Here is a 57,010-nt window from a genome sequence, read left to right as displayed (position 1 = left end):
CCGACGAACTGGTCTATGTCAAGATGCGCGAGATCGGCCTGACCAACTGACGGCGCAGATAACGGGTCGCCCAGCGGTGTAAATACCGATAGATAGTCCGCATGCTGTCCGGACTTTTCTCATGCGCGTGACCACGGATCTGTGGGTATCGGCCCTGTTGCGTCGGGTTTTCGGCGCGGGCGGATTTGCCGCCGTGGTCAAGCGCGGCGCGACCGAAGCCGGCGCCGTGTTCGTCCTGACGCGGAGCCGGCTTGGTGAAATCGCCCTCTATGGGCCGGCGCCGCAGACGAGCTACGATTCGGCCAAGCCCGACGAGCGTTTCTTTAGCCTTCTCGCCACCGCCGCCGATGCTTCGGTGCTGGACGCCAGGCTGGAACGCGAGAAGAAATTCGATCCCGACATCTGGGTTGTTGAGATCGAGGCCGGCGCTGTTCCTGTCGAGGAGCTTATTTCCGTGAAGATGCCCTGAGGCCAGGAAAGGCCGCTGCATCGTCACTGTTCGACGCCTCGCGGCTGGCGCTGTTGGCGGGGGCGGCGTCGCGAACCACATCGGACAGGGTCTCGGCCTTCCATTCCCGCACCTTGTCCAGCGCCGCGTCGCGGTGCAGGAGCCGGTAGCGATCGAGGAAGGTGCGGATCGCCTGCGGATTCGGAAACTCGCGGGAGTAGACGGCAACCGTGATCAGGAATGCCCGGTCCTCGCTGAGGTCGAGCGAGCGCAGCGCCGCCAGCAGTGGCAGGTAATTCTGGTTCGCCGTCAGCGACCTGGCGGTTGAGAAATCGATATCGAGCGCATCGGCGAGCGCGGTCTGGAAGAAGGCGGCGTTTCCGGTCAGCGCCGTCTCCCGCAATCTGGCATAGGTGTCGGCTCCGGTGAACGGACCGACCTGCGCCGACTGCGCCTCCTCGCCGGTCCGCATCATGGAGCGCAGCCTGCGCCGGGCATTTTCCGCACCAACGCCCGGCGTCTGCTGCTTCGCCGCGCTGTCGGCGGCCGGCGCCTTCAAGGGAGCGGTTTGTGCCGGGGAGGCTTCCGCTTCCGGATCGCGCACCCGCACCAGCGTCGGCCTTTCCAGCGCCCTGATCAGATCGGCGATGGTTGGATTCAGGTTCTTGCGGCGCGCGATCGCGCGCGCATGCGGCAGCCCGTGCCGGCCGATCAGCGCAATGAGGTCGATGTCACCGACTGCGCGCGAGCGGATGAGCAAGGGGGCGGCGATGTCCACCGGCTCCTCGCACAGGCGTCGCACCAGCCCGGCAGGAGCGTATTCGCATTCAGAGAGAGCCGCCGCCACGTAGCGGCGCGATTCGACGGAGACGTTGTCGAACAGCGGCAGCGTCAGATCTTCCAATTGGCCGATTTCACGGCGGGACGGCCGCGTAAGCGAGCAGAACGCAGACACCGCTGCGCGGAACAGCCTTTCGGCCTTTCCCGATTCCGTCCCTACCGCGATTTGCCTGAAGTCCGAAGATGACACGAGGGATACGCCCGATACTCTATACACGCTTGACCATGCTCGACCGGAACGTGTCGGTTTCGCGATTGCCTCGGTCAGGATGTCCTGACCTTAGAACAAAGATCAATTTAGCCGGGATCCGTTAGCGCTCCGTTAACCCTCTGCCGGCCTTAATGATATTTGGAGGCGTTGCGTTGTGCTCCGGGCAACCGAGAGGAATACGCGAACCATGGGCATGGTACTGTCTTTCGTGCCGAGAACGGCACCGACCAATCGAGCAAAGCAAACCGCCGAAATACCGGCGGCGGTGATCATCTTTCCCGGCATCCGCTATGAGCGGTCCGCCGCGGCGGAAGCGCGGCCAGCCGGCCCTGACAAACCGGGATCGCCACGCACGCCAGTGCCGCATCACTGAACTGATGCGGATTGTCCGGGCCGCGGGTCTAAAAGTCCTGCAGCTCGCACGAACTCTGCTCCAGAAAGCGCGAGACGATCGACTTCCAGCTGTCGTCCGGCACGAAGCTGCGGATGACGAATATGCCCTCGTCGATCGGCGCTTCGACGAAGATCGCTCCCTGAAGCTCCTCGGGAAGGTCCCTGCGCATGTCGATCATCTGGGCCGGCGTCAGCACCACGGCATCCAGCTTGCCCCCGGTCGCCGTGTGGTCGTTGAATGAATAGATGTTGTGGCCGTTGCGGTCATAGACCGACACCGACCAGAAGGGCACATTGCCCGGCGCCCTGATCCTCACCATTCCCTCATCCAGGTCGAACCGGCAAGCCGTCGCATAAAACAGCGGGTCGACCGATTTCACCACCGGTGCGCCGCCCGCCTCGGCATCGAGCCGGGTCATCCGGTAGAGATCCGACGCCAACGACAGCCGCGACCAGGCATCGCGTTCCGAGAATTCAGGCACCAGAAGCAGCACGACGATATGCACGATGCCGGCCCCGACGAGGCCGAGAAGGACGGCATGCACAAGTCTGCGCATCACGGCGTAGACACTACGCATCGCAGCCGACCTTGGTGATCTTGGGCAGCGAAACATCCGACAGGCCGGTGCTGCTGGCGATCGGCGTGTCGTAGAATGTCAAAACGAAATACATCCTGCCGGAACCGTCGGTCAGCAGCCAATTGCCAGGCATCGGGTGATGGCCGACGGAAATGAGCACCGAATTGTCGGATTGGCGCAGCACGCCATAGGATTGAAGCGCGGCAAGCCGCGATTTGCCGGTCTCGACCACGCTGAGCGATTGGTCGGCGGCATAGAGGGTCCAGAACCGGGCGGTCGGAAATCCGCCTTCGATCGTGTAGGTGCATTCGCGCCTGAGCTCTCCGCCAGCTGCGTCGTCCTCGGCGACAAAGGACAGCCCTTCGGCGCGGCCGAGCGCGAGCACGCCCTCGCGCGCCACGCGGGCCTTGGAATAGGGGTCGGCTGTGGGTGTGCCGATATCGGGAAAGGCGGTCCACTGGCCGATCCTGATCGCCCCGACGCCATCCTGCATGTTCAGCGCGTACCAGACGCTGGCACCGCCGCCGCCGATGGCTATGGCAAGCGAAAGCAGCGTCAGGAAGGCGTTCTTGAGCATGAAAGGCCGGGCGCATGAAGAATTGCCGTTCGGGGATATCGCGGCGCGGGGTCGTGTGGCAAGCCGCAGGACGCGGATTCGGAAGGTGCGGCTTTTGCTTCTTCCCGAAGACAGAAGGGAAAAGGCGCCGCGATCACAGCGCCGAGAGCGTTTCGGGCGGAGCCGATGCGCCGAGCCTGCGCGCCGTTTCGAACAGGTGGGTCATGTCCCTGAGCGTCTGTGTCGTCCGGCTGGACAGCACCGGCGGCCGTTCCGCGGCGGCATCGGCCGCTGCCTGTTCCTCGCTCTTCTTCTGCGCTTCCGCGGCCTTGGCCGCGATCTCCTCGTCGACGAAGGGCTTGTCGATGCCGGGGATAGGTTTGAGGTCGATGTTCTGATGCGCATAGACCATGAGCCGCTGCCACACCATCGCCGGCAGCGAGCCGCCCGTCATGTTCTTGGTCGGCGTGAAATCGTCGTTGCCCAGCCAGACGGCCGCCGTGTAGTTGCCGGTGAAGCCGACGAACCAGGCATCGCGGTAGGATTGCGTCGTGCCGGTCTTGCCGGCGACGACGATGTTGGGGATCTGCGCGCGCCTGGCGGTACCCATCGCCGGTACCGCGACAAGCATGGTGTTCATCGATTTCAGCGCCTGCTCGGACAGCACGCGATGCGGCGGCGGCGCATCCTTGGCGAAATCGTAGACCACCTCGCCGGTGCGGGTGACGAGCTGCGTGATGCCATGCCTGGAGCCGACGAAGCCGTTCTGCGCGAACACGCTGTAGCCCGTCGCCTGGTCCATCACGGTCATGCCCGAGGTGCCGAGCACCATGGTCTTGTGCGCTTCGAGCGGCGATTCCACGCCGAACGATTCCGCCATCGCCTTGATCGGCCCAATGCCGAGATAGTCCTTGGCAAGACGCACGGGCACCGTGTTGATCGACTTGGCCATGGCCACGATCAGCGGAACTTTGCCCGCCGACTCGCCGCCGTAATTGTGCGGCGACCAATTGCCCCAACTGATCGGTCCGCCTGATACGATCGAATTCGGCGTAAAGCCGTGCTCCATAGCCGTTGCATAGACATAGGGCTTGAAGGAGGAGCCGGTCTGGCGCAGCGCCTTGGTGGCGCGGTTGAATTGGCTGGCGCCATAGTCGCGGCCGCCGACGATCGCGCGCACCGCGCCGTTGGTTTCGATGACCACCACGGCGCCTTCGGTGACGTTGTACTCCTTGCCGAACTGGCGCAGGTGAAACTCCACCGACTCTTCTGCCGCCTTCTGGATGTTGGCGTCGAAGGTGGTGTGCGCCACCAGCGAGTGCTGGCCGGGCTTGGCGATCTTCTTGACCTCGTCGAAAGCCCAGTCGAGGAAATAATCGGGGCTCTTCTGTTCGCCGCGATCGACGACATCGGCCGGATGCAGCCTTGCCTGAAGCACCTGGCCCTCGGTCATGAAGCCGGAATCGACGAGATTGGACAGCACCACATTGGCGCGCGCGCGCGCGGCCGGCAGGTTGATGTGCGGCGCGTATTTGGTCGGCGCCTTGAACAGGCCTGCAAGCATTGCCGCCTCAGCGAGATTGAGGTCCTTGACGCTCTTGCCGAAATAGAAGTCCGCCGCCGCCTCGATGCCGAACGTGCCGCCGCCCATATAGGCGCGGTCGAGATAGAGCTGCAAGATTTCCTTCTTCGACAGATTGGCTTCGAGCCACAGCGACAGGAAGGCTTCCTTGATCTTGCGCTCGAAGGTGCGCTCATTGGTCAGGAACAGGTTCTTGGCCAGCTGCTGCGTGATGCTGGAGCCGCCCTGGACGACGGAGTTTGCACGCACATTTTCAAAGATTGCGCGCGACAGGCCGAGAACGTCGATGCCGTAATGGTCGAAGAAGCGTCGGTCCTCGGTGGCAAGCACCGCCTTGATGACGTGGTCCGGCATTTCGTCGACCGGCACGGAATCGCGCTGGATGATGCCGCGCTGGCCGATCTCGTTGCCATAACGGTCGAGGAAGGTAACGGCGAAGTCGCCCTGGGCGCGCCAGTCGCCGGCCGTGTCCTGGAAGGCGGGAATAGCCAGCGCCAGCATGACGACGATGCCGCCGGCGCCAAGCGTGAAACCTTCGCTCAACAGCTCGACGATGCCACGGCGCCAGCCGTTGACGCGGAAGCGCCGCGAGAAAATCGTCGCGCCCTCCCAGAACTGGCGCGCCTTGAACCCGATCTCGTAGAGAGAGGAATCGATCCATGCATCGAGCGCCAGCAGCCGGGCGGCGATCGGACCTCTTCTCTTAGGCGGTTCAGGACTGACCATTCAAAAACCCGGACGGCTATGGCACGGCCTGAAAACCAAGCGGGCAGTTTCAGGGCGACGCCGCCCTGACTATTCATCCATTTGCGGACGCCCACAAGGGTGGCGAGGACACACCTGCAGGGTTTGTTGATGGGGGCGGTTGCAAACCGCCATTCACCTGCCTGACGCTGATCAGGCGGGCGAAGGTGGGGGTTGCCCTTCCGGACTCAGGCCGCCTCGCGCTTCAGCGCCTGCGCCATGCAGTGGATGCCGCCGCCGGTCTTGGAGATCTCGCTCATGTCGACGGCCGCCACTTCGAAGCCGCGCGCCTTGAGTTGACCGATCAGCGTCTGGCTGGATGTCGGCGCGATCACCCTGTCCTTGCCCAGCGACATGAAGTTGCAACCGAGCGCCATCGTGTCCTGGAACGGCACGTCGATGATCTCGTGCCCTTTGCCCTTCAGCCAGTCGACGATCCCCGGCTCGGTGCAGGCGAGGCAGACGGCGGTGAGCTTTTCTGCGATCGGCACCACCATCAGGTCGATATGGACATAGTACTCGTCGATGAAGGCGATGCGTGTTTCCCAACCCTCTTTTTCGAACCAGGCCTGCACTTGGCGAGCGCCTTCTTCCTGCGTGCGGGCGCCGCCGCAGCCGATCAGCACCACGCCGTCCTCGATGACGTTGAAATCGCCGCCCTCGAAGGTGCCTGCGGTGACCATGTCGTAGATCGGGATGCCGAGTTTTTCATAGGTTCGGATGGCGGCATAATTCTCGCCGCGCCGCCACCAGTTGGCCATGGCGGTGATGATGGCGCCGTAGGGCGTCATCACGCTGGAATCGCGGGAGTAGACCTGCATCGGCAGCTCCGGCGTCGGCTCGTGCCAGTGGATGTTGACGCCGAAATGCTCGTAGGCCGCGACCAGATCCTTGTGTTGTGCCTGCGCGATCTGGATGTTGCAGGGCGCCTCGCGCAGGTGCTTGCGCGACAGCGAGCTGGTCGAGAGATGGCGCAGGAAATTGGGCGAGCCGAGCAGCACGTCGGTCAAGACGTCGGTCTCGTTGGCGAAACCCCATGATGTCAGCGGCTTGGTGCCGCCGGCCGGGTTGCGGCGCTGCAGCGAAAACGGCTCGGCGATGATGCGGTCATGAACGGTCATTCGGTTCTCCTCGTATGGGCGTTTGCGGTCATTGCTTGCTTGGTATCCACCAGTCGCGGCCGCGCGGCGTGGTGACATATTCCGGCCAGCGGAAGTTGATGGGCGGATCGTAGTCGCAGAGCGGCGCGATCCAGGTCGAACCGCCAATGCCGCCGCCGGTCCGGGCGACGAACTCGTCCATCGCCATGCCGCGCGCGGCCTTGTCTTCCAGCAGGCGAAGGGCCGATAGCGCGATGGTCTTCGCCGCGCAGGTGACCATCGGGTCGATAGTGGCCGGGATGCCGCCCAGCGCATTCATCGCCCAGGCTGGAAAAACATGACCGTTTGCCGAACGCAGGGCAGGGCGGGCGACATAGAAACGCGCCGTCGGCGCGTGCCAGCTCATGTCGGTGTAGTCGTCCGAGGTCGAGTTCACCTGCGATGGCGGCAGGTCGCGGCGCAGGATCGCCTCCGCCTCCTGCGGCGCAATCAAACGCTCCAGCTCGTCGATGAATGGATTTTCGCTCGCCACCCCACCGGCATTGACCTGGATCTCGCGGGCGATTGTCTTCGCCGCCTCATCCCATCGGGGTGGGCCGACGCTCGCCAACGCCTCATAGGCGATCCCGGCCATGGCATGATTGGCCAGTCCCGGCCGCGACTTCGAAACCCAGTGCCGTTCGTAGCGGCAGCCGCTGATCGCGGCGGCGGCCGAGGCGTTGCGGTCGAGCACCGCGGTGACCTGCTCGGCCATGCGAAGCGTCGGAACGCGGATCATGTACTGGATCTCGGCAAGACCCGCCGGCAGATTGTCGGCAGTGGCCTGGCCCGCCGTCAGGATCGCCTCGCTGATCGACCAGCCGCCCTGGTGCGGCAGCATGGAATCGCGCAGCGCCTTGGATGCCATGTACATCGTCATCAGCGCGTCGTTGGCGCCGGGCGCGCGAACCGCCGAATGTGCCTGCGGGATCGGGGCGCCGTCGCCCGCGGCGTATGCCCAGTTCTCAGGCTCGTCGCAGATGAAGCGATAGATCATCGCGTAGGCCGCGCCGCAATGGGTGTCCCAGCGCGCCGTGTTGCAGAGCGGCAGCATGTAAAAGGGATGGAAGGAAATCATGCCGGCAAGGTCGTCATAGTAACCTTTGGCTGCATGGATCGGTTTCGAGCCGCGCACCTTCTCCGCCGGCTCGCCGGTGAAGCGCAGTGTGCCGGCAATGCCGTGGTGCTGCATGGCGGCCTTGGTGGCGAGCAGACCGCCCAGGCTGGCCATGCCCAGGCCTGAATGTGGATCGGTATGGCCGCCGGCCTCGGAGCCGAGCCCTGGGCGGGGCCGCTTCACCGTGGCGGCGTCCTGACAGTTGCCGGGCACGGCGTCGTATTCGGCATACATGCCGATGGTCGGACCGTCTCCATTGGTCCAGTGGGCGCAGAATGCGGTCGGCATGCCCGCGGAGCCCTCCTCGACCGAAAACCCCTCGCGCTTCAGCCGATCGACATACCAATCTGCCGACTGGTACTCGCGCCAGGCGGTCTCGCCGAAGTCGAAGATGGTGCGCGTCCAGGCCGACAGCAGCGGCTGGATGCCGTCGAGGCAGGCAAGAGCGGTTTCTTGCGCCGATGTCGTCACCGGTTTCTCCATACGCCAAAGAAAGCAGTGAAGCGGCTCGCCAAAAAGTGATATGTTTTCCCGGTTCGTGCAAATTCGGTTCACCTCTTGAGAATTCCATCGACGCAGGCGCTGCGCGCCCTCGACAGTTTCGCCCGTCATGGCAGCGTCTGGCGCGCCGCCGACGAATTGCACCTCACCCGCAGCGCGGTCAGCCATCAATTGCGCTTGCTCGAACGCGACCTCGGCTTCGATCTGCTGGAGCGCATCGGCAAGGGCGTGGCGCTGACGCCGCGCGGCCAGCGCTATGCCGCGGACGTGCGCAAGGCGCTGACCGTGCTCGGCGACGCGGTGGCGCAAAACGCCGGCACCGGCGTCGGCGGCTCTTTCGCAGTCTCATGCACGCCAGGCTTTGCCTCGCTGTTCTTGTGCACCCATATCGGCGAGTTCCGGCAGATGTATCCGGATGTGGCGCTGAGCATACTGACGCCCCGGCGGCTCGACGACGTCAGCAATCCGGACGCCGACGCCTTCATTGCCTTTGGCGTCGGCAACTGGCCGAACCGCGTGGTGGAATTGCTGTGCGAGATCTCGTTCACGCCGCTCTGCAGCCCGACGCTGCTCAACAAGGTGGGCGGCTTTTCCAAGCCGGCCGACGTCCTGCGCGCCAACCTGCTGCACCTCGGCGATACGGAGGACTGGGCGCGCTGGCTGGCGCTGGCCAAGGTCGAGAACCCCGACACCGAGGGCGGCATCTTCTTTTCCGACATGAACCTCGTTTTCTCGGCGGCGATCGCCGGCCAGGGCATCGCCATGGGCGACGAGCTGACCAGCCGCCGGGCGCTGAGCGAAGGCCGGCTGGTCAAGCCGTTCGAGACCTCGATCCCGTCGCCGCGTTCCTATTTCCTGGTTTCCGAGCACGCCAAGGCGGGGCATCCGGTGCTGGAGGCATTTGGGGGATGGTTGCGGTCGAAACTATCGGAGAACAGGCTGCGGACATATTGAAATCAGCCGATCTCCCCACGAGGGGTGAAATCGTCGCCGGCATTCACCATAGATGAATCAAATTTGCCGATCAGGCGAAAACTATTCGGTTGCGGTGAGCCTTCGCGCTGCCTACGATTTCCCCAGCCACCAAGGAAGAGGCAGGATGCAGCAACCCGGCCGGGCCGCAGAGATCAAGGCGAACGGGATCGGCAAGAGCTTCGGCTCGTTCCGTGCGCTGGACAATCTGACGCTCAATATCGGCCGCGGCGAGTTTTTGACGCTGCTCGGCCCCTCCGGCTCCGGGAAGACCACCTTCCTGATGATCCTGGCCGGCTTCCTGCAGCCCAGCGAGGGCCGCCTGTTCAGCGACGGCGTCGACATTACCGACCGGCCGGCCGAGCAGCGCGCCGCCGGCATGGTGTTCCAGGGCTATGCGCTCTTCCCGCATATGAGCGTCGAGCAAAACATCGCCTTTCCGCTCAAGGTGCGCAAGAAATCGGCCGCCGAGATCAAGCGTAGCGTCGGCGAGATGATCGAGCGCGTCGGTCTGCTCGGCCACGAGAAGAAGCTGCCGGCGCAACTCTCCGGCGGCCAGCAGCAACGCGTGGCGCTGGCCCGCGCGCTGGTGTTCGAGCCGGGCGTGCTTTTGCTCGACGAGCCGTTCTCGGCGCTGGACAAGAGTCTGCGCGGCCAGATGCAGGCCGAGATGAAGCGCCTGCACCAGGAGACCGGCACCACCTTCGTCTTCGTCACCCACGACCAGAGCGAGGCACTGGCGCTCTCGTCGCGCGTCGCCATCTTCAACCATGGCAAATTGTTGCAGGTCGGAGCGCCTGACGAGGTCTATGACCGGCCCGCCAACCGCTTCGTCGCCGAGTTCCTGGGCGAGATCAACATGCTGCCGCTGAAGGGCGTGCGCGCCGCCGATCATGGCGCGACCGCGCTCTGCGAAGACCGGGCAATCAAGCTGCGCGGCAACGCCGAAGCGGTGGATGGCAACGCCATCCTGGCGATCCGGCCGGAACATATGTCGATAGCGCGCGAGGCGGCGGCAGGCGAGAACGGCATTGCCGCGACCGCGGTCGGTTCGACCTATCTGGGCGCGGCGACCAAACTCGACCTTACGACACGCCAAGGTGCGAAAGTGACCGTTTCGGTGCCGAACGAGGTCGCGGCCGCGGCACTCAGCAAGGGCAACTCTGTCTGGCTGACCTGGCCGGCGGAAAAGGGCTTCCTCCTTCCGGACGGAGGACAATGAGCACCGGCGCGGCCTGAATTCGCCGCACCGGATTCCGGATTCGATCAACGAAAACAAAGGGGAACTAACATGAACGATACCAAGAAACAGGCCCTCGAAACGCTGTCCGAAAGGACAAAGCGCGGTGAGATATCGCGCCGGCAATTCACGCAACTTGCAGCCCTCGTGCTTGCCGGGATGCCGCTGCTGCGCTCGACCAAGTCCTTCGCCGCGGCGAAGGAACTGGTGCTGGTCAACTGGGGCGGCGACGCCATCACGGCTTACGACGCCGCCTATGGACAGGCTTTCACCAAGGACACCGGCATCACCGTGAAGATGGACGGCTCCGGCCCGACCGAAGGGGCCATCGCGGCACAATTTAAAAGCGGTGCGCCGACCTGGGACCTTGTCGACGTCGACCCGTTCTCGGCCATCACGCTCGGCGCGCAAGGCATGCTCGAGCCGATCGACTACACAATAGTCGACAAGAAGAAGATGCGGCCGGGCTTCGGCTGGGATTACGCCGCCTCGACCTATTTCTTCTCCTACGTGATCGCCTACGATTCGCAGAAATACGGCAGCAATGCCCCGACCGGCATGGCCGATTTCTTCGACGTGAAGAAATTCCCCGGCAAGCGCTCCCTCTACAAATGGGGCGTGTCGAGCTGGGAGGCGGCTCTTCTCGCCGACGGCATCGCGCCGGCCTCGCTTTATCCGCTCGACCTCAAGCGCGCGCATGACAAGATCGCCGCGTTCAAGGAGAACGTCGTCGCCTATTGGGGCGGCGGCGCGGAAAGCCAGAGCGTGTTGCTCAACGGCGAAGCCTCGATGGCCATCGTCTGGTCGACGCGCGCCTCGCTGATCGAGCAGGATTCGGGCGGTCAGATCAAATTCATCTGGGACCAGGGCCTGATCTCGCCCGGCGCATTGGCCGTGCTGAAGAACAACCCCGGCGGCAAGGACGCGGCGATGAAGTTCATTGCCAGCGCGCAGGACCCGCAAAAGCAACTCGTCATGTTCGACAAGCTCGGCCAGGGTCCGGCCAACCCTGCCGCCGATGCGCTGGTCCCGGCCGACAAGAAGCGCATCAATCCGGTCGATCCCGAGAACATGAAGAAGCAGATCCCGCTCGACATGGATTGGTACGCCAAGAATTACGGCGCGGCGCTGGACGAATACACCAAGATCATCTCCGCCTGACCGGCGCTGGGCTGACATGAGAGGCGTTCTCTCCGACAGGATGGGCGCGGCGCTATTGATGGCGCCGCTGCTCCTGTTCCTTGGCCTCGCCTATGCCTGGCCTTTCCTCGGCGTGGTGAAGTGGAGCTTCACGCTGCCGACGCCCGGGCTTGGCCAGTACGGCGCGCTGATGACCGACCCGCTGGTGCAGTCGGTGTTCGTCCGCACGCTGCGCATCGCGGCGATCGTCACCATTGTGTCGGTTGCCGCTGCCTATGCCATCACCGTGGTCTGGGTGCGCGGCAGCCCGGTGCAGCGGGTGCTGGCCGAATTCTGCATCCTGGTGCCGTTCTGGATATCGGTGCTGACGCGCGCCTTCGGCTGGGTGGCGCTTCTCTCCAACCGCGGCCTGATCAACACGTGGCTGCAGTCGATCGGTTTCATTAGCGAACCGCTGACGCTGGTGCGCAACGAATTCGGCGTCATCGTCGGCATGACGCATTTCCTCATTCCTTTCGCCGTCTTTCCGCTGGCGTCTTCCATGCGCAGCCTCGATGAGCGTGTGCTGCTCGCCGCGCGCGGGCTGGGTTCCAGCCGCATGCGCACCTTCTGGACGGTGTTCGTGCCGATGACCCGCTCCGGCATCATCGGCTCCGCGCTGATCGTCTTCGTCTTCTCCCTCGGCTTCTTCGTCACGCCGGCGATCCTTGGCGGCGGCCGCAGCGTCATGATCGCCGAATTGATCTATCTCCGCATCTTCCAGAGCCCGGACTGGGGGCTGGGTGCTGCGATCAGCGTGGTGCTGGTGCTGTTCGTCGGCGTTCTGATGGCGCTGCTTTTCCGCTACGTCAGACCAAAGCAATTGGTGTAGCGCGATGCCGACCTATCGCCCCGGTCCCGTTTCGCTGGCCCTCGCCGTCCTGGTGGCGCTGTTCCTGCTCCTGCCGCTGCTGGCCGTGATCCCGGTCTCGCTGACGCCGAGCCGCATGCTGGCGATGCCGACGGGCGAGTTGTCGCTGCGCCATTACCGCTCGCTGGTCGAGGATCCGCGCTGGCTCCAGTCCATCCTGCTTTCCATTAGGATCGGCATCGTCAGCAGTGTCATCTCGACGGTGCTGGCACTGTGCTTCAGCCTTGGCGTGTGGATGTTCCAGCCGCGCTTCACCGCGGCTCTGGTCGGCTTCGTGCTGTTGCCGATGGTGGTGCCGCCGGTGGTCTCGGCGGTGACGCTCTATTTCCTGCTCACCTCGATCTCCGGCGTCAGTTCCTTTTTCGGCTACGACACGTGGCTGGGTGTGGCCATGGCGCATTCGGTGATGACGGTGCCCTTCGCCACGGTGCTGATCCTGGTCTCACTCAGTCAGCTCGACCGTCGTATCGACCTCGCAGCGCGGGGCCTTGGCGCAAGCGTGTGGGAGCGCGCCACGCGCATCATCATGCCCAACATCAAATTCGGCATCGTCACCGCGGCACTGCTGTCCTTCGTTCTCTCCTGGGAGGAGATAGGAGTCACGCTGTTCATCACCTCGGTCAACGCCATCACGCTGCCCAGGCTGATGTGGATGGGCCTACGCGACAATATCGACCCGGCGATCGCGGCACTTTCGGTGATCCTGATCGTCATCACCGTGCTGGTGCTTGCAGTGCGCAGCGTCGTAGTGCGGCTGCGTGGGGGACAATGATCGGGGACCTGTCTGCCTCATGGGTTTGTCACAGAGGTAAAACCGCTAGCAGAAGCACACCGAGACCCGGCCGAACCTGCCAAGATCGCCGATGACTTCGTCGCCCGCCTCAACGCTGATCGGCGTCACGCAAGTGCCTGTAATCACCACTTGCCCCGGCTGGAGCGCTATGCCCAGCCCCGACAGTTCGTTGACGATCCAGGTCAGCGCAATACGAGGATCGCCCAACACGGCTGCTCCTGATCCGTTATGCTGCGACTTTCCAGAGACAGAAGCGGCCACCGGGTGCTTCGCGAGATCTACGTCGCGCCAATCGTCTTCCACCGCCTCGCCGATGACGAACAGATTGGCACAAGCATTGTCGGCGATGAGCTGCGGCGCCCCGACAGCGCAGAAATCCTCATAGCGGGAATCCGGTATTTCGATCGCCGGATGCAAACTCGCCACGGCGTCCATCACGTCACTGATTTCATAAGGCGCCGGGCGAGGCGGCAACTGACGGCCGAACCGGAAGGCGAATTCGATCTCGGCGACACGCATCTTGCTAGTCGCCAGGGAAACGGAGCCACCGACCTCGACTGCCTTCTCGGCGAGGAGGCGCCCGGCCATCGGGCCATCGACATTGATATGCCGCTGGCCGGCCAGGCTGGTTGCCGCGATCTTCCAGCCGAAGAGCGGAGCCACTGAGCGATCCATCACATGCGACTGGATGGCATAGCCTTCGGCCCGCGTCTTCGGTCGCAATTCCTCGGGTATGGCGTCGACACGAGTGCCCTGGTCCCAATGGCCTACCAGGAGGCGCGACGCGGCCCTGGCCTTTTCTGGATCGAGCATGATCAGCTCCTGAAATCTAGGAAAATGAGCCGCTGCCGGGCGTTGCTGATGCTTGCGGTGCGCAACGGGTATCCGCTATGCGTCGTCGCTGACGAGATTGTCAGGAAGTCGTATTTTCGAAATCATCGACATTCATCATCGTGACGACGAATCGGCAATCGTGTCCGTACGGTAAATGGCTATATATGGCAAAGCGTCTAGAACGAGGAAGAGCTTCTGGCATGCAAGGGTCGGTAGCGCACGGGGCGAGGGAGAAAAACGATGACGGCGCCCGGCGATTTGCAGCAAGGACTGTTTCTGAGGCTGAAAAGCGATCCGTCCCTGTCGGCGCTGCTGGGCGGCGCCGGGTTGCGGCAACAACCAACCGACAACGCCGCCTTTCCCTATGTGACATGCGGCCAGACCTGCGCCTTTGACTGGGACACTGGCGCCGAGAACAGCGACGATCAACTAATTACGCTGCATGTTTGGTCGAAAGCCCATGGCGACGCCGAAACGCGCGCCATCATGGATGCCATCGAGGCCCGCCTTGCCGACGCGGTGCTGGAGGTCGGCGCTCGCGGCCAGACACGCCTGTCGCTTGAATTCAGTGAGGCACGCTATGACGAGGAACTGCTTGTTCATCACGGCCTGCTGCGTTTTCGGGCGCTGACCCAGGAAAACGCCTGACGCGCGCTTTCAATATGAACGAAACGGAGTCTAGACTGGAACTTCATGGGTTTCATCGAGTTGGGCGATGAAATCTCAATTGTTTGTCTCGCGTTGCAGGGGTGTGGCGAGCATGGTTTCAGCGGCGATCACCGTTCATTTCACGTTCAGCGCCGATGCGTTACAACGCTGGCCATGAGAACGCTCCGCTCCCATTTCCGAACCGCGACCCTGGCGCTCTGCGCCGGGCTGATTGCGGCGCCGGCAAGCGCAGCGCCGGCAGCCGCGCAGGATGAACCGGTCGTCGTGGCGGCGGCCGACTGCTACGCGATCGGCCAGCAGGTGGCCGAGCAGAATGGCGGGACCCTTGCCAAGGCTTCGCAGTCGACGCGAGGTGGGCAGCCGGTCTGCGTCATCGTCGTGCTTGTCCCCGGCAAGGATGGGCAGCGTCCGCGCCGCTCCGAGATTGTCGTCCCGCAGAACTGACCCCATCGTTTCCCAGACCGGCGGAATCGGCCTATAGCTGGAAGCCATCGGTCAACAGGCAGTGGTCCCCGCATGCGCGTACTGGTCGTCGAGGATGACAAGGATCTCAACCGGCAGATATCGGATGCGCTGGTCGACGCAGGCTATGTCGTCGATCGGGCGTATGACGGTGAGGAGGGCCATTTCCTCGGCGACACCGAGCCCTATGACGCGGTCGTGCTCGACATCGGCCTGCCGCAAATGGACGGCATCAGCGTGGTCGAGCGCTGGCGGCGCGGCGGCCGCAAGATGCCGGTGCTGATCCTGACCGCCCGCGACCGCTGGAGCGACAAGGTCTCCGGTATCGACGCCGGCGCGGACGACTATGTCACCAAGCCGTTCCATATCGAGGAGGTCCTGGCGCGGGTCAGGGCGCTGATCCGCCGCGCCGCCGGCCACGCCTCATCCGAACTGACCTGCGGGCCGCTGCGCCTCGACACCAAGGCCTCGAAGGCCGATGTCGCCGGCGTGCCGTTGAAGCTGACATCGCATGAGTTCCGCCTGCTTGCCTACCTGATGCATCACATGGGCGAGGTCGTCTCGCGGACCGAACTGGTAGAGCATCTCTACGACCAGGATTTCGATCGCGATTCCAACACGATCGAGGTGTTTGTCGGGCGGCTCCGTAAGAAAATGGGCATCGACATGATCGAAACCGTGCGCGGCATGGGTTATCGCATGCGTGAGCCGGAGGCGTAAGGCGGAACCGCTCCCTACCAACCCAACCGTGAGCAAGCGGCTCTCGCTGCGCTTGTGGCCGCGCTCGCTGACGTTCCGCGTCATCGCCTTTTCCACGGTCTGGGCGATCCTGACCCTCATCGTCATTTTCACCCTCATTACCACGCTCTACCGCCAGGCCAGCGAGCGCGGTTTCGACAGCCTGCTTTCTGCGCATCTGTTCAACCTGATCGGCTCCATCGGCATTTCCGATACCGGCGCGCTCACCGGCGCTCCGGATCTCGGCGACCTCCGCTTCTCGGAACCGAATTCGGGCTGGTACTGGTCCGTCGAACCCGCCTCGGAAGGCGTGCACGGCAATCTCCACTCATCGTCGATGACCCGGACGATCCCGTCGCCCGACGTGGCGGACGTTCCCTTCAACGCCAATTTCCAGCGCAGCTACGCGGCGCAAGGCATCGATGGCGAGGAGTTGGTCGTGTTCGAGAGCGAATTCGTTCTCGATGCCAAGAATCGCGCCGCCCGCTTTCGCGTCATGGGCAACAAGACCGAACTGGAACAGGAGATCGCCACCTTCCAGCGCCGCCTCCTGACCTACCTTTCCCTGTTCGGCGTCGGCATGATCGCCATCAACGCCATTGCCATCCTGCTCGGCCTGCAGCCACTGCGAAGGGTCAGGAATGCGCTCGCCATGGTGCGCGAAGGCACCGCGCAAAGGCTTGACGGCCAGTTTCCAGCCGAGATTGAACCGCTTGCCAACGAAACCAATGCCTTGATCGAGAACAATCGGCGTATCGTCGAGCGCTCGCGCACTCAGGTGGGCAATCTCGCCCATTCCCTGAAGACGCCGCTGGCGGTGCTGCTCAACGAGGGGCGGGCGCTTGGCGGCGCCAAGGGGCAACTGATCGCCGAACAGGCCGCTTCCATGCAGAAGCAGGTCGATCACTATCTCCAGCGCGCCCGCGTCGCGGCGCAGCGCGACAGCGTCGTCTATCGCACACCGATAACGCCGTTGGTGCAGCGCATGGTCAGGGTCTTGCAGAAGCTCAATCCGCAGACCAACCTGTCGTTGTCGCTGCCGCCGATGGAGATCGTCTTTGCCGGCGAGCGCGAGGACCTCGAGGAGTTGCTCGGCAATCTGCTCGAAAACGCGATGAAATGGGCGAAGAGCGCGGTTTCGGTCTCCGTCGTTCCCGTGGGTGACAAGGACGACAACATATTCGAGATCGCCATCGAAGACGACGGACCGGGCATACCCGAGGAAAAAGCGCGCGAAGCGTTGAAACGCGGACGACGCCTGGACGAGACCAAGCCGGGCACGGGTCTCGGCTTGGCCATTGTCGCCGACCTCGTCAACGAGTATGGAGGCGTACTGCTGCTCGAACGGTCCGGCATGGGCGGATTGAAGGCGGTAGTGCGATTGCGGAGCCTTCAGTGATGCCTTTCCCCGGCCGATCGACATTGACGGACTGGGCATGTTATGGCGGCGCACCGATTGGCTCCGAAGCGGGCCCAACGGCCAAATTTCCGACAAATATCAACATTATAGGCTCGCCGACTTCTCCGATGACGCGGCCCCCGGCTCATCCATGACAGGCTCCAGCTCAAGAAAACCGGTTGTTGGCATGAAGATTAGCGTCGCACTTGTTTCCGCATTGATGGCCGTTTCCGGCTGCACCACATTGGGCGGCAAGGCTCCCACCATCGCTGCGACGCCGGCCTCCACGCCACCCAGCAGCGGCAAAGTCGCCACGACGATTATCTCTGCAATGGGCGGTGGCCTCATTGGCGGGTCGATCGGCAGCGGGCTTAGCGACGCCGAAAAGCGCAGCGCGCTCGAGGCGGAATACAAGGCGCTCGAATACACCACGAGCGGCCAGAAGGTGACGTGGAAGGGCACCCAGGCGTCCCGCTATGGCGAAGTGGTTCCGGCTCAACCCTACCGCGTCGGCTCACAGGACTGCCGCCAGTATACGCAGACCGTCTTTACTGGCGGGGCAGGCGTCACGGCGCGTGGAACGGCTTGCCGCAACGCCGATGGCAGTTGGACGCCGCTCACCTGACGGCCTAGCCGGTCCATTTCGGACCCGGCCGATTGATGTCGATGAAGGATATGCAGCGCGCCCGCCGTCAAAGCGTCGCAGTATGCTTGTGTTGGCAGGGCAAGGCTATGCCGTTATTGGAAGAACCATGCTGTTCTGGGTCATAGCCGCAATCCTGACGCTGGGCGCCAGCCTGGCGGTGCTGCTGCCGCTGGCCGGTGGCGCCAGAAGCGCGTCTTCAAGCGGCGAGCACGATCTGGAAGTTTATCGCGATCAACTGTCCGAACTCGACCGCGATGCCGCCCGAGGGCTGATCAAGCCTGCCGAAGCCGATGAGGCGCGCGCCGAGATCGCCCGGCGCATCCTTCGCCTCGACAATACGGACCAGGCCGGCAGCGCATCCGTCGGACGCACATCCGTCGCGACGCGGCTTGTCGCCACCGCGGCCGTGCTGGCGGTGCCGCTGGTCAGTTGGGGCTTGTACATCAATATCGGCTCGCCCGATCTGCCCTCGCAGCCGCTCAGCGAGCGCCTGGCCAAGAATCCGGCCGACAGCTCGGTCGACGAACTTGTGGCTCGCGCCGAAGCCCACCTTACCGCCAATCCGTCCGACGGCAGGGGATGGGACGTGTTGGCGCCGGTTTATCTGCGCATGCAGCGCTTTTCCGACGCGGTCGCCGCCTATCGCAACGCCATTCGCCTCGACGGCGACAGCGCCGTTCGCCGAGCCGGTCTCGGCGAGGCGATCGCCAGTGCGGCCGGCGGCATCGTTTCGGCGGATGCCCAGGAGGCCTTCGAGGCGGCCCTGAAGCTTGACCCCGCCAATGCCAAGGCCGGCTTCTACCTGGCCATGGCCCTGGCGCAGGAGGGCCGCAGCAAGGAGGCGGCCGCGGCCTGGCAGGCGATGCTGGGCACGCTGCCGAAGGATTCGCCATGGCGCGGCGCGATCGAGCAGGCGCTGGCCAAGTCCGGCAGTTCCGGCGCCGGCAATGCAGGCGTCGCTTCGAGCGAGCCGGCAAACGGACCGACCGCGGGCGATATCGATGCCGCTTCATCGATGTCGCCGCAGGACAGGGAAGCTATGATCAACACCATGGTCGCCGGGCTCGACGAGAAGCTGCGGCAGAATCCGCGCGACCCGGAAGGATGGATGCGGCTCGTTCGTTCCTACATCGTGCTGGGCAAGGCCGACCAGGCGCGCGAGGCGCTGAGCCGCGCTATTGCCGTCTTTGGAGCCGACAGTGACGAAGCCAGGAAATTCACCGCTTTTGCCGCTTCGCTCGGCCTGACGGCGACGCAATAGGGCTGGACCGTACAATGACGCGCAAACAGAAACGATTGTCGGTGATCGCGGGCGGCCTGGCCTTCCTCGGCGCCGCCACCGGCCTGACATTTTATGCGCTCGGCCAGAAGGCGTCCTATTTCTACATGCCCGCCGATCTGGCCACGGCGACGGTGCAGCCGGGCCAGCGCATCAGGCTGGGCGGCCTGGTGGAAAAAGGCACGATCCAGCGCGGGCAGGGGGCGACAGTGGCGTTTTCGGTGACCGATACCCATAAATCGGTCAAGGTCACCTATACAGGCATCCTGCCTGACCTATTTCGCGAGGAGCAGGGGGTCATCACCGAGGGAACGTTCGGCCCGGATGGCGTCTTTGTGGCCGACAGCGTTCTGGCCAAGCACGACGAGCGCTACATGCCCAAGGAGGTGGCCGATGGGCTGAAGGCCAAGGGCGTTTGGCAGGAGAGCAAGAGTGAATAGGCAGGCTCGATATAGCCGGGGTGGCGATCATGGTTGAGACCGGACATTTCGCGCTTGTCCTGGCCTTCGCGCTGGCTCTGGTGCAGACGGTGGTGCCGCTGTTCGGCGCCCGCGCCAACAATCAGCGTCTGATGGCGGTCGGTGCTCCCGTCGCGATCACCGGCTTTGCTTTGACGGCGCTGTCCTTCGCCGCACTGGTCACCGCGTATGCGAGTTCCGATTTCTCGGTCGCCAGCGTCTGGGAAAATTCCCATTCGCTGCAGCCGATGATCTATAAGATCACTGGAACCTGGGGCAACCACGAAGGCTCGATGCTGCTCTGGGTGCTGATCCTGACCTTCTTCGGTGCGCTGGTCGCCGCCTTCGGCTCCAACCTGCCGGCGACGCTGCGCGCCAACGTGCTTGCCGTGCAGGGTGCGATCGGCGCGACATTCTTCCTGTTCATCCTGGCGACGTCCAATCCCTTCGCCAGGCTGTCGCCGGCGCCCATCGAAGGGCGCGATCTCAATCCCATCCTGCAGGATCTCGGCCTGGCCGTTCACCCGCCGTTGCTCTATCTCGGCTATGTCGGGTTTTCGATCTGTTTCTCCTTCTCGGTAGCCGCCCTCATCGACGGACGCATCGATGCGTCCTGGGCGCGCTGGGTGCGGCCGTGGACGCTGGTCGCCTGGATGTTTCTGACCGGCGGCATCGCCATGGGATCGTACTGGGCCTATTACGAACTCGGCTGGGGCGGCTTCTGGTTCTGGGATCCGGTCGAGAACGCCTCCTTCATGCCGTGGCTGGCGGGCACCGCGCTGCTCCATTCGGCTATTGTCATGGAAAAGCGTTCGGCGCTGAAGATCTGGACGCTGCTGCTCGCCATCTTGACCTTTTCGCTGTCGTTGCTCGGCACCTTCCTGGTGCGTTCGGGCGTCCTGACCTCGGTGCATGCCTTCGCCACCGATCCGACGCGCGGCATCTTCATCCTGTGCATACTGACGCTGTTCATCGGTGGATCATTGACGCTGTTTGCGGTGCGTGCCTCGAGGCTGACGGCCGGCGGCCTCTTTCATCCGGTTTCGCGCGAAGGCGCGCTGGTGCTGAACAATCTGTTCCTGACCACGGCCACCGCCACCGTACTCGTCGGCACACTCTATCCGCTGGCCGTCGAGGCCCTTTCGGCCGACAAGATTTCGGTCGGCGCGCCGTTCTTCGACCTCACCTTCGGACCGCTCATGGTGCCGTTGCTGGCCATGGTTCCGTTCGGGCCGCTGCTGGCCTGGAAGCGCGGCGACATCTTCGCCGTCGCGCAGCGCCTGATGGCGGCGTTCGCGGCGGCGCTCCTGGCAATGCTGGTCACCGCCCTGTTCATCGACGGCGCTTCGGTATTCGCAGCCCTTGGCGTGGGTCTTGCCGTCTGGCTGGTCCTCGGCGCTCTCACCGACCTCGCCGTCAAGGCGGGGTTCGGCAATGTGGCCGCGAAGGTCATGGTCAGGCGCCTGCTCGGCCTGCCGCGTTCGGTCTTCGGCACCGCGCTTGCCCACCTCGGTCTTGGCCTGACCACGCTTGGCATTGTCGGCACGCTTTGCTTCGGCACCGAGAAAATCCTGTCGATGCATGCCGGGCAAACCGTCGAATTGTCGGGCCACACTCTGCGTTTCGTCGGGCTCCATCCGGCGCAGGGACCGAATTACAGCGAGGATCGCGGCCGCTTCGAGCTGATCGGTGTCGGCGGCAGTCCCGTTGGCGAAATCAGCTCGGCCAAGCGCTTCTATCCGGTACGCCAGACGACGACGACGGAATCCGGCATCAGGACGATGGGCCTTTCGCAGCTTTATATTTCGCTCGGCGACGAGGGCAATGACGGATCGGTCGTGGTGCGTCTGTGGTGGAAGCCGCTGGTGACGCTGATCTGGGGCGGTGGCCTGGTCATGATGGTTGGTGCGGCCATGTCGCTGATGGACAGGCGCCTGCGCGTCGGCGCACCCTCGCGCCGTCGCAAGCAGACGGGCGCCATGAGCCCCGCGGGCCTGCCATGAAGGCGAAGTTGTCCATCGCGTCGCTCGTGATAGTGCTGGCGCTGTCCTTTGCAGGCACGGCGCTGGCGGTGAAGCCCGACGAGATGCTTGCCGATCCGACGCTGGAAGCGAGGGCGCGAGCGCTGTCGGAAGGGCTGCGCTGCATGGTCTGCCAGAACCAGTCGATCGATGAATCCGATGCCGACCTTGCCCGTGACCTGCGCGTTCTGGTGCGCCAGCGCCTGGTCGCTGGCGATACCGACAAGCAGGTGATGGACTATGTGGTTTCACGCTACGGCGAGTTCGTGCTGCTGAAGCCGCGCTTCGACCTGCGCAACGCTCTGCTTTGGGGCACGCCGGTGCTCCTGCTTTTGGCCGGTGGCCTGTTTATCGTGCTCAACGCCAGATCGCGCCGGACACTGGCGACGAAATCCCTCTCCGCCGACGAGCGGGCGGCACTAGAGGCGATCCTGCGCCGCGATTGAGTGCAGGCGGTTATTCGCCAACATTACCAAAGTTTCATGCGTCGGAAATGACGTCGTAATGTACGCCGCTCTAATTCTCTTCCCAGGATGCCGACAAGGCGCGTCCCTTCGAAAAGAGGATACGAGACCCCATGACTATTGCTCCCAATTCATATTCCCGCACCCGCAAGCGTCTTCTGGCTGCCGTCGCTTCCGTCGCCGTTGCCGGCGCGATAGGCGTTGGCGCGTTGACCAGCGGGACCAGCCCCGTTCTGGCCGATGCCGTGCGTGTCGAGGCGCCGCAGGTCCCCAGCTTCGCCGATGTCGTCGAGCGCGTTTCGCCCGCCGTGGTCAGCGTCAAGGTCAAGGCCAAGGTCCAGCCCACGGCCGATGACGGTTCCGACGACCAGGACGGCTTCGACAATTTGCCCAACAATCCGCAGCTGCGCCGCTTCTTCAAGGAATTCCGCGGCTTTGGCGATCAGGGCCAGAACGACGACGGTCCCCGCCGGTTCGGGCATCGTGACCGCGGCCACGGCGAGCCGCGCCCGGTGGCCCAAGGGTCGGGCTTCTTCATCTCCGAGGATGGCTATCTCGTCACCAACAACCATGTCGTCGAAGAGGGCACCGCCTTCACCGTGGTGACCAATGACGGCAAGGAACTCGACGCCAAACTGGTCGGTACCGACCCGCGCACCGACCTCGCGGTGCTCAAGGTCGAGGGTGGCGGCAAATTTACCTATGTCGACTTCGCGGATGACTCCAAGGTTCGGGTCGGCGATTGGGTCGTGGCCGTCGGCAACCCCTTCGGTCTCGGCGGCACCGTCACCGCCGGCATCGTCTCGGCGCGCGGCCGTGACATCGGCGCCGGTCCCTATGACGATTTCATCCAGATCGACGCGTCGGTCAACCGCGGCAATTCCGGCGGCCCGACCTTCAACCTCAGCGGTCAGGTGGTCGGCATCAACACCGCCATCTTCTCGCCTTCCGGCGGCAGCGTCGGCATCGCCTTCGACATTCCTGCCTCGACCGCCAAGCAGGTCGTCGAGGATCTGATGAAGAGCGGTGCCGTGCAGCGCGGCTGGCTCGGCGTCGAGATCCAGCCGGTCACATCAGACATCGCCGAATCGCTCGGCCTGAAGTCCAACAACGGCGCATTGGTATCCAGCGCTCAGGACGACGGCCCCGGCAAGAAGAGCGGCATCACCGCCGGTGACGTGATCACCCAGGTCGACGGCAAGGATGTTGCTTCGCCGAAGGAGCTCGCCCGCCTGATCGGCGCCTATTCGCCGGGCAAGTCGGTTGACGTCACGGTCTGGCGCGACGGCAAGAGCCAGAGCGTCAAGGTCGAGCTCGGCAAGCTGCCTTCAAGCGACAAGCAGGCCTCGGCCGACGACAAGCCGGCGGCTCCGGCCAAGGCCGATACGCTCGCCGATCTCGGTCTGACCGTCACCAAATCCGAGAACGGCAAGGGCCTGGTGGTGACCGATGTCGATCCCGACAGCGATGCCGCCGACCGCGGCATCCAGCCGGGCGACGTCATCACCGCGGTCAATTCGACGGAAGTCAACGGCACCGACGACGTCACCAAGGCCATGGATGAAGCGGTGAAATCCGGGCGCAAGGCTGTCCTGATGCAGATTACCCGCGACGACAACAACCGCTTCGTGGCGCTGCCCGTCGCCAAGGGCTGACAACGACTTTCCGGCGCGGCGGTGTCAAACACCCCCGAGACGCCGCACGGGAAAGTATGGAGCCGAGCGCGTTAGTCAGTCATCGTGCTCCCCTCCGGCGGCAGCGGGCTTCCCATCGCCCGCTGCCGCACTCCGCCCGCGGACCATGCGCTCAGGCTTGAGCGAACAAGCGGAGCGCTTTGGTGGCAACGGCATGCCGGCAGCATGTCTGGGACAGTGACACCAGAGAACCAAGACTTTATCGCGCGCGGCCTGGATCATCTTGATCGCGATGCGCTTTGGCGAAGGCTAAAATGCAGATGCCGGCTACTCAATCTTCCAGCGAAATCGCGTATAACGGCCCTATGAAGATTCTCGTCATAGAGGACGATCGCGAGGCTGCGGATTATCTGCAGAAAGCTTTTACCGAGGCCGGCCACACCGCGCATGTGGCGGGTGACGGCGAGACCGGCTTCGCGCTCGCCGATGCCGGCGACTACGACGTGATGGTCATCGACCGGATGATGCCGCGCCGCGACGGCCTGTCCGTCATCGCCGGCCTGCGCTCCAGGGGCAACACCACGCCGGTGCTGATCCTGTCGGCGCTCGGCGAGGTCGACGACCGGGTTACCGGCCTGCGCGCCGGCGGCGACGATTATCTGACCAAGCCCTATGCCTTTTCCGAGCTGCTCGCCCGCGTCGAGGTGCTGAACCGCCGGGCCAGCGCCAAGGAAGCCGAAACCGTCTACCGCGTCGGCGATCTCGAACTCGACCGGCTTTCGCATTCGGTCAAACGCGCCGGACGCGAGATCACTTTGCAGCCGCGCGAGTTCCGCCTGCTCGAGTATCTGATGCGCCATGCCGGCCAGGTGGTGACGCGCACCATGCTGCTCGAAAATGTCTGGGATTATCATTTCGATCCGCAGACCAACGTCATCGACGTCCATGTCTCGCGACTGCGCGGCAAGATCGAAAAAGGCTTCGACAAGCCCATCCTGCATACGATTCGCGGCGCCGGCTACATGCTTAGGGCCGGTTAGGCGGCGGCATGGCCCTTTCCGTGCCCGCCATCATGAAGACGACGGCTGCGCGGCTCTCGGCGCTCTATCTTCTGCTCTTCGCACTCTGCGCCGTGCTGCTTGTCCTCTACATGACCTCGCTGTCGGCGCGCATGCTGACCGCGCAGACGCAGGAGACCATCAATGACGAGGTGCTCGGCCTTGCCCGCGCCTATCAGCGCGGCGGCCTGCCGGTGCTGGTCCGCGTGGTCGAGGCCCGCTCGCGCCAGCCCGGCGCCAATCTCTATTTGATCGCCGACACCAACGGTCAGATCCTGACCGGCAACGTGCAGAGCCTGGAGCCGGGCGTCATCGAAACCGAGGGCTGGACGACCGAGCCGTTCTCCTACCGCCGTTTCGGCGAAGGCGAACTCGACCGGCAGCGCAGCACACCTTCCGATCAGGCCACGCCCCAGGCCGGCGATACGGCAGTCCGGTCCGAAGGCGAGAAGGGCCACAATGCGATCGCCCTGGTGCTGCGCCTGCCGAACCAGATGATCATGCTGGTCGGCCGCGATCTCGGCGAACCTGAGCGGTTCCGCGCCGTCATCCGCCGCTCCCTGATGCTGGCGCTCGGCATGATGGGGCTGGGCGGGCTGTTGATCTGGTTCTTCGTCGGCCGCGCCGCGCTGAAGCGCATCGATGGCGTTTCGGAAGCCAGCCGCCGCATCATGGGCGGCGATCTTTCGGGCCGGCTGCCGGTGACCGGCGCCGGTGACGAATTCGACCGGCTTTCCGAGAACCTCAACGCCATGCTGGCCAGGATCGCCACGCTCAACGAGGGGCTGAAGCAGGTTTCCGACAACATCGCGCATGACCTAAAGACGCCGCTGACCCGGCTGCGGAACCGCGCCGAGGCGACGCTTTCGGGCAAGCACAAGACATCGGACTACCGCCAGGCGCTGGAAGGCACCATCGCCGAGTCCGACCAGCTCATAAAGACCTTCAACGCCATCCTGATGATCTCCCGACTGGAGGCGGGTTATTCCTCCGAAAGCACCAGTCGCGTCGATCTGGCCGCGGCCGTGCGCGATGTCGCCGAACTCTACGAGCCGGTGGCGGAAGAGGCTGGCGTTTCGCTCGAAGCCGCGGTCAATGGCGCATTCCTTGTCGACGGCAACCGCGAGCTGATCGGCCAGGCGCTGTCCAACATCGTCGACAATGCGATCAAGTACTCGATCGATTCCACCTCCAAGCCGGCGGTTCGCGTGACGCTCGAACGCATGCATGGCGAAATCAGGCTTGTCGTCGCCGACAACGGCCAGGGCATCCCGGACGATGCCGATCGCGCCCGGGCGACGGAACGGTTCGTGCGGCTCGAGAAGAGCCGTTCCCAGCCAGGTTCCGGGCTTGGCCTCAGCCTCGCCAAGGCGGTCATGACATTCCACTATGGCCGGCTTGATCTGTTGCCTGGTAATCCCGGATTATCGGTGGTCATGAGTTTTCCCGCGCGGGAGGATCATTGATGACGGCGGCTGCAAAGCGGATGGCGAGGGACTGGCTGTTGAAGCCGGCGGCAAGGCTTGCTCCTCTGGACGACAGCCGGGCCCGGCAGGAGTTGGCCGAGATCGCCACCTTGGCACGCGAAGAAGGGTTGACGCGGCTGGCGAAATTCCTGGCTGGAACGGGTGAGGCGCAGGACTTCCTGGCCGCCGTCTTCGACCTGTCGCCGTTCCTGCGTGACATGGCGCGTCGCCGGCCGCAGATATTGGATGGGCTTTTCGACCAGCCGGTCGAGGCCCGGCTGAAGGCGATCATCGCGGCGATCGACCAGGCATCGTTTTCCGAGGCGATCTCCGAATCCAGATTGATGATGGAACTGCGGCAATGGAAGGCCGATGCGCACTTCCTGATCGCGCTGGCCGATCTGGCCGCCGAGGCCGAGACCTCGCTTACTGTGCGGCGGTTGAGCGACCTTGCCGATGCGTGCACGCGCGCCGCCGTCGATTTCCTGCTGCGCGACGTGCATGACCAGGGCAAGCTGAAGTTGCCGGATCCCGCCAATCCCTCGGACCGGTCGGGCTGGATCCTGCTCGGCATGGGCAAGCTTGGGGCGCATGAGCTCAATTTTTCCTCCGACATCGACCTTGTGGTCTTCTTCGACCCGGAAGCGCCGGCCGTCGTCGATCCGCTCGATGCGACGGAGTTGTTTTCGCGGCTGACGCGCCGTCTGGTGCGCATCCTGCAGGACCGCACCGAACATGGCTATGTCTTCCGCACCGACCTCAGGCTGCGTCCCGATCCCGGTTCGACCCCGCTGGCGATCCCGGTCGAGGCGGCGCTGCGCTACTACGAGGCGCGCGGCCAGAACTGGGAGCGCGCCGCCATGATCAAGGCGCGTCCTGTGGCCGGCGATCTGGACGCCGGCGCCGCTTTCCTCAAGGAGCTCCAACCTTACATCTGGCGCAAATACATGGACTATGCCGCGATCGCCGACGTCCACTCGATCAAACGCCAGATCCACGCCCACAAGGGCCATGGCGAGATCGCGGTCAAGGGCCACAACGTCAAGCTCGGGCGCGGCGGCATCCGCGAGATCGAATTCTTCGTCCAGACGCAGCAGCTCATCGCCGGCGGCCGGTTCCCGGAACTGCGCGGCCGCGAGACCGTGCCGATGCTCGGCCAGCTGGCCGCGCGCGGCTGGATCACCGCCGAGGCACGCGATGCACTGGCCCGGCAATATTGGTTCCTGCGTCGGGTCGAGCATGCGATCCAGATGGTGGCCGACGAGCAGACGCACACCCTGCCGGAGGATGATGAAGGGCTGGAGCGAATCGCGCGCATGTTGGGCTTCGCCGACGCGGCTGCTTTTTCCCTGGGCTTCCGCGCCTCGCTCCAGCAGGTCGAACGTCACTACGCGGCGCTGTTCGAAACCGCGCCGGAGCTTTCGGCAGGCATCGGCAATCTGGTTTTCACCGGCGACGTCGACGACCCCGATACGCTGCAGACCTTGCATGGTCTCGGCTTCCAGCGAACGAGCGACATCTGCCGGGTGATCCGCGGCTGGCATTTCGGCCGCTACCGTGTCACCCGGTCGGCTGAGGCGCGCGAACGGTTGACGGAACTGACGCCGGCGCTGCTCAAGGCTTTCGGCCAGACGCGCCGGGCCGATGAGGCGTTGATCCGTTTCGACGAGTTCCTCGCCGGCCTGCCTGCCGGCATCCAGCTCTTCTCGCTGCTCCAGTCCAATCCGGCGCTGCTGAAGCTTATGGCGACGATCATGGGCGCAGCACCCCGTCTGGCCGCGATCATCACGCGCCGTCCACATGTGTTCGATGGGCTGCTCGATCCCGCTCTTCTCACCGAATTGCCGGATCGTGGCTATCTATCTGCACGGCTTACCGCGTTCCTCGAAGGCGACCGCGCCTATGAGGACGCTCTCGATCGTCTGCGCATCTTTGCCTCCGAGCAGAAATTCCTGATCGGCGTGCGGCTGCTCGCCGGCTCGATCGATCCGGCCCGTGCCGGCCACGCCTTTTCTGATCTGGCCGACCTCACCATCGCGGCCGCGTTGCGCGCGGTCATGGCCGAATTCGAGGCGCGCCACGGCACAATCGCCGGCGGCGTGGTTTCGCTGCTCGGCATGGGTAAGCTCGGCAGCCGTGAATTGACGGCGGGGTCGGATGTCGACCTCATCCTGCTCTACGATCACAATGCGGACGCCGAGGAATCCGACGGTGAAAAGCCGCTGGCGCCCTCGCATTACTACACCAGGATGACGCAGCGCCTCATTTCCGCCGTTTCCGCGCCGACCGCGGAAGGCGTGCTCTATGAACTCGACCTGCGGCTGCGTCCGTCCGGCAACAAGGGGCCGGTGGCCACCCACATCGATGCCTTCAAAAAATACCAGCGCCAGGAGGCCTGGACCTGGGAGCACATGGCGCTGTCGCGGGCGCGCGCCATTGCCGGAGATGCCAGGCTCTGTGCCGAGGTCGAAGCCGACGTTGCGGCGGTGCTCGGGCAATCGCGCGACGCAGCAAAGGTGAAAGCGGAAGCGTCCGACATGCGCGCCATGATCGAGAAGGAAAAGCCGCCGCGCGACCTCTGGGACATCAAACTCATTGCCGGCGGCCTGATCGATCTCGAATTCATCGCCCAGGTGGCCGTCGTCACGGGCAATGTCGAACCCGGCCGCAGGGTCACGGCAACCGCGGAGGTGTTGTCGCGCCTTGCGCCACAATTCGCAGCCGCCGATATCAGGGACGAGCTTGGCGAGGCCTACCGGCTCTATCTGGCGCTGACCCAAATGATCAGGCTTTGCCTCACGGGGCAGTTCGAGCGGGACGATGTGCCGCCGGGGCTTTCGGATCTGCTTCTGGCGGTTACCGACTTGCCGGATTTCGGTGTGCTGGAAGCACATCTCAAGGAGACGTCGCGGAAGGTCAGGAAGGATTTCGACCTTCTGCTTCGTGCCCGGCGGCCGTGATCAATTGCCGTGCGGATCGCATCGGGGGTGACGATGCAACAGGAGAAGACCATGAGAAAGACAACCAAGCTCGCATTCGCCTTCATCGCGTTGGCAGGAGCCGTCGGCACTGCGGCCTATGCCGAGAACATCGACAGCGCAAACATGCGTGAGCGCACGATGATGCGCCTCAACAAGGCGATCAAAGATAATGACGGCACCATCAGCTTCGACCAGTTCTCAAGCGTCATGGATTCGCGGTTGAAGAAGCTGGTTGCCGACAATGGCGGCAAGCTCACGGTGGAGCAGCTCGCCGCCGCGCTGGAAAAGGCGCGCTTCGAGCGCATGGCCAGGCGCATCATCGCGCGTTACGACACCAAGGGCGACGCTACACTGACGACGAACGACATCGCCAGTCGCGACAAGAAGCTCTTTGCCCTGCTCGACAAGAACAATGACGGAAAGATCAAGAGGGGTGAACTGCCAAAGGGCGGCCGCTTTGGCCTACACCGTCAGTGGGATGACGAAGGCGACGACGACAGCATGCAATAACGCCTTCCGGCACGGGCTTCGGCGACGTCGCCGGAGTCCGTTGCTCAAGCTGCGACCTTGACCACGGGGGTCGCCTTCTTCACCGGAATGCGCACCGACACGATCGTGCCGACACCTTCGGTTGAGCGGATTTTCAGGGCACCGCCTTGCAGTTCGGCCAGAGAGCGCGAGATGGCGAGTCCGAGGCCGGACCCGGCATGGCTCTTGGAGAACTGGTTCTGCACCTGTTCGAAGGGCCGTCCGAGCTTGCCGAGCGCCTCCTTCGGGATGCCGCAGCCATTGTCCTCGATCGTCAGCACCAGCGCGCCTGAGGTGTTGCGTGCCCTGACCGATATGTGGCCGCCCTGGCCGGTGAATTTCACTGCGTTGGACAAAAGGTTGATGACGATCTGCTTGATCGCGCGGCGGTCGGCGAACAGCGTCAGCGCGTCTGCGATGCGGGTCTCGACGGTGATCGCCTTCTGTGCGGCCTGCAGCGACACGACCCTGACCGTCTCGCTGATCAGCGGGCCGAGATCGATCTCTTCGCGGTCGAGCGAGAATTGGCCGGCCTCGATTTTCGACATGTCGAGAATGTCGTTGATGACGCCCAAGAGATATTTGCCGCTGCTGTTGATGTCGGTGGCGTATTCCTCGTAGCGCTCCGATCCCAGCGGGCCGAACAGCCCCTGTTCCATCAGCTCGGAGAAGCCGATGATGGCGTTCAAGGGCGTGCGCAATTCATGCGACATGTTGGCCAGGAATTCGGACTTGGCTCGGTTCGCCGCTTCGGCTCGCTCGGTTTCCTTCATATATTTGCGGTTGAGCTCGACCAGTTCGCGCGCGCGCTCCTCTTCGGCCCGGCGGGCGAGGCTGAGATCGTGGATGGTCGCCATCAGCCGGCGCTCGCTGTCGACCAGCTTCTCCTGATGCAGCTTGATCTGGGTGATGTCGGATCCGACCGAGACAATCCCGCCGTCGCGGGTTCGGAGTTCGTTGACCTGCAACCAGCGGCCGTCGGCCAGCTGCCGTTCGAAAGTCGCGCCGCCCTGCGGCCCATTGCTGTTGGCAAGCCGCCGGTCGGAAGCGAAAGCGAGCATGCGCTCTTCCAGCGTGGCGCGCACGGCGCCTGGCATCACGTCACGGTCCGAAAGGCCATTGTCCTTCTGGTATTTGGAATTGCACATGATCAGCCGCTCGGCGGCATCCCACAGCACGAAGGACTCGTTGATGTTCTCGATCGCCGTCCTCAGGCGCAGATCGGCTGCCTCGGAACGAAGCACCAGGTGACGCTGCTCGGTGACGTCGACAGCGATGCCGATCAACTGGATTTCGGGCACTTCCGGATCCATGACCTGCGCCCTTGCGCGCATCCACACCCACTGCCCGTCGGCATGCCGCATCCGGAACACCTGATCGATATGATCGATCTCGCGCGCGACTATCTTGTTGGCGAGTTGGAAAAGATCGCCATCGTCGGGGTGGATGATCTCGTCGACCTCGCCGAAGGACAGCATCGTGTCGCATGGCTCGTAGCCCAGCATGTCGTACATCGAGCGCGACCAATACATCTTGCCGCGCACCATGTCCCAGTCCCACAAGCCGCAGCGGCCGCGTACCAGCGCCATGTCGATGCGTTGATGCGCTTCGAGGTAGATGCGGTCGGCAGCCTGCGCGCGCGCCGCCTGGCCGAAATAGGCGTAGAGGATGATGATCAGCACGCCGGCCGTCAGTACGAACAGCGTGACGTTCAGCGAGACTGTCTTGCGCCAGGCGTCGAAAACCGCGTCCTGCGGCACCAGCGCCGCTGCCGCGCCTTTGCGACCGTTCGCCAGGCTAACCGCCGCATACCAGTCCTGCCCGCCAATATCGACCTCCATCACTCCGGCGCGGTCGCCGAACATGAACAGAGGCTGGCCGCCCTGGGCGAGGCTGTCCAGCGAACGGCCTTGCCAGGACATCGAGCGCGGCGTCACCGCGGTGATCTTGAAGGCGCCGTCGGTGACGACAAGAACGTGGCCGCGGCTCATCGCGCCCTGGCGGCTGGTCGTTTCCAACAGGTCCTGGATGGCGCCCGGCGCGGTGTCGGAGGTGATGGCCAGCGAACTCGCCAGTTGACTGGACGCCAGCATCAGGATCGCCTTGGCGTTGTGCTCGATATCGTCGCGTTCGTTCATCAGCGACAGGACGCGCAGCGCCGCGATCGCGATCAGGAAGATGACGATGAGAGCCGGTATCGATCGGCGCAGCAATGGCTCGGCGGCCAGAAGCCGCTTGTAGGCCGGTTCGGCGATGAGTCGCGCATTCCCGGCAAGGCCGTCGCTTCGCGGCGTCTCTCGACGCGCAAAAGCTATCCCTCCGGGCGCGCCCCACGCGTCCGCCTTCGCCATAAATGGCACTCCCCGATTTGCCTATGCTGTCTGATGATCCGGCAAACGCCGCACTTCCGAATCGTCATTAAAGAATCAAAGGTGATTCGCCTTGTCCAGTGGCCCGGCGAAAAAACATTAAAAATAGACTAAAATAGTGGCTTTTCTGCCAACCGAGCAGGGCATGCGATGGCGATCACCGTTGAAAGGGAGTAATATTAGAAATCACGCATATTCCGTGCGGGATTGCACATTGGGAGGAAAGCATGAATCGCAGATCTGCAATTGCTCTCGGCGTGTCAGCGGCAGCGGTAACGCCTTTGTTCGCCCTGGCGGCGTCGGCAAAAACCAAGACATACGGCCCGAAGGAGGGCAAGGAAATTGCGCCCGGCATCAGAGTGGTGGAAGTCGGCACGGGAAACTCAGACATTCCTGCCTACAAAAGCATCTCAATCGTCGATGTCGTGTTTCAGCCCGGCGCACATGCCCCGGCGATGGTGATGGACAACGACATGGTATGCACCGTCACTGCCGGCGAATTCACGATCAAGAAGGCCGACAAGGAGTTCAAGCTCAAGGAAGGCGACATGTACACTTGCGCCAAGGGCAAGACCGACGAGGCGACGAATACGAGCGCCGAGGTCGGCGTGCATCGCATCGCCATGTTAATATCCGCGTAGGGAGGCGGGAATCCGTTCGAGCAGCGGAGGCACAGCCCGACGGGCCGGTGGCGTTGCCTTGGCATTGCCGCCGACCACCATGGTGGCCGCTTGGGTCTGGCTCACGCCAGCGTACGCTCGACAATATCGCTTAAATCCGCCGACAGGTTTTCGGCATTGGCGATCGAAAGCAGCGCTTCCCTGGCCTTGGCCTGCCGGCCAGGTTCGAGCGAACGCCACGACCGGAGCGCCGTTGCCAACCTTGCCGCCACCTGCGGATTGCGTTTTTCGACCTCGAGCACGGTCTGCGTGAAGAATAGGTAGCCTTCGCCGTCGGCGCGGTGGAAGCCGGTCTGGTTGGCACTGGAGAATGTGCCGATCAACGAGCGCACCCGGTTCGGATTGGCCATCGAGAAGGCCGGATGCGTGGTCAGGGCGCGAACCGTCTCCACCGCTTGCGGACCGGGTACGCTGGCCTGAATCTGGAACCATTTGTCCATGACCAGCGGGTCGGACGCATATGTCTCTTCGAAAGCCGCCAGTGCCTTGTTTGCCTCCGGCGAACCATGGTGGCGATGCGCGAGCACGGTCAGTGCCGCAGCGCGGTCAGTCATGTTGGTGGCCGACCGGAAGTGCTCCGCCGCAAGCCCGGCGCCGCCTGACAGCAGAGAGAGATAGTCGAGCATGACGTTACGCAGCGCCCGCCGTCCGGCGGAAGTTGCGTCCGGGCTGAACGGGCCGGCGCCGGCAAGCCGCTCGTAGAGGCCGGCGAACGCATCGCGGTTAGCCCTGGCGATTGCCAGCGCCAGCGCCTCGCGGGCAGCGAAGATGGCGTTGGGTTCGATGTTCTTGCCGATGTCGCGGGCTATGTCGGTCTCGCCCGGAAGGGAAAGCGCTAGCGCCCGGTAGGCCGGCTCCAGCGTCTCGTCGCTCGCGATCCTGCCGGCAAGCTCGGTCAGTCGCGCGGTGAAGCCAGGCTCAGCGCCGCCGAGAATCTGGCGGAAGGCCAGGATCAATGCATCCGTAAGCAGAGTGTTGAAGGTCTGCCAGCGCGAGAAGCTGTCGCTGTCATGGCCGGCAAGGAAGAACTGGTCATCGGTCTTCTGCTCGACGGCAAGCGTTATCGGCGCCGAGAAGCCGCGGTTCAGCGAAACCGCCGGACGTTCGGCGACACCTGAGAAGCGCACCACATGCCGGCGCTTGCGGATGTGGATGATGCCGTCCTCGACGCTGGCGCCGTCGACCGCGTCATAGGCGACCGGCTCGCCACCGGCGCCAATCAGACCGAAGGCGAGGGGTATGTGCATCAGCCGTTTGCGGCTTTCCGACGGGGTCGGCGGCACCGATTGCTCGATTTCCAGCGTGAATTCCCGCTCCGCCCGGTTATAGGTCGAGCTCACCGCCAGGTTAGGTGTGCCGGCCTGATGGTACCAGAGCGCGAATTGCGACAAGTCGCGGCCGGACACCTCCTCGAACACTGTCAGGAAATCCTCGATCGTCGCCGCTGTGCCGTCGTGCCGCTCGAAATAGAGGTCCATGCCGGCGCGGAAGTTACCAGGCCCGAGGATGGTACGGATCATGCGCACCACCTCCGAGCCTTTTTCGTAGACGGTCGCCGTATAGAAATTGTTGATCTCGCGATAGCGGCGCGGCCTGACCGGATGCGCCAGCGGCCCCTGGTCCTCGGGGAATTGATGAGCGCGCAGCGTGCGCACCTCGGCGATGCGCTTGACCGCACGGGAACGTTGGTCGGCGGAGAATTCGTGGTCGCGATAAACGGTCAGCCCTTCCTTCAGGCAAAGCTGAAACCAGTCGCGGCAAGTGATTCTGTTGCCTGTCCAATTGTGGAAATACTCGTGCGCGATGATCGCCTCGATATTGGCGAAATCGGCGTCCGTTGCGGTCTCCCGGTCGGCCAGCACGTATTTGTCGTTGAAGACGTTGAGGCCCTTGTTCTCCATCGCGCCCATGTTGAAGTCGGACACGGCGACGATGTTGAAGACATCGAGGTCGTATTCGCGGCCGAATGCCTCCTCGTCCCACTGCATCGATCGCTTCAAGGCATCCATGGCGTAGCCGGCGAGCTTCTCCTTGCCGGGCTCGACATAGATGCCGAGCTCGACCGTGCGGCCGGACATGGTGACGAAACTGTCGGCGACCCGGCCGAGATTGCCGGCGACCAGCGCGAACAGATAGGATGGCTTGGGGAAGGGGTCGTGCCAAATGGCATAGTGCCAGCCATCGCCGAGATCGCCCTTGTCGACCGGGTTTCCGTTGGACAGAAGCAGCGGTGCCTCGTCGCGGCTGGCTTCGATCCGCACGGTGTAGACGGAAAGGATGTCGGGGCGGTCGAGGAAATAGGTGATGCGGCGAAAGCCCTCTGCCTCGCATTGCGTGCAATAGACGTTGCTTGAGCGGTAGAGGCCCATCAGCGCTTCATTGCCCGACGGTACCAGCTCGGTCTCGATCGACAGCCGAAAGCGACGCGCGGCCGGGGGCTTGAGGATGGTCAGTCGGTCGGGCGTCACGGCAAAATCCGTCGGCTTGGCTTTCCTGCCGTCGATCTCGACGCGCCTGAGCGTCAGCCCGTCGCCGTCCAGCACAAGCGGCGCAGAGGCCGTGACGCCATCGCGGCGCTCGACGGTCAAAATTGCCGTGACGATCGTCGCCCCCGGCGAAAGACGGAATTCAAGGCTCGTTTCCGGAATGAGATAGTCGCTGGGGCGATAGTCTTCGAGTTTGAAGACCTGGCCAGTGTCGGTGCGCATTCCGTGGTTCCTGTCTTTCCGGGCCTGTCCTGCCCGTCCAAAAATTTGAAGTCCGCGCTCTTTACACGAACCGGCGCCTCGACAAAACTGCGAGAAGGTCTATTCAGACCCTCCTTTCCAACATCGCGAGGCAGTCATGGCCGCCGTCTACGACGTCAGGCATATCGAGAGACCGGCAACGCCGGCGCGCACCTGGGCAACCATGCGGGAAGCGGCGGGAGCGTGACAGCAGGCCCCGGCAACAGTGACAATACCGTAGGGTACAACACGCTCACTGGCATTATGCTGAAGATCGTCTCGGTGGCGGTCTTCGTCGGCATGTCGACCTGCATCAAGGCGGCGGGCACTGTGCCGGCGGGACAGATCGTCTTCTTCCGCTCCTTCTTCGCTATCTTTCCGATCATTGCCTTTCTGGCTTTCAAGGGAAATCTCGGCACGGCTTTCAGTACAAGCCGTCCGTTCAACCACATCGCGCGCGGCGTCGTCGGCGTCTGCGCCATGGGGCTCGGCTTCTTCGCGCTGACGCGGTTGCCGTTGCCGGAAGCAATCACGCTGAATTACGCCCAGCCGCTGTTGGTGGTGGTGTTCAGCTCGATTTTCCTCAGCGAAGCCATTCGTATCTATCGCTGGAGCGCGGTCGCCGTCGGTCTCGTCGGTGTGCTGATCATCTCCTGGCCGGAGCTGACGCTCCTGAGTTCCGGCGAGGCGCTCGACGACCAGGAGGTGCTCGGCGTCATCGCCGCACTGATAGCTGCGGCGATTTCGGCCGTCGCCATGCTGCTCGTGCGCAATCTCGTGCAAAGCGAGCGCACCGCCACGATCGTGCTTTGGTTTTCGGTGACCGCGAGCGTCATGGCGCTGCTGTCGCTGCCGTTTGGGTGGCAGGCGCTGACGCCGGGGCAGGCGGCCCTTCTTGTCGCCGCCGGCTTCTGCGGCGGCCTCGGCCAGATCCTGATGACCTCGGCCTATCGCCATGCCGAGGCATCGGTGGTGGCGCCGTTCGAATACACCTCGATGATCCTCGGCGTCGTGGCCGGCTATCTCGTCTTCGGCGATGTCGCCACGCTGAACACGCTGGCCGGCGGCCTGATCGTCGTTGCCGCCGGCATCTTCATCATCTGGCGCGAACGTCAACTCGGCCTGGAACGTACCCGCACGCGCAAGGCCGCCCCGCCGCAGGGGTGATCAGGAACGTTAAGCTCGCTCTTTGGCCAATCTTACCAGCGCCGTCCGCGTCTGCTCGTCGGCCGGAAAGAAGGACTCGATCGCCAGTTCCGACAGCGTCACGTCCAGCGGCGTGCCGAACACGGTGATGGTACTGATGAACGACAGCACCTGATCCCCATGGGCAAGCCGCAGCGGATGCACGATGCCGCTCGGCTCGACCGGCGCCGGCCGCCCACTCTTCAGGCCGGACGGATAACCGCGCAACTCACGCTCCAGTTCGATCAGCACCGGATCGCCTGACGCGTCGTTCTGGTGCTTCAGGCGTTCCAGCAGGTGCGCCCGCCACTCCGCGAGATTGACGATGCGCGGCGCGACACCTGCAGGGTGCAGGCTGAGCCGCAGCACGTTGACTGGCGGCTTGAGCAGCGAGGGCTCGGAAATGTCGGCCAGGAACGGCCCAATGGCAGTGTTTGCCGAAACGAGGTTCCAGTGTCGGTCCACCGCGAGCGCCGGGAACGGCTCGTGCCCTCGAAGCACCGTCTCGACCGCCGCCATGGCCGGTGCCAGCGAAATGTCGGTCAGCGGCCTTTCGCTGAAGCTCGGCGCAAAGCCCGCCGCCAGCAAGAGCTGGTTGCGCTGGCGAAGCGGGATCGAAAGCTGCTCGGCCAGGTGCAGCACCATGTCGCGCGAGGGCGCGGCCCGCCCGCTCTCGACGAAGCTCAGATGCCGCTGCGAGATATCGGCTTCCGTGGCGAGATCGAGCTGGCTCATCCGACGTCGGGTGCGCCATTCACGGATGAGGCTGCCGGCCGAGGTTTGAGGAGATGTCATGAGGGCATGGTTAGGGCGACGGCAGGCGCATTTCAATTACCCGCGAGGTCATGGAGAGGTGAGCGCTCTTAGCTTCGCCTTCACCTCGAGAAAATCCCGCCAGGCCAGCTTCTTGTGCGCCGGCGTCCTCAATAGATAGGCCGGGTGCAGCGTCGGCATCGCCGGAATAACGACGCCGGACGCTGTCGTGTGGGCGCGCCAGTTACCGCGCAGCCGCAAGATGCCTTCGCTCGTATTGAGAAGGGTCTTGGCCGAGGGCCCGCCGAGATTGACCAGCACCTTCGGCTTGACCAGTTCGATCTGCCTTTCGATGAACGGCCGGCAGATCTCGGTTTCGTGCGGCGTCGGCGTGCGGTTGCCCGGCGGCCGCCAGGGGATGACATTGGCGATGTAGACGGATGTCCGGTCGAGCCCGATCGCGGCCAACATGCGGTCGAGCAGCCGGCCGGAGCGGCCGACGAAGGGCAGGCCTTCTATATCCTCGTCACGGCCGGGCGCCTCGCCGACCAGCATCACCGATGCATCCGGATTGCCGTCGGCAAAGACCAGGTTCTTGGCGGTGAACTTCAGGTTGCAGCCGTCAAAAGTCGACATGTGCTGGCGAAGCTCGTCCAGCGTCGAGGCAGCCGAGGCCAATTCACGAGCCAGCGCCGCCTGCGCCTCGTCGGGCACCGCCGAAATGGGCGGGCGCGCCGGCGGAGCGTTAGGCACGGCGCTCGCATCGAGACGCGGTCGGGCCGCGGGTCGCTCCGGTGCTCTGCCATCGCTCGGCGCGACAGGCGGCGTCCGCTGCGCCGGCTTGGGCGCGGCTTCCGCGAAGCGGTTCACCGGCGCGTCCTCCAACGCCTCGTCGACGCCCGCGCTGGCATAGAAGGCGAGCAACTCGGCGACATCGGGTCGGCTGTTTGGGGAAGCGGCAGTCATAGCGCCACCATCGTTCGACTGGTCGCATATTGCAAGTTGGTGATTGGGGACATTGGCACAACCGGGCAATGACGGCCTGTCTGTGGCGGCGTCATAGCTCACCGCAACCTAACCCGTCGGTATGCGCGGGTCCTGCACCAGATAAAAGGTCCAGCGCGGCGTATAGTCGGTGATCAGGAATTCGAACCTGGCGGTCTTGAGCGGGTCGACCTTGCCGTTCTTGAACAGCAGACGGTCATACGGTTCAAAATCGCGGTCGAAATCGGCAAAATTGCTCGACCAGATGTTGTCAGGCGTCTTGTTGCGCTGGTCGAACGAAAGTCCGTCGCCGAAGACGCTCGGCTGATTGAGGACCTCCTGAAGCTCGAACTGGAATTCGATCCAGGCCTGGCCGCTGTTGTTGAGCACGTCCAAGCGCAAATACATGATGCCGTTGGCGAACTCGCCCGCCTTGCCGAACGCCTGGATCGGCTTGGTTGCACGGATGGTCAACGTCACCGGCGTCGCCGAATTCAGCTCTTCGGTGATGACGAGCGGATCGTCCTTGGTGCCGGTGCCGGAAGCGCCGGTGATTTCGAACCCGCCAAGCTCGTCGGAGAAGGAGTAGGCACCGGTGGCCCAGACTTTCACCTCGTCGGCAAAGGCATGGACCGGCGCCAGCAGGGGGAGGGCCGAAAGGAACGCCCGGCAGGCCCTGCCGGGCGTCGATGGGAAGCGCGTTGATGAGAAGCCGGCTGGCCCAGGAATGCGCATGGTGCGAAGTATGGCCGATAAGCAAGCCGTCGAACAATTAAAAAACGTACGCGTCGCCGGCAGGCCGGCGCAAAACGGGTGTCCTTCGGCACGATGCGCGACTTTTTGGCCAAATCCACGTTGTCACAGACGCGCCGGTTTCCTGTCGCGACTTGATGCGCTATGCAGCGCGGGAGCCAGCAAGATACGCGCAATAGCGACAAGCCAGTGCGGAGGGATTGATGAGCGATATCGAACGCGAAAGCATGGAATTCGACGTGGTGATCGTCGGTGCGGGCCCGGCCGGCCTCGCCGCCGCCATCCGCCTGAAGCAAGTCAATCCCGAGCTTTCCGTGGTCGTGCTGGAAAAGGGCGGTGAGGTTGGCGCCCATATCTTGTCAGGCGCCGTCGTTGATCCGATCGGCATCGACCGGCTGCTGCCGGACTGGCGCGAGGAACAAGACCATCCGTTCAAGACGCCGGTCACGGCGGACCATTTCTTGGTGCTTGGCCCCGCCGGCTCTTTCCGCCTGCCCAACATGATGATGCCGCCGCTGATGAACAATCACGGCAACTACATCGTCTCGCTTGGCAATGTCTGCCGCTGGCTGGCGGCCAAGGCCGAGGCGCTCGGCGTGGAAATCTATCCGGGGTTCGCCGCGGCCGGCCTGCTCTATAACGAGGAAGGCGCCGTCACCGGTGTTGTCACTGGCGACATGGGCGTCGAAAAGGATGGCACACACGGCCCGGGTTTCGCGCCGGGCATGGCGCTGATGGGCAAATATGTGCTGATCGGAGAGGGCGCGCGCGGCTCGCTCGCCAAGCAGTTGATCGCCAGGTTCAGGCTTTCCGAGGGCCGCGAGCCGGGCAAATACGGCATCGGCCTCAAGGAACTGTGGCAGGTCAAGCCGGAGAAGCACAGGCCGGGTCTCGTCCAGCACTCCTTCGGCTGGCCACTCGACCTCAAGACCGGCGGCGGCTCTTTCCTCTATCATCTGGACGACAATCAGGTGGCGGTGGGCTTCGTCGTCCACCTCAACTACAAGAACCCTTGGCTGTCGCCGTTCGAGGAGTTCCAGCGCTTCAAGACCCACCCGGCGATCGGCGGCACTTTCGAGGGCGCCAGGCGGTTGGGCTATGGCGCGCGCGCGATTACCGAAGGCGGCTGGCAGTCGGTGCCGAAACTGTGCTTCCCGGGTGGCGCGTTGATGGGCTGCGCCGCCGGCCTCGTAAACGTCCCGCGCATCAAGGGCTCGCACAATGCCGTGCTGTCGGGAATGCTGGCGGCCGAGCATGTCGCCGAGGCCATCGCGGCCGGCCGCGCCAATGACGAGCTCTCCGCTTACGAAGCCGCCTGGCGGGCGACAGACATCGGCAAGGATCTGAAGAAGGTGCGCAACGTCAAGCCGCTGTGGTCGCGCTTCGGCACCATCGCCGGCGTTGCCATTGGCGGGCTGGACATGTGGCTGAACACTTTGTTCGGCTTCTCGCCCTTCGGCACGCTGAAGCACGGCAAGGCCGACTACGCCACGCTAGAGCCCGCCGCGAAGCACAAGAAGATAGACTATCCCAAGGCCGATGGCGTGCTGACCTTCGACCGCTTGTCCTCGGTGTTCCTGTCCAACACCAACCATGAGGAAAACGAGCCGGTGCATCTGCTGGTGGCGGACATGGAGCTGCAGAAGCGTTCCGAGCATGACGTCTTTGCCGGACCTTCGACGCGCTACTGCCCTGCAGGCGTCTACGAATGGGTCGACAAGGACGGCAATGCCGCTGCCGATCCGGCGGCAAAGGACGTGCGCTTCGTCATCAACGCGCAGAACTGCGTCCACTGCAAGACCTGCGACATCAAGGATCCGAACCAGAATATCGACTGGGTGCCGCCGCAAGGCGGCGAAGGCCCGGTCTATCAGAACATGTGAGCGTGCCGGCTAAGCTGTCACGAAGAACATGCGAGCGGCGGCGGACTTGTCTGTCGCCGTCGACCGCCTGCCTCGATCAAGCCCGTTGAAGCCTCCCGCCGAGTGTGGTCTGCTCGGATCCGACAAAGGAGGCGGACATGCGCCTGACCAGCCCGACGATGCTCGCCATGGCCTTCATGCTGCTTTGCGCATCAGCCGCATCGGCGGGCACAAAGCTCACCGTTCACATCCGCACCTATGATGTCGCTGGAAATACCGGAGCCGCCCTTGTCGAGGCGATGGACCGGCTGGGGCCCAAGCATGGCTATATGACGCGCGCCATCGCCGAAACCGGTTACGCCGTGCATTGGGATCTCGATATCGTCCGGCAGGATGGAGCCTGCCATCTGCGGCAGGCCAACGGGACGCTCAACCTGACCTACACTTTCCCGCGGCTCTCGTCGGCAAGCCCAGTCCTGCGCAAGCGTTGGGACCGTTTCATGGTCGGCGTTCGCAAGCACGAGCAGACGCATGGCGGTATCGCGAGGCGGATGATGCGGGCCACCGAGACCGCGCTTGCCGGCCTGCGGCGCCCGGACAACTGGTTCTGCACCGGCACGCACCTCGAGGCGCGGCGCCGGATCAAGGCCATCTATGTCGAATATGAAGGCAGGCAGAACGCTTTCGATGCGCGCGAGCATCGCGGCGGCGGGCCTGTCGAGCACCTTGTCGAAGCGTTGACCAGGCCCTGAGAATGCCGAAGCATCAACCGCGCGGATTGTTTTGAAGGTCGCTCGCCGCGAGCGCGCTCTCATGCTCGTCATGGGGCTGCCTGTCGTCGGGGCGAAGCGAGAACTCCACGAGTACGGGGAGATGGTCGGAGCCGGTGTCTTCCAGTCGCGTTGACGACAGAATGGTCACGCCGCCCTTGCTGAACGCCTGGTCGATCGGGAGGCCTGCATAGCGGCGCAGGAAGTCGGGCAGCTTCCGGTGAATCCAGGTCGACCCGGCCGACGGCATGACGGTCAGTCCGCCGAGAGCGGCGACGCGCCGCACCGCGGCGCTCCATGGCACCGCGTTGCAATCGCCGGCCATGATGGCGGTTTGGCCGAGCGATGAAAGCTGCTCCGAGAGTTCGCCGATCTGCCAAAACTGTTCCCGCGGCCACGGCCAGCTGAGATGGATGGCGGCGACGTCGGCGCTTCTGCCGCCGAAATCGATGGTCGCAATGGCCATTGCACCCCGGCGCTCGCAATGTGGCGCGGTGCCGGCGACAAAGGGTCGCCGCGAGAGCAGCGCGACGCCGAAAACGCCGTTGGGATAGGGACAGAGGATCCGGTATGGATAGGCGCTGGCGATGTAGCCAAGCTCCGTCGCCCACATCGCCGACACCTCGTCCAGGGTGATGACGTCGGGATTGGTCCGGCCGATCAGTGACAGCACTTTCTTCGGCGTCGGGTTATCGTAGCGCAGATTCATCTGCAGCAGGCTGTAGACTGCCTGGTCGGTGGATTTGGCGACCGCCTGAACCGGCCATGGCCGGGGCAAGGCGGTCGAAGCGGTGGCAAGGGCTGCCACCGCAAAAACCAGGGCCGCGGCCGCTTGCAGGCGAAACGAGGTCGCCAGCAGCGGCAGCGCGCAAAGCGCCATCAGCACGGCGAGGTGGATGCGGAAATGCGAAAATGAATCGAACGCCGGGTGCAAGGCGCCGAAGAAGCCAGCCACCAGCGCGACCGAGAGCGTCATCATCACGATGAATACCAGTGAAGCCGCCATGTCTCGACTGCGTTTCATCGGATCAGATCTGCATGAGTTGCCAGCGATTGTCTTCGATCGGTTATCGGCAAAAATGCGGCTCAATCAAGATAGCGAATTGCTGGCAAGATAGCGAATCGCCGGCAAGACGGCGAATGGCTCTGGCGGCGCGCAGATCGGCTACTGGAAGGCCGTTTCCGAAAAACTTCTGAGCTTGCGCGAATGCAGCCGCTCCATCGGCATTTCCGAAAGCTTTTCCATCGCCCTGATGCCGATGGTCAGGTGCTGCGCCACCTGCCGCTTATAGAACTCGGTCGCCATGCCGGGCAGCTTCAGTTCGCCATGCAGCGGCTTGTCGGAGACACACAAGAGCGTGCCGTAAGGCACGCGGAAGCGAAAGCCATTGGCCGCGATCGTTGCCGATTCCATGTCAAGTGCGATCGCCCTCGACTGCGAAAGCCGCTGCACCGGTCCGCGCTGGTCGCGCAGTTCCCAGTTGCGGTTGTCGATGGTGGCGACAGTGCCGGTGCGCATGATGCGCTTGAGATCGTACCCCGATAGGCCGGTGACTTCGGCCACCGCTTCCTGCAATGCCACCTGGATTTCGGCCAGCGGCGGGATCGGCACCCAGACCGGCAGGTCGTCGTCCAGCACGTGATCCTCGCGCACATAGGCATGCGCCAGCACATAGTCCCCCAGCGCCTGCGTATTGCGCAGGCCCGCACAGTGGCCGAGCATCACCCAGGCATGCGGCCTCAGCACCGCGATGTGGTCGGTGATCGTCTTGGCGTTGGAGGGGCCGACGCCGATATTGACCATGGTGATGCCGCCATGGTTCGGCTTCTTCAGGTGGTAGGCCGGCATCTGTGGCAGGCGCTGCGGCGCCACCCCTTCGCTCGGCGCGCTCTGCCCGGCTTTGGTGACCACGTTGCCCGGCTCGATGAATTCGGCATATCCGCCGCCGCCATTCTCCATCAGGTCGCGGGCGCGCGCTACGAACTCGTCGATATAGAACTGGTAATTGGTGAACAGCACGAAATTCTGGAAATGCTGCGGCGTGGTCGCGGTATAGTGCGACAGCCGGTGGAGGGAATAATCGATCCGCTGCGCGGTGAACGGCGCTAGCGGCCTTGGTTCGCCGAACGCCACTTCGAACGTGCCGTTGGCGATCTGGTCGTCTGTACCGTCGAGATCCGGCACGTCGAACAGGTCTCGGATCGGCCGCTGGATACGCTCGGCCGCCGTTCCGTCGACATGTGTGCCTTCGAGAAAGGCGAAATGCAGCGGGATGGGCGTTGTCGATTCCGAGACCGTGACCGCGACCCCGTGGTTGCGCATGATCAGACGCAATTGCTCGACCAGATAGCGTTCGAACAGGCCCGGCTGGGTGATGGTGGTGGAAAAATGCCCCGGCGTCGGCATGTGGCCATAGGCTTGGCGTGAATCGATCTGGGTGAACGAGTTCGTCGTGACGCCGATCTTCGGGTAGAAGGCGCGGTAGCGCTTGCTGCTGTCGCCGCCGGCGGCAAGCGCCGCGAAGGAGTCGCGCAGGAACTTGGTGTTGCGGTCGTAGAGGGCTTGCAGCGCAGCGACCGCCTTCTCGGCGGTGTCGAAGCTTTGCCGGCCAAAAGGCTCGGGCATGACCACAGATTCGATGGCCTGGGGATAGATTCGCTTTTCCATGGCCCAATATAGAGATTTGGAAAGGCGGTTGGGAGGGGTGTCCCGATCGAAGGCGCAATTTATCCGCGCTGCAGGCTGACCAGCAGTACGAAACCGACGCCGGATTTCTTTAGTGCCGGGGCGTCGATCGTGGACTCGGCATCGGCACGCATCATCGGCACGGCCAGGACCGGTGCGGCAAGAAACGCCAGGATGAGCGCCGCCCGCGGCAGAAGCCGAACGGTTTTGAAGAGGTTGGCGGCGATGCGGTTCATGGTCTTGGCTTTTCTTTCGAGGTCTTGGTTTGGTCAGGTCTTTGGTTTCTGTCTTTAGGGGCGAAGGCTGGTCGGGCAGGCGAGGCGGCAGGTTCTGGAACTGGCCTCGTCCCAGGAACGGGCCGAACGGCCCGCTTCGGCGACGAGGATGGCGAAGAACATTCCAAACAGGCTCACCAGCAGGCAGACGATGGTGAAGCGGCGGGCGAGCATTGGTCGTGTCTCCTTCAACACGCAGGAGAATGCCCGGGCACGACTGAACCGGCTCTGATGCCGGCGTTCATCTGCCGTTCAAATTGGTTGATGGGTTTTGAGGCGGTGCTGGCCATAAGGAGCATGGCCGCCGGCACGGCATGCCAGGATCATGGAACGAAAACGGGGCCTGCCGGCCCCGTTTTCATGTCGCGAGGATGGGGTCGATCAGAGCTTGTGCCAGGTCTGGCTCTTGCAGATCAGCCCGCCGAGCACGCAGCCGCTCATTTTCAGCGAGGTGCCCGACAGTGTCGCCTTGCCGGAGTAGGTCTTGTCGTTTGCCGGGTCGGTTATGCTGCCGGTGTATTTGTTGTCGCCGGACGCCTTGAGCGAACCGATGGTCTTGCCGGCATATTTGCCAGACTTCAGCGTGATGGAAAATGAACCCGAGCCCCCGATGGCCGCGGTATCGCCGGCCTGCGTCTTCCAGTTTCCCTCGATCGGATCGGCCCAGGCCACACCGGTCAGGATCAAAATGGCCGCCAGGGCCAGGCTTGCTTTTCGAAACATCTTTCCTCCCTTGGATACCGGGCAGAAGGCTCCACCTCACCGGTCTGCCGCTTACGCAAACGTAAGCTAATCCAGCTTCCAGCAAAACAAAAGCGGTGCCGCTGCGGAAGCCCCGGCGATTTCAGAACCGCCAAAAGAAGCAATGTCGGCAGGGAACTGAGTGCATACGTAACCTCGTGTTTGTTTCGCGTGGTTAGCGGAGTGTTGATTCCGGTCGCGGAAATTTTCGTCAAATTTGGCGCAATCGGGCTGAATCGCTGGCTTTGTATCCTTAACGAATTTCCATGTTTACCTATTGTTTTAGCTTTGTTTTCCTCAAATTAAGCACGCCATTTAACGACGGATTCAAGCCTGCGCGGCATTCTCGAAAGCATCGAACGAGCGGCCCGGACAGATAAACGGAGGCAGCTCTCGGGAGCCAGACAGGGCCGGAACAGGGGATTGAAAAATGGCACGTTTTGAAATGCTTGAAGCAGGCTTCGGCGCCATGGGGGCAACCGCCCAGGCCGACATTCTTTTCGAACTGGGGATGATGTATGCGACCGGCCGCGATTGCGAGACCGACGTCGTGGCCGCCCACAAATGGTTCAACATCGCCGCGATCAAGGGTTCGGCCCGCGCCGCGGAATTGCGCTCGGAACTGTCGGCTGCGATGTCGAAGGTCGAGATCGCCAAGGCGCTGCGCGAGGCCCGCGAATGGATGACGATGCACTGAATATAAGGCAGGGCAGCCTTCCGGTCGCCGGACAAGGACAAGGCCGCGGCAAGACGGCCACGCAATAAAACCAAGAACGCGGCACGCCTGACAAGGCCAGCGGCGCGGCGGCCATGATCCGGTTTTCGGAAAGATCAGGGCAACAGGAAGACAGGGAAGGCGAGTTGGGTTCGAGTGCGGGGGGCGCTTGAGAAACAGCTCGACAGGCAAAGCCGCGACCGGCCGGAACAAGGCCGGCGCGGCTTTTGCCTTTTTGCTCCAGCGATGCTTCGCAGGCCCAATCGAGCGCCGCCAATGCGCCTAGACAGGCCACACGAAGGATGAAATTGTCCGGCCTCTCTGGAAGAAGCGTGGCCGGGGCGGCCGCGCGTGAGTGGAGGAGTCATACCACAATGAAAAAATTGAGTATTTTGAACGCGGCCATTTTCGGCCTGATGATGAGCACGCCGGTCGCCTTTGCCGACGACATCACCTTTTCGGTGGTCGGTCCGATGACCGGACAGCTCGCCACCATCGGCGACCAGTTCAAGCAGGGCGCGCAGGCTGCCGCCGACGCGATCAATGCCGCCGGCGGTGTCGACGGTCGCCAGATCAAGCTCGATATCGAGGATGACCAGTGCGACCCGAAGCAGGCGGTTTCGGTCGCCAACCGTATCGTCGCCAACGGCGTCAAGTTCATCGACGGCCACGCTTGCTCGGGATCGAGCATTCCCGCGTCCGCCGTCTATGCCGAAGCCGGTGCCCTGATGATGAGCCCGGCCTCCTCGAACCCGGTGCTGACCGACGCCGCGGCGAAGGCCGGCTGGCCGACGATCATGCGCCTCTATACGCGTGACGACGCGCAGGGCGCCTTCATCGGTCCGTGGATCGCCAAGAAATATGCCGGCAAGAACGTCGTCATCTTGCATGACAAGAGTGCGTACGGTCAGGGTGTTGCCGACGCGGTCAAGGCGACGATGAACGCCGGCGGCCTGAAGGAAGTGGACTATGAAGGCATCAATGCCGGCGAAAAGGACTATTCGGCGCTCGTCACCAAGCTCAAGGACCTCAAGGCAGATGTCGTCTATTTCGGCGGTTACCACCCGGAGGCTGGCCTGATCCTGCGCCAGTCGGCGGAACAGGGCATCAAGTTCCAGCTGATCATGCCGGATTCGATAGCCTCGCCGGAGTTCTGGCAGGTTGCCGGCCCGGCCGGCGAAGGCACCATGTTCGTCTTCCCGTCGGATCCTCAGGCAAAGCCGGAAGCCAAGGCAGCCGTCGAAAAGATCAAAGCCGGCGGCTTCGTGCCGGAAGGCTTCACGCTGTTCTCTTACGCCACGATCCAGGCCTTTGCGGAAGGCATCAAGCGTGCCGGCAGCGATGATCCGGCCAAGGTGGCCGAGGCGCTGAAGAACGGGCAGCCAATCAGCACGGTTGTCGGAAATGTCACCTTCGACGAGAAGGGCGACCTCAAGAACGCCAGCTACGACATCAACCAGTGGCACGACGGCAAGTACGCGCCGATCCAGCCGTAATCGCTGCCTATATTGATGATGGCCGGGCTCGTCCCGGCCATTTCATTTCTGCCTGTGTGTCTTGCAATGGACATATAACGGCGGTCGACATTCTACGGCGCCTCTCTCTGTCCGGCAGGACAGGGACGCTTGGCATCCGGCAGCGAGGCTGTCAGCCTTGCATATCCTCGAACCGCACCAGCACGGTGCCCTCGGTAACCTGGGCGCCCTCGGTGGCGATCTCGGCGATCACGCCATCATGCGGCGCGGCGATGGTATGCTCCATCTTCATCGCCTCGAGGATAAGCAGCGGTTGCCCCTTCATCACCGTATCGCCCTTTGTCGCCCGCACCAGCTTGACCAGCCCCGGCATCGGCGCGCGCAAGCTGCCTGACGCCGCCGCCGCATCATCGCTTCTGGCCAACGGGTCCGGTACCGCGAAGGTATAGCCGATCGCGCCTTCGAATATTGTGATGTGGCCTGGCCAGCGGGCAAGGCGAGGAACGGCGCGAAGGTCATGCGAATTGGCACTGTCATAGGGTGCATGGAGCGTCACCTGGCAACGGCGGTCTGGCCGTACCGAAACCTTTGCCAGAATATCCTCATCGCCAAACCTCAGCCGGATCCGTCGCGCCATGCCATGGAAATGCGTGTAGCCGGCAAGCGACGACCATGGATCGTCCGATGGTGTCAGCGCGCCCGCCCCGGAGGCCGCAATGGCCGCGGCCGCGACCGTTTCGCCGCTCGGCGGCGCAATCTCGGTCAGCGCCTGCTGATGCCGGCCTATCAGGCCGGTATCGACATCGCCCGCCGAAAAGTCCGGATCGGTCACCAGTGCGGCGAGGAAGGCGGTATTGACGATCGAACCGGCGACCTCGGTTCGCGCAAGCGCCGCGCCGAGTGCCTCCAGCGCAGCCGGCCTGTCCCTGCCATGCACCACCAGCTTGGCGATCATCGGATCATAATAGGGAGAAATGGCGTCGCCGGCCCGCACGCCGGTTTCGACACGCATGGCCGCCCCTTGGGGGACCATGTCGGGAAATTTCAGATGATGCAGCGTGCCGGTCGCAGGCAGAAACTCCCTTGCGGCATCCTCGGCATAGAGGCGCGCCTCGAAGGCGTGACCGGCAAGCTTTATCTCGCCTTGCGTTTTCGGCAGCTTCTCGCCGGATGCCACGCGCAACTGCCACTCCACCAGATCGGTGCCGGTGACCATCTCGGTGACGGGGTGCTCGACCTGCAGCCTCGTGTTCATCTCCATGAACCAGAAGCGGTCAGGCTTCAGGCCTTGCGAGGCATCGACGATGAATTCGATGGTGCCGGCGCCGCAGTAGCTGATCGCCTTGGCGGCCTTCACCGCCGCCTCGGTCGTCGCCTTGCGCAACGCCTCCGTCATGCCGGGGGCGGGGGCTTCCTCGATAACTTTCTGATGGCGTCGCTGCGCCGAGCAGTCGCGTTCGAACAGATGGACGGCATTGCCGAAATTGTCGCCGAAAACCTGCACCTCGATGTGGCGCGGCTTGTCGATGTATTTTTCCACCAGCACACGGTCGTCGCCGAAGGCGGATTTCGCCTCGCGTCGCGCGCTGGACAGCGCTTCGGAGAACTCATCGGGGTGCTCGACCCGGCGCATGCCCTTGCCGCCGCCGCCGGCGCGCGCCTTGATCAGCACGGGGTAGCCGATTTCGCGTGCCTTGGAGGCCAGGACCACGATCTCCTGCGCCTCGCCATGGTAGCCCGGCACCACGGGCACGCCGGCCTTTTCCATCAGCCGTTTGGCGGCATCCTTCAGCCCCATGGCGCGGATAGAGGCCGCCGACGGGCCGATGAAGGTGAGCCCCGCGGCCGCCACCTGGTCGACGAAATCAGGATTTTCCGACAGGAAGCCATAGCCGGGATGAATGGCCTGCGAGCCTGTCGCCAAGGCAGCCGCGACGATCCTGTCGCCGCGCAAATAACTGTCGCTGACAGGCGAGGCACCGATATGCACCGCCTCGTCGGCCATCTCGACATGCAGGGATTTCGCATCGGCATCGGAATAGACGGCGACGGTGCGCACCCCCATCCTGCGCGCCGTGCGGATCACCCGGCATGCGATCTCGCCCCGATTGGCAATCAGGATCTTTGTGAACATGGAGCCTCCGTGGCCTGCGTTTGCCTCGAGGATGCAACGGCCTTGCGGTATAGCTCCGCCATTTGTTCGTCGAAGCAGCAGAAGATGACGGTCTGCGGCGTCGTATTTCGGCTCAAGAAGCTGTTTACGGCGCCGACAGCGATTGCTGCCGCCTCATCCCTCGGATAGCGGTAGATGCCCGTCGAGATCGCCGGAAAGGCGACCGAGCGGCATTCCTTCTCGGCGGCGATTTCGAGCGAGCGCCGATAGCAGGAGGCGAGCAACTCCGCCTCGTCCTCGCCGCCGCCCTGCCAGACCGGACCGGCCGTATGGACGACGTAGCGGGCCGGCAGCCGATAGCCCCTGGTCAGCTTCGCATCGCCGGTCTTGCAGCCGTTGAGCGTGCGGCATTCGGCGAGGAGTTCCGGCCCCGCCGCCCGGTGAATGGCGCCGTCCACCCCGCCACCGCCGAGCAGCGAGGAATTGGCCGCGTTGACGATGGCGTCGACATCCAGCCTGGTGATGTCGCCGATGTGAATGCGGATCCTGTCCTGCATCTTGCCCATCTCACATCCTGAACACGCCGAAGCGCGTTTCCTCGATCTCCACGTTGAGCGCGGCCGAGAGGCTGAGGGCCAGCACCTCGCGTGTCCTTGCCGGATCGATGATGCCGTCGTCCCATAGCCTTGCGGAGGAATAGAGCGGGTGGCCTTCATGCTCGTATTTCATCAGGATCGGCTTCCTGAACTTGGCTTCCTCCTCGGCGCTCCATTCGCCGCCCTTGCGCTCGATGCCCTCGCGCTTGACCATGGCCAGCACCGTCGCCGCCTGCTCGCCGCCCATCACAGAAATGCGGGCGTTCGGCCACATCCACAGGAAGCGGGGCGAGTAGGCGCGCCCGCACATGCCGTAATTGCCGGCGCCGAACGAGCCGCCGATGATCACGGTGACCTTGGGCACGCGGGCGGTGGCGACTGCCATCACCAGCTTGGCGCCGTCCTTGGCGATGCCGCCTGCCTCATATTTGCGCCCAACCATGAAGCCGGTGATGTTCTGCAGGAAGACCAGCGGAATCTTGCGCTGGCAGCACAGTTCGATGAAATGCGCGCCCTTCAGCGCGCTTTCGGAAAACAGCACGCCATTGTTGGCGATGATGCCGACCGGCATGCCGTGAAGATGGGCAAAGCCGGTGACGAGCGTGGTGCCGTAATTCTGCTTGAACTCATCGAACTCCGAACCGTCGACGAGGCGCGCGATTACCTCGCGCACGTCATAGGGCTGGCGCAGATCCGTCGGCACGATGCCGTAGATCTCATCTGCGGGATGAAGCGGCGGAATTGGTTTCCGCACGGCAAGGCTTACTGTCTTGTTCCGATTGAGGTTCTTGATGATGCGCCGGCAGATGGCCAGCGCATGTTCATCGTCGAGCGCGTAGTGGTCGGCGACACCGGAGAGCCGTGTATGGACGTCGGCGCCGCCGAGATCCTCGGCGCTGACATCCTCGCCGGTGGCGGCCTTCACCAGCGGGGGGCCGCCGAGGAAGATGGTCGCCTGGTTGCGCACCATGATCGTCTCGTCCGACATTGCCGGCACATAGGCGCCGCCCGCCGTGCACGAGCCCATGACGCAGGCGATCTGCGGGATGCCTGAGGCGGACAGGTTGGCCTGGTTGTAGAATATGCGCCCGAAATGCTCGCGGTCGGGAAACACCTCGTCCTGGTTGGGCAGGTTGGCGCCGCCGCTGTCGACCAGGTAGACGCAAGGCAGATTGTTCTGCAGCGCGATCTCCTGCGCCCGCAGATGCTTCTTCACCGTCAGCGGGTAATAGGTGCCGCCCTTCACCGTGGCATCGTTGACGACGACCATCACTTCCGTGCCTTCGACGCGGCCGATACCGGCGATGATGCCGGCGGACGGAATATCCTCGCCATACATCGACCACGCGGCGAACTGGCCGATCTCGAGGAAGGGCGAGCCGGTGTCGAGCAATTGCGCCAGCCGCTCACGCGGCAGCAGCTTGCCACGCGCGACGTGGCGCTCGCGCGCCTCCTCCGAGCCACCGCGCTCGACGCTCGCGGCCTTTTCCGCAATATCGGCGACCAGCACCCGCATGCGTTCGGCATTGGTGTGGAAGGTATCGGAGGAGGAGGATATCTGGGTCTGGAGGACAGCCATGCTATACCCCCTCCGCCATGATCTCGCGGCCGATCAGCCATCGCCGGATTTCGCTGGTGCCGGCACCGATTTCATAGAGCTTGGCGTCGCGTAACAGCCGGCCAGTCGGATAGTCGTTGATGTATCCGTTGCCGCCCAGAAGCTGGAGCGCGTCAAGCGTCATCTGCGTTGCTTTTTCGGCGGCAAAAAGAACGCAGCCTGCGGCATCCTTGCGACTGGCCTGGCCGCGGTCGCAGGCGGCGGCGACCGCGTAGACATAGGCGCGCGCGGCGTTCATCGTCGTGTACATGTCGGCGAGTTTGCCCTGCACCAGCTGGAATTCCCCGATCGCCTGGCCGAACTGCTTGCGCTCATGCACATAGGGCACCGCGACGTCGAGACAGGCGGCCATCAGGCCGATCGGGCCACCGGACAGCACCGTGCGCTCGTAGTCGAGGCCGGACATCAGAACCTCGACGCCACGCCCTTCCTCGTGCAGCACGTTGTCGAACGGCACCTCCACATTTTCGAAAACCAGTTCGCCGGTGTTGGAGCCGCGCATACCGAGCTTGTCGAGCTTTTGCGCAACCGAAAATCCGGCAAAAGCCTTTTCGACGATGAAGGCGGTGATGCCGCGCGCATGGCGCTCCGGATTGGTCTTGGCATAGACCACCAGCGTCTCGGCGTCCGGGCCGTTGGTGATCCACATCTTGGTGCCGTTGAGCACGTACCGGTCGTTGCGCTTTTCGGCGCGCAGCTTGAGCGAGACGACGTCGGAGCCGGCGCCGGGCTCCGACATGGCCAGCGCGCCGACGCGCTCGCCCGAGCAAAGCGGCGGCAGGAATTTCTCCTTCTGCGCCGGCGTCGCCCAGCGGTTGATCTGGTTGACGCAGAGATTGGAGTGGGCGCCGTAGGACAGGCCGACCGAGGCCGAGGCCCTTGAGATCTCCTCGACGGCGATCACGTGGGCGAGATAGCCCATGCCGCTGCCGCCGAACTCGGGATCGGCGGTGATGCCGAGGAGCCCGAGATTGCCGAGTTCCGCCCAGAGATGCGCCGGGAATTCGTTCGAGCGGTCGATTTCCGCCGCGATCGGCGCGATCCTGTCCTGGGCGAAGCGCCGCACCAGGTCGCGCAACGCCTCGATATCCTCGTCATGCCCGAAGCTGAGCGTGTTCGTGTACATCCCGGTTCCTCCTGCCGCACGACCCCGAAAAATCGCCTTGGATTTTCGGAAAGGTCATGCGCGAAAATCAAAGTGCTACAGCATCCTTTGCGCGTCCAAACGGACGCGCGGCGCTGTAGGCGTCGGTCCTCGCGCCGACGAGCCGCATTGTCATCGAAAGATATATCGCCGTGACTTCAGCGATCGACAGCCGCTCGCCCGGCCTGAACCAGACGATGACGCCGGTCATCATCTGGATCAGCGCCATGGCGGTGAGGCCGGTGTCTTCGACGCTGAACACATTGGCCTCGGCGCCGTCACGCAGAATGGCGCGCAGTTCCTTCTCATAGGCCGTGCGCATCCGCAGTATCTGCGTCAGCCTTTCGGGCGACAGGCTGCGCAGTTCCATGTTCGAAACATGCGTCGCATGGCGGCGGGCGATGTGGAAGGCGATGTGGTTCTCGACATAGGCCGAAAGCCGGCTTGCCGGATCGGCATCGGCGGGCCGTGCGGCGTTCCAGGCTGCGATCAACTCCTCCATATGCTCGCGCATCAGCGTGAACAGCAAATCCTCCTTGGTCGGGAAATAGCGATAGAGCGCGGCCGCCTGCACGCCGACTTCGGCCGCCAGCTGGCGCATCGACATCGCCTCATAGCCGAGCCGCGCGATCAGGTTGACCGCCGCCTCGCGGGCTGCCGCCTCGGTCTTCCCGCCATCGGATCCGGTCGTGCGCGCCAAATTAGCCTCCTTGACGTGAATTAATAAAACGAACGTTCAATTAATTCAAGAGCTATGCCGAAACCCGCGTCACGCGTCGATCCGGAAGCCGGTAAGGAGATTGCCGGACGCCGCATCTTCAACGTCAACCCCGGAAACGGACGCTCCCGGCGGTCCTTTCCAAAGCCGGCCGACCATGGTCGAGACGGCCTCGCCTGTGCCGGCAATCTCGGCGGTCACCGAGCCGTCCGCTTCATTGCGCACCCAGCCCGCGAGCCCAAGGCTGGCGGCCTGGCTTCGGACCCAGATCCTGTAGCCGACGCCTTGCACCTTGCCGTGGGCCCGCACACGCACTGCCTTGCGATCGTCAGCCATTTTGTCTCTCCCGAGGCTTGTCTGCTGGAATCTGGCGCAGGCGACGGGGAATGCAACAGGCCGGTCGAACGAGGATGGAGGAGGGGGCCCGAGTCGAGCTCGAATTTAATTGACTCAGTCCACTAAATTTCTCACACTATGGCCATCATCATAATCAAGGGCTGAACGCATATGCTGGACCAACGCAGTGCCTTGGTGGCCGATATCAGGCACTTCAACCGTTTCTACACCCGCACTGTCGGCCTTCTCGACGAGACCTTGACGCAGAGCCCGTTCACGCTCACCGAGGCGCGTGTCCTGTTCGAGCTTGGCCACCGGGATCGCCCGGCGGCGGCGGAAATCGCCGGTGAGAGAAGCTTCCTTTCCGGAGTGTTCGACATCGACATCGGTCCGGCCGCTTCCGACATCGCCAAGCAACTGCGTCTCGACGCGGCCTACCTGACGCGGATCCTGCGAAAGTTCGCCGGCGAGGGCCTGACCGAGACCCGGACCGATCCGGTCGACCGGCGAAGGCGTATCCTGTCGCTGACGGCAAGGGGGCGGGCCGCCCTTGCCGGTCTGCAGGCCGCGGCGGACCGCGACACCTCACGGCTTATCGAGAACCTGCCCGACCACAGCTTGGCCGAACTCAGCGACGCCTTGCGCAAGGCAGCGGAGCTGCTGGGCGATCCGGCGGCTGAAGGCCAGGCGGCGGCCCCGGTGGTGACGTTGCGTCCGCATCGCGTCGGCGACATTGGCTGGGTGGTTCAGCGTCAGGCCCAGCTCTATGCCGAGGAATATGGCTGGAACATCGAGTTCGAAGCCTTGGTTGCCGAAATCGGAGCCGACTTCATCCGCAATTTCAAGCCAGGGCGCGATTTCTGCTGGATTGCCGAACGCGCCGGCGTCCCGCTTGGCGCGGTGTTTCTGGTTCACCAGGACGACGAGGTCGCGAAACTGCGGCTGCTGCATGTCGAGGCTGCGGCGCGCGGGTTGGGCATCGGCAAACGTCTGGTCGCGGAATGCGTGAACCAGGCGCGCGCCTGCGGCTACATCAAGCTCGTTCTGTGGACGAACGACATTCTGGTCGCCGCCCGCGCGATTTATGAGCGCGCCGGGTTCAGACTGGTTTCACAGGAGCGCCATCACAGTTTCGGCAAGGAACTGACCGGCCAGAACTGGGAGTTGGATCTCTGACGGGCCGGCAGGTGTCGCCGCGATGGCAACACTCGTTTAGTTTCCACGGGCGGCGGCCAGTGCGCCGGGCAGTTCCTCGGCAAAAATGTCGAGCTCGTGGTCCAGTCCGACGCTGACGCGGATGCAACGATCAAGCCCCGGCGCCATCGGCTTGCGGATGAAGACGTCGCGCGACAACAAGCCTTGCAGGATCTTCAGCGCGAAAGCGCCGTCGCGGCCGCAATCGATGGTGACGAAATTGGTCGCCGACGGCAGCGGCGTCAGCCCGTTCTGTTCGGCTATCTGCGCGATGCGCCGGCGCCCTGCCGCCACCCGCGCCACCACTGAATCCAGATAATCCCGGTCGGCGAGCGCCTCGACGCCCGCGACCTGCGCCATGCGGCTGACGCCGTAGTGGTTGCGGATCTTCTCGAAATCGCTGATCACCTGGGCCTCGGCGACCGCATAGCCGCAGCGTATGCCGGCAAGCCCGTAAGCTTTTGAAAAGGTGCGCATGCGGATGACGTTCGGCCGCGAGACGTCGATGGGCGGCAGTGCGGAGGCCGGCCCCAATTCTCCATAGGCTTCGTCGAGCACGAGCATGGTGGTTTCCGGCAGCGCTTCGATGAAGCGCGTCAGTTCGGCCGCTTCCCACCAGCTTCCCATAGGATTGTCCGGATTGGACAGATAGACCAGCGGCGCTTTCTCCCTGGCGGCCGCAGCCAGCAGCCCTTCCAAATCCTCGTGGTCGTTCGCATAGGGCACGGTGACAAGCCGCCCGCCGACACCGGCAATGTGGAAGTTGAAGGTGGGATAGGCGCCGAGCGAAGTGACCACCGCATCACCAGGCGCCACATACATGCGCGCCACCAGGCCGAGCAGGCCATCGATGCCTTCGCCGACCACGACGTTCTCGACCTTCAAATTGTGATGCGCGGCCGCGGCCACCTTCAGGTCGTGATTGTCCGGATCGCAATACATCCACATGTCGCGCGCGATCTCAGCCATCCGGGCGATGACGCGCGGCGACGGCCCGAAGCTGCTCTCATTGGCGCCGATGCGGGCGCGGAACGCACGCCCGCGCTCGCGCTCCTGCGCTTCGGGGCCGACAAACGGCACGGTCGACGGAAGCGCTGCAACGAGCGGCATAAGGGGAGGGCGCAGACGCATGGCAAAAGCTCGCGTGAGGGAAGGGGCTTCTTGCTAGCGCGGTCAGTAGGCGGGTGCAAGTTGCGCGAAGCTAGATCCGCGATGCTGGATTCTTTCCTCTTAAGTGAGACGCAATCAGCAACCGTTTGCTGCCTGCCTGATCCAAACACCTGGTGTGCTCCCTCCGGTGCGGAATCGCCCAGTAGTAAATCCAATAAAAAACCCGGCGGTTGCCCGCCGGGTTTCGATGTCACGAAGCGATAGCCCTTAGAACGAGCGCTGGAAGCGGAGGATGCCGCCGATGCTGCTCTTCTTGTCGGCGCCGGTAAAGTTGGAGAAGTCGGCGTCGTCGAACTTGCCTGCGTTGAGGTAGTCGACTTCGGCCGTGACCGTGAAGCCCGGGACG

The 57,010-nt window shown here is 63.7% G+C and carries 52 protein-coding genes and 1 pseudogene (1 of these 53 cut by a window edge); 28 read left to right on the top strand and 25 right to left on the bottom strand.

Going from position 1 to position 57,010, the window contains the following annotated elements:
• Nucleotides 1–50: the 3' end of a peptidoglycan-binding protein gene (locus FJ964_RS28785; RefSeq protein ID WP_140553950.1), read on the top strand. Its footprint begins 715 nt before the window's first position; 50 of the gene's 765 nt are visible here — the last part of the coding sequence; its start codon lies off the left edge, out of view; the stop codon is at nt 48–50.
• 71 nt (nt 51–121) lie between these two features.
• Entirely contained in the window at nt 122–469 is a 348-nt protein-coding gene (locus FJ964_RS28780) for a DUF1491 family protein (RefSeq protein WP_140553948.1), read from the top strand.
• On the opposite strand, the gene FJ964_RS28775 is transcribed toward FJ964_RS28780, so the two are convergent.
• The 6 genes from FJ964_RS28775 to FJ964_RS28745 all read right to left on the bottom strand — a co-directional run bounded on the left by FJ964_RS28775 (nt 447) and on the right by FJ964_RS28745 (nt 8,091).
• Nucleotides 447–1,478 carry a hypothetical protein gene (locus FJ964_RS28775; protein WP_140553947.1) on the bottom strand — a complete coding sequence of 344 codons (1,032 nt, stop codon included), beginning with the start codon at nt 1,476–1,478 and terminating at the stop codon, nt 447–449. The two genes, FJ964_RS28780 and FJ964_RS28775, sit on opposite strands and share 23 nt — an antisense overlap.
• A gap of 422 nt (nt 1,479–1,900) precedes the next feature.
• Nucleotides 1,901–2,470, bottom strand: coding sequence for a DUF1254 domain-containing protein (locus FJ964_RS28765; protein ID WP_140553944.1), 570 nt, complete (start codon nt 2,468–2,470; stop codon nt 1,901–1,903).
• The gene (locus tag FJ964_RS28760) at nt 2,463–3,047 is read right to left on the bottom strand and encodes a DUF1214 domain-containing protein (RefSeq protein WP_140553942.1); all 585 of its coding nucleotides are present in this window, start codon (nt 3,045–3,047) and stop codon (nt 2,463–2,465) included. Before FJ964_RS28760 ends, FJ964_RS28765 begins: the two co-directional genes overlap by 8 nt.
• Nucleotides 3,048–3,180: 133 nt before the next feature.
• Nucleotides 3,181–5,334 (bottom strand): penicillin-binding protein 1A, encoded by a 2,154-nt coding sequence (locus tag FJ964_RS28755; RefSeq protein ID WP_140553941.1) that lies wholly within the window; start codon nt 5,332–5,334, stop codon nt 3,181–3,183.
• A gap of 206 nt (nt 5,335–5,540) precedes the next feature.
• Nucleotides 5,541–6,473 carry a dimethylarginine dimethylaminohydrolase family protein gene (locus FJ964_RS28750; RefSeq protein ID WP_140553939.1) on the bottom strand — a complete coding sequence of 311 codons (933 nt, stop codon included), beginning with the start codon at nt 6,471–6,473 and terminating at the stop codon, nt 5,541–5,543.
• Nucleotides 6,474–6,501: 28 nt separating this feature from the next.
• Complete coding sequence (locus FJ964_RS28745) at nt 6,502–8,091, bottom strand: amidohydrolase (protein ID WP_181172648.1); 1,590 nt, start codon at nt 8,089–8,091, stop codon at nt 6,502–6,504.
• Nucleotides 8,092–8,166: 75 nt separating this feature from the next.
• Between FJ964_RS28745 and FJ964_RS28740 the strand changes: the two genes are divergently transcribed.
• The 5 genes from FJ964_RS28740 to FJ964_RS28720 all read left to right on the top strand — a co-directional run bounded on the left by FJ964_RS28740 (nt 8,167) and on the right by FJ964_RS28720 (nt 13,143).
• Nucleotides 8,167–9,063, top strand: a complete 897-nt coding sequence (locus FJ964_RS28740; RefSeq protein ID WP_140553936.1) for a LysR substrate-binding domain-containing protein — start codon at nt 8,167–8,169, stop codon at nt 9,061–9,063.
• Nucleotides 9,064–9,208: 145 nt separating this feature from the next.
• Nucleotides 9,209–10,303, top strand: a complete 1,095-nt coding sequence (locus FJ964_RS28735; RefSeq protein ID WP_140553935.1) for an ABC transporter ATP-binding protein — start codon at nt 9,209–9,211, stop codon at nt 10,301–10,303.
• A 69-nt stretch (nt 10,304–10,372) separates the two neighbouring features.
• On the top strand, nt 10,373–11,482 hold the full coding sequence (locus FJ964_RS28730) for an ABC transporter substrate-binding protein (RefSeq protein ID WP_140553933.1): 1,110 nt from the start codon (nt 10,373–10,375) through the stop codon (nt 11,480–11,482).
• A gap of 16 nt (nt 11,483–11,498) precedes the next feature.
• Nucleotides 11,499–12,332, top strand: coding sequence for an ABC transporter permease (locus FJ964_RS28725; protein ID WP_140553931.1), 834 nt, complete (start codon nt 11,499–11,501; stop codon nt 12,330–12,332).
• 4 nt (nt 12,333–12,336) lie between these two features.
• On the top strand, nt 12,337–13,143 hold the full coding sequence (locus tag FJ964_RS28720; protein ID WP_140520723.1) for an ABC transporter permease: 807 nt from the start codon (nt 12,337–12,339) through the stop codon (nt 13,141–13,143).
• 45 nt (nt 13,144–13,188) lie between these two features.
• Here the strand turns inward: FJ964_RS28720 and FJ964_RS28715 are convergent, their stop codons facing one another.
• Nucleotides 13,189–13,977, bottom strand: a complete 789-nt coding sequence (locus FJ964_RS28715; protein ID WP_140553930.1) for a fumarylacetoacetate hydrolase family protein — start codon at nt 13,975–13,977, stop codon at nt 13,189–13,191.
• Nucleotides 13,978–14,238: 261 nt separating this feature from the next.
• Here FJ964_RS28715 and FJ964_RS28710 point away from each other — a divergent pair, with 261 nt between their 5' ends.
• From FJ964_RS28710 to FJ964_RS28645, 14 genes are all read left to right on the top strand, one after another.
• Nucleotides 14,239–14,646 carry a DUF3168 domain-containing protein gene (locus FJ964_RS28710; protein ID WP_140553928.1) on the top strand — a complete coding sequence of 136 codons (408 nt, stop codon included), beginning with the start codon at nt 14,239–14,241 and terminating at the stop codon, nt 14,644–14,646.
• 174 nt (nt 14,647–14,820) lie between these two features.
• A complete protein-coding gene (locus FJ964_RS28705; RefSeq protein ID WP_140553927.1) occupies nt 14,821–15,111 on the top strand; it encodes a hypothetical protein in 291 nt (96 codons plus the stop codon).
• Between the two features lie 72 nt (nt 15,112–15,183).
• On the top strand, nt 15,184–15,849 hold the full coding sequence (locus tag FJ964_RS28700) for a response regulator transcription factor (RefSeq protein ID WP_140494700.1): 666 nt from the start codon (nt 15,184–15,186) through the stop codon (nt 15,847–15,849).
• 28 nt (nt 15,850–15,877) lie between these two features.
• Nucleotides 15,878–17,266 carry an ATP-binding protein gene (locus FJ964_RS28695; protein ID WP_281408306.1) on the top strand — a complete coding sequence of 463 codons (1,389 nt, stop codon included), beginning with the start codon at nt 15,878–15,880 and terminating at the stop codon, nt 17,264–17,266.
• Between the two features lie 187 nt (nt 17,267–17,453).
• Entirely contained in the window at nt 17,454–17,891 is a 438-nt protein-coding gene (locus FJ964_RS28690) for a hypothetical protein (RefSeq protein WP_140553923.1), read from the top strand.
• Between the two features lie 127 nt (nt 17,892–18,018).
• Nucleotides 18,019–19,173, top strand: coding sequence for a c-type cytochrome biogenesis protein CcmI (gene ccmI / locus FJ964_RS28685; RefSeq protein WP_140553921.1), 1,155 nt, complete (start codon nt 18,019–18,021; stop codon nt 19,171–19,173).
• Nucleotides 19,174–19,187: 14 nt separating this feature from the next.
• A complete protein-coding gene (gene ccmE / locus FJ964_RS28680; RefSeq protein WP_140494692.1) occupies nt 19,188–19,631 on the top strand; it encodes a cytochrome c maturation protein CcmE in 444 nt (147 codons plus the stop codon).
• Between the two features lie 29 nt (nt 19,632–19,660).
• Nucleotides 19,661–21,652: a heme lyase CcmF/NrfE family subunit gene (locus FJ964_RS28675; protein WP_140553920.1), complete on the top strand. Its 1,992-nt coding sequence runs from the start codon at nt 19,661–19,663 to the stop codon at nt 21,650–21,652.
• Complete coding sequence (locus FJ964_RS28670) at nt 21,649–22,116, top strand: cytochrome c-type biogenesis protein (protein ID WP_140553918.1); 468 nt, start codon at nt 21,649–21,651, stop codon at nt 22,114–22,116. The genes FJ964_RS28675 and FJ964_RS28670 overlap by 4 nt, the downstream gene beginning before the upstream one ends.
• 131 nt (nt 22,117–22,247) lie before the next feature.
• Complete coding sequence (locus FJ964_RS28665; RefSeq protein WP_140553916.1) at nt 22,248–23,789, top strand: Do family serine endopeptidase; 1,542 nt, start codon at nt 22,248–22,250, stop codon at nt 23,787–23,789.
• 344 nt (nt 23,790–24,133) lie between these two features.
• Nucleotides 24,134–24,808: a response regulator transcription factor gene (locus FJ964_RS28660; protein ID WP_181172647.1), complete on the top strand. Its 675-nt coding sequence runs from the start codon at nt 24,134–24,136 to the stop codon at nt 24,806–24,808.
• Nucleotides 24,809–24,816: 8 nt separating this feature from the next.
• Nucleotides 24,817–26,292: an ATP-binding protein gene (locus tag FJ964_RS28655; RefSeq protein WP_140553912.1), complete on the top strand. Its 1,476-nt coding sequence runs from the start codon at nt 24,817–24,819 to the stop codon at nt 26,290–26,292.
• Nucleotides 26,292–29,252, top strand: coding sequence for a bifunctional [glutamine synthetase] adenylyltransferase/[glutamine synthetase]-adenylyl-L-tyrosine phosphorylase (locus tag FJ964_RS28650; RefSeq protein WP_140553910.1), 2,961 nt, complete (start codon nt 26,292–26,294; stop codon nt 29,250–29,252). Before FJ964_RS28655 ends, FJ964_RS28650 begins: the two co-directional genes overlap by 1 nt.
• A gap of 51 nt (nt 29,253–29,303) precedes the next feature.
• The gene (locus FJ964_RS28645) at nt 29,304–29,783 is read left to right on the top strand and encodes a DUF4179 domain-containing protein (protein WP_140553908.1); all 480 of its coding nucleotides are present in this window, start codon (nt 29,304–29,306) and stop codon (nt 29,781–29,783) included.
• 44 nt (nt 29,784–29,827) lie between these two features.
• On the opposite strand, the gene FJ964_RS28640 is transcribed toward FJ964_RS28645, so the two are convergent.
• Nucleotides 29,828–32,152: a PAS domain-containing sensor histidine kinase gene (locus FJ964_RS28640; RefSeq protein ID WP_140553906.1), complete on the bottom strand. Its 2,325-nt coding sequence runs from the start codon at nt 32,150–32,152 to the stop codon at nt 29,828–29,830.
• Between the two features lie 299 nt (nt 32,153–32,451).
• Between FJ964_RS28640 and FJ964_RS28635 the strand changes: the two genes are divergently transcribed.
• The gene (locus FJ964_RS28635) at nt 32,452–32,811 is read left to right on the top strand and encodes a hypothetical protein (RefSeq protein ID WP_246676228.1); all 360 of its coding nucleotides are present in this window, start codon (nt 32,452–32,454) and stop codon (nt 32,809–32,811) included.
• Nucleotides 32,812–32,912: 101 nt separating this feature from the next.
• Here the strand turns inward: FJ964_RS28635 and pepN are convergent, their stop codons facing one another.
• On the bottom strand, nt 32,913–35,558 hold the full coding sequence (pepN, locus tag FJ964_RS28630; protein ID WP_140553901.1) for an aminopeptidase N: 2,646 nt from the start codon (nt 35,556–35,558) through the stop codon (nt 32,913–32,915).
• A 222-nt stretch (nt 35,559–35,780) separates the two neighbouring features.
• On the opposite strand from pepN, the gene FJ964_RS28625 reads away from it, so the two are divergent.
• Complete coding sequence (locus tag FJ964_RS28625; RefSeq protein WP_140553900.1) at nt 35,781–36,743, top strand: DMT family transporter; 963 nt, start codon at nt 35,781–35,783, stop codon at nt 36,741–36,743.
• Between the two features lie 9 nt (nt 36,744–36,752).
• Here FJ964_RS28625 and FJ964_RS28620 read toward each other — a convergent pair whose 3' ends face one another.
• The 3 genes from FJ964_RS28620 to FJ964_RS28610 form a co-directional block, all read right to left on the bottom strand.
• On the bottom strand, nt 36,753–37,556 hold the full coding sequence (locus FJ964_RS28620) for a helix-turn-helix transcriptional regulator (protein WP_140553898.1): 804 nt from the start codon (nt 37,554–37,556) through the stop codon (nt 36,753–36,755).
• A 48-nt stretch (nt 37,557–37,604) separates the two neighbouring features.
• Entirely contained in the window at nt 37,605–38,480 is an 876-nt protein-coding gene (locus FJ964_RS28615; protein WP_140553897.1) for a uracil-DNA glycosylase, read from the bottom strand.
• A gap of 108 nt (nt 38,481–38,588) precedes the next feature.
• Nucleotides 38,589–39,233 carry a hypothetical protein gene (locus FJ964_RS28610; RefSeq protein WP_140517982.1) on the bottom strand — a complete coding sequence of 215 codons (645 nt, stop codon included), beginning with the start codon at nt 39,231–39,233 and terminating at the stop codon, nt 38,589–38,591.
• A 221-nt stretch (nt 39,234–39,454) separates the two neighbouring features.
• On the opposite strand from FJ964_RS28610, the gene FJ964_RS28605 reads away from it, so the two are divergent.
• Together FJ964_RS28605 and FJ964_RS28600 are read left to right on the top strand one after the other, a co-directional pair.
• Entirely contained in the window at nt 39,455–41,134 is a 1,680-nt protein-coding gene (locus FJ964_RS28605; protein WP_140553895.1) for an electron transfer flavoprotein-ubiquinone oxidoreductase, read from the top strand.
• 137 nt (nt 41,135–41,271) lie between these two features.
• Nucleotides 41,272–41,865 (top strand): DUF922 domain-containing protein, encoded by a 594-nt coding sequence (locus FJ964_RS28600; RefSeq protein ID WP_140553893.1) that lies wholly within the window; start codon nt 41,272–41,274, stop codon nt 41,863–41,865.
• Between the two features lie 13 nt (nt 41,866–41,878).
• On the opposite strand, the gene FJ964_RS28595 is transcribed toward FJ964_RS28600, so the two are convergent.
• From FJ964_RS28595 to FJ964_RS28580, 5 genes are all read right to left on the bottom strand, one after another.
• Complete coding sequence (locus tag FJ964_RS28595) at nt 41,879–42,907, bottom strand: endonuclease/exonuclease/phosphatase family protein (RefSeq protein ID WP_140553892.1); 1,029 nt, start codon at nt 42,905–42,907, stop codon at nt 41,879–41,881.
• A gap of 141 nt (nt 42,908–43,048) precedes the next feature.
• Nucleotides 43,049–44,509, bottom strand: coding sequence for an AMP nucleosidase (locus tag FJ964_RS28590; RefSeq protein ID WP_224713397.1), 1,461 nt, complete (start codon nt 44,507–44,509; stop codon nt 43,049–43,051).
• A gap of 101 nt (nt 44,510–44,610) precedes the next feature.
• Nucleotides 44,611–44,805, bottom strand: coding sequence for a hypothetical protein (locus FJ964_RS28585; RefSeq protein ID WP_140553888.1), 195 nt, complete (start codon nt 44,803–44,805; stop codon nt 44,611–44,613).
• A gap of 54 nt (nt 44,806–44,859) precedes the next feature.
• The gene (locus FJ964_RS31120; protein WP_181172646.1) at nt 44,860–45,018 is read right to left on the bottom strand and encodes a hypothetical protein; all 159 of its coding nucleotides are present in this window, start codon (nt 45,016–45,018) and stop codon (nt 44,860–44,862) included.
• Nucleotides 45,019–45,225: 207 nt separating this feature from the next.
• Complete coding sequence (locus FJ964_RS28580; protein ID WP_140553887.1) at nt 45,226–45,567, bottom strand: DUF2147 domain-containing protein; 342 nt, start codon at nt 45,565–45,567, stop codon at nt 45,226–45,228.
• Between the two features lie 448 nt (nt 45,568–46,015).
• On the opposite strand from FJ964_RS28580, the gene FJ964_RS28575 reads away from it, so the two are divergent.
• Nucleotides 46,016–46,282, top strand: coding sequence for a sel1 repeat family protein (locus tag FJ964_RS28575; RefSeq protein WP_010915070.1), 267 nt, complete (start codon nt 46,016–46,018; stop codon nt 46,280–46,282).
• 392 nt (nt 46,283–46,674) lie between these two features.
• Nucleotides 46,675–47,796 (top strand): branched-chain amino acid ABC transporter substrate-binding protein, encoded by a 1,122-nt coding sequence (locus FJ964_RS28570; RefSeq protein ID WP_140553885.1) that lies wholly within the window; start codon nt 46,675–46,677, stop codon nt 47,794–47,796.
• 151 nt (nt 47,797–47,947) lie between these two features.
• Here the strand turns inward: FJ964_RS28570 and FJ964_RS28565 are convergent, their stop codons facing one another.
• The 6 genes from FJ964_RS28565 to FJ964_RS28540 form a co-directional block, all read right to left on the bottom strand.
• A complete protein-coding gene (locus tag FJ964_RS28565; RefSeq protein WP_140553883.1) occupies nt 47,948–49,909 on the bottom strand; it encodes an acetyl/propionyl/methylcrotonyl-CoA carboxylase subunit alpha in 1,962 nt (653 codons plus the stop codon).
• Nucleotides 49,891–50,454 (bottom strand): O-acetyl-ADP-ribose deacetylase, encoded by a 564-nt coding sequence (locus FJ964_RS28560; RefSeq protein ID WP_140553881.1) that lies wholly within the window; start codon nt 50,452–50,454, stop codon nt 49,891–49,893. The genes FJ964_RS28565 and FJ964_RS28560 overlap by 19 nt, the downstream gene beginning before the upstream one ends.
• Nucleotide 50,455: 1 nt before the next feature.
• On the bottom strand, nt 50,456–52,063 hold the full coding sequence (locus FJ964_RS28555; protein ID WP_140553880.1) for a carboxyl transferase domain-containing protein: 1,608 nt from the start codon (nt 52,061–52,063) through the stop codon (nt 50,456–50,458).
• Between the two features lies 1 nt (nt 52,064).
• On the bottom strand, nt 52,065–53,228 hold the full coding sequence (locus FJ964_RS28550; RefSeq protein WP_140553878.1) for an isovaleryl-CoA dehydrogenase: 1,164 nt from the start codon (nt 53,226–53,228) through the stop codon (nt 52,065–52,067).
• A 67-nt stretch (nt 53,229–53,295) separates the two neighbouring features.
• Nucleotides 53,296–53,946 carry a TetR/AcrR family transcriptional regulator gene (locus FJ964_RS28545; protein ID WP_140553876.1) on the bottom strand — a complete coding sequence of 217 codons (651 nt, stop codon included), beginning with the start codon at nt 53,944–53,946 and terminating at the stop codon, nt 53,296–53,298.
• A 69-nt stretch (nt 53,947–54,015) separates the two neighbouring features.
• Nucleotides 54,016–54,300: an acylphosphatase gene (locus FJ964_RS28540; protein WP_140553874.1), complete on the bottom strand. Its 285-nt coding sequence runs from the start codon at nt 54,298–54,300 to the stop codon at nt 54,016–54,018.
• A gap of 171 nt (nt 54,301–54,471) precedes the next feature.
• Here FJ964_RS28540 and FJ964_RS28535 point away from each other — a divergent pair, with 171 nt between their 5' ends.
• Nucleotides 54,472–55,476: a helix-turn-helix domain-containing GNAT family N-acetyltransferase gene (locus tag FJ964_RS28535; RefSeq protein WP_140553872.1), complete on the top strand. Its 1,005-nt coding sequence runs from the start codon at nt 54,472–54,474 to the stop codon at nt 55,474–55,476.
• A 36-nt stretch (nt 55,477–55,512) separates the two neighbouring features.
• Here the strand turns inward: FJ964_RS28535 and FJ964_RS28530 are convergent, their stop codons facing one another.
• Together FJ964_RS28530 and FJ964_RS31570 are read right to left on the bottom strand one after the other, a co-directional pair.
• Nucleotides 55,513–56,625: a pyridoxal phosphate-dependent aminotransferase gene (locus FJ964_RS28530; RefSeq protein ID WP_140553870.1), complete on the bottom strand. Its 1,113-nt coding sequence runs from the start codon at nt 56,623–56,625 to the stop codon at nt 55,513–55,515.
• A 246-nt stretch (nt 56,626–56,871) separates the two neighbouring features.
• A pseudogene (locus FJ964_RS31570) lies at nt 56,872–57,010 on the bottom strand (porin); the annotation flags it as partial.

This window comes from Mesorhizobium sp. B2-3-2 (genome assembly GCF_006442295.1).
GTDB lineage: Bacteria > Pseudomonadota > Alphaproteobacteria > Rhizobiales > Rhizobiaceae > Mesorhizobium.
Note: the sequence above shows the minus strand (reverse complement) of the source record. Positions and strands in the feature narration are given on the sequence as shown.

Bases quoted from the DNA above. Each gene is read 5' to 3' on its own strand.
- FJ964_RS28705 (WP_140553927.1), top strand. From the start codon at position 14,821: ATGAGAACGCTCCGCTCCCATTTCCGAACCGCGACCCTGGCGCTCTGC.
- FJ964_RS28640 (WP_140553906.1), bottom strand. From the start codon at position 32,152: ATGGCGAAGGCGGACGCGTGGGGCGCGCCCGGAGGGATAGCTTTTGCG.
- FJ964_RS28620 (WP_140553898.1), bottom strand. From the start codon at position 37,556: ATGACATCTCCTCAAACCTCGGCCGGCAGCCTCATCCGTGAATGGCGC.
- FJ964_RS28725 (WP_140553931.1), top strand. From the start codon at position 11,499: ATGAGAGGCGTTCTCTCCGACAGGATGGGCGCGGCGCTATTGATGGCG.
- FJ964_RS28735 (WP_140553935.1), top strand. From the start codon at position 9,209: ATGCAGCAACCCGGCCGGGCCGCAGAGATCAAGGCGAACGGGATCGGC.
- FJ964_RS28755 (WP_140553941.1), bottom strand. From the start codon at position 5,334: ATGGTCAGTCCTGAACCGCCTAAGAGAAGAGGTCCGATCGCCGCCCGG.
- FJ964_RS28530 (WP_140553870.1), bottom strand. From the start codon at position 56,625: ATGCGTCTGCGCCCTCCCCTTATGCCGCTCGTTGCAGCGCTTCCGTCG.
- ccmI (WP_140553921.1), top strand. From the start codon at position 18,019: ATGCTGTTCTGGGTCATAGCCGCAATCCTGACGCTGGGCGCCAGCCTG.
- FJ964_RS28535 (WP_140553872.1), top strand. From the start codon at position 54,472: ATGCTGGACCAACGCAGTGCCTTGGTGGCCGATATCAGGCACTTCAAC.
- FJ964_RS28595 (WP_140553892.1), bottom strand. From the start codon at position 42,907: ATGAAACGCAGTCGAGACATGGCGGCTTCACTGGTATTCATCGTGATG.
- FJ964_RS28690 (WP_140553923.1), top strand. From the start codon at position 17,454: ATGAAGATTAGCGTCGCACTTGTTTCCGCATTGATGGCCGTTTCCGGC.
- FJ964_RS28555 (WP_140553880.1), bottom strand. From the start codon at position 52,063: ATGGCTGTCCTCCAGACCCAGATATCCTCCTCCTCCGATACCTTCCAC.
- FJ964_RS28780 (WP_140553948.1), top strand. From the start codon at position 122: ATGCGCGTGACCACGGATCTGTGGGTATCGGCCCTGTTGCGTCGGGTT.
- FJ964_RS28720 (WP_140520723.1), top strand. From the start codon at position 12,337: ATGCCGACCTATCGCCCCGGTCCCGTTTCGCTGGCCCTCGCCGTCCTG.
- FJ964_RS28590 (WP_224713397.1), bottom strand. From the start codon at position 44,509: ATGCCCGAGCCTTTTGGCCGGCAAAGCTTCGACACCGCCGAGAAGGCG.
- FJ964_RS28565 (WP_140553883.1), bottom strand. From the start codon at position 49,909: ATGTTCACAAAGATCCTGATTGCCAATCGGGGCGAGATCGCATGCCGG.
- FJ964_RS28615 (WP_140553897.1), bottom strand. From the start codon at position 38,480: ATGACTGCCGCTTCCCCAAACAGCCGACCCGATGTCGCCGAGTTGCTC.
- FJ964_RS28585 (WP_140553888.1), bottom strand. From the start codon at position 44,805: ATGAACCGCATCGCCGCCAACCTCTTCAAAACCGTTCGGCTTCTGCCG.
- FJ964_RS28700 (WP_140494700.1), top strand. From the start codon at position 15,184: ATGCGCGTACTGGTCGTCGAGGATGACAAGGATCTCAACCGGCAGATA.
- FJ964_RS28730 (WP_140553933.1), top strand. From the start codon at position 10,373: ATGAACGATACCAAGAAACAGGCCCTCGAAACGCTGTCCGAAAGGACA.
- FJ964_RS28660 (WP_181172647.1), top strand. From the start codon at position 24,134: ATGAAGATTCTCGTCATAGAGGACGATCGCGAGGCTGCGGATTATCTG.
- FJ964_RS28715 (WP_140553930.1), bottom strand. From the start codon at position 13,977: ATGCTCGATCCAGAAAAGGCCAGGGCCGCGTCGCGCCTCCTGGTAGGC.
- FJ964_RS28750 (WP_140553939.1), bottom strand. From the start codon at position 6,473: ATGACCGTTCATGACCGCATCATCGCCGAGCCGTTTTCGCTGCAGCGC.
- FJ964_RS28745 (WP_181172648.1), bottom strand. From the start codon at position 8,091: ATGGAGAAACCGGTGACGACATCGGCGCAAGAAACCGCTCTTGCCTGC.
- FJ964_RS28600 (WP_140553893.1), top strand. From the start codon at position 41,272: ATGCGCCTGACCAGCCCGACGATGCTCGCCATGGCCTTCATGCTGCTT.
- FJ964_RS28560 (WP_140553881.1), bottom strand. From the start codon at position 50,454: ATGGGCAAGATGCAGGACAGGATCCGCATTCACATCGGCGACATCACC.
- FJ964_RS28665 (WP_140553916.1), top strand. From the start codon at position 22,248: ATGACTATTGCTCCCAATTCATATTCCCGCACCCGCAAGCGTCTTCTG.
- FJ964_RS28760 (WP_140553942.1), bottom strand. From the start codon at position 3,047: ATGCTCAAGAACGCCTTCCTGACGCTGCTTTCGCTTGCCATAGCCATC.
- FJ964_RS28710 (WP_140553928.1), top strand. From the start codon at position 14,239: ATGACGGCGCCCGGCGATTTGCAGCAAGGACTGTTTCTGAGGCTGAAA.
- pepN (WP_140553901.1), bottom strand. From the start codon at position 35,558: ATGCGCACCGACACTGGCCAGGTCTTCAAACTCGAAGACTATCGCCCC.
- FJ964_RS28540 (WP_140553874.1), bottom strand. From the start codon at position 54,300: ATGGCTGACGATCGCAAGGCAGTGCGTGTGCGGGCCCACGGCAAGGTG.
- FJ964_RS28610 (WP_140517982.1), bottom strand. From the start codon at position 39,233: ATGCGCATTCCTGGGCCAGCCGGCTTCTCATCAACGCGCTTCCCATCG.
- ccmE (WP_140494692.1), top strand. From the start codon at position 19,188: ATGACGCGCAAACAGAAACGATTGTCGGTGATCGCGGGCGGCCTGGCC.
- FJ964_RS28550 (WP_140553878.1), bottom strand. From the start codon at position 53,228: ATGTACACGAACACGCTCAGCTTCGGGCATGACGAGGATATCGAGGCG.
- FJ964_RS28655 (WP_140553912.1), top strand. From the start codon at position 24,817: ATGGCCCTTTCCGTGCCCGCCATCATGAAGACGACGGCTGCGCGGCTC.
- FJ964_RS28670 (WP_140553918.1), top strand. From the start codon at position 21,649: ATGAAGGCGAAGTTGTCCATCGCGTCGCTCGTGATAGTGCTGGCGCTG.
- FJ964_RS28575 (WP_010915070.1), top strand. From the start codon at position 46,016: ATGGCACGTTTTGAAATGCTTGAAGCAGGCTTCGGCGCCATGGGGGCA.
- FJ964_RS28675 (WP_140553920.1), top strand. From the start codon at position 19,661: ATGGTTGAGACCGGACATTTCGCGCTTGTCCTGGCCTTCGCGCTGGCT.
- FJ964_RS28605 (WP_140553895.1), top strand. From the start codon at position 39,455: ATGAGCGATATCGAACGCGAAAGCATGGAATTCGACGTGGTGATCGTC.
- FJ964_RS28570 (WP_140553885.1), top strand. From the start codon at position 46,675: ATGAAAAAATTGAGTATTTTGAACGCGGCCATTTTCGGCCTGATGATG.
- FJ964_RS31120 (WP_181172646.1), bottom strand. From the start codon at position 45,018: ATGCTCGCCCGCCGCTTCACCATCGTCTGCCTGCTGGTGAGCCTGTTT.
- FJ964_RS28765 (WP_140553944.1), bottom strand. From the start codon at position 2,470: ATGCGTAGTGTCTACGCCGTGATGCGCAGACTTGTGCATGCCGTCCTT.
- FJ964_RS28650 (WP_140553910.1), top strand. From the start codon at position 26,292: ATGACGGCGGCTGCAAAGCGGATGGCGAGGGACTGGCTGTTGAAGCCG.
- FJ964_RS28645 (WP_140553908.1), top strand. From the start codon at position 29,304: ATGAGAAAGACAACCAAGCTCGCATTCGCCTTCATCGCGTTGGCAGGA.
- FJ964_RS28580 (WP_140553887.1), bottom strand. From the start codon at position 45,567: ATGTTTCGAAAAGCAAGCCTGGCCCTGGCGGCCATTTTGATCCTGACC.